This is a genomic window from Nonomuraea sp. NPDC050556 (assembly GCF_044457355.1).
Taxonomy (GTDB): Bacteria; Actinomycetota; Actinomycetes; order Streptosporangiales; family Streptosporangiaceae; genus Nonomuraea.
Genome location: NZ_JBITGU010000005.1, coordinates 1 through 55808 on the forward strand (window position 1 = coordinate 1; position 55808 = coordinate 55808).

General features: G+C 69.6%; 52 protein-coding genes and 1 riboswitch (1 of these 53 running past the window's edge). Of the genes, 31 read left to right on the forward strand and 21 right to left on the reverse strand.

The annotated features are described in order from the left end of the window. The first annotated feature begins 430 nt into the window (after positions 1-430). Together ACIBG8_RS42260 and mgrA are read left to right on the forward strand one after the other, a co-directional pair. Positions 431-2476, forward strand: coding sequence for a S9 family peptidase (locus ACIBG8_RS42260; protein WP_397348885.1), 2046 nt, complete (start codon positions 431-433; stop codon positions 2474-2476). Further along, a complete protein-coding gene (gene mgrA / locus ACIBG8_RS42265) occupies positions 2473-3480 on the forward strand; it encodes an L-glyceraldehyde 3-phosphate reductase (RefSeq protein WP_397348886.1) in 1008 nt (335 codons plus the stop codon). Before ACIBG8_RS42260 ends, mgrA begins: the two co-directional genes overlap by 4 nt. 35 nt (positions 3481-3515) lie before the next feature. On the opposite strand, the gene ACIBG8_RS42270 is transcribed toward mgrA, so the two are convergent. Continuing rightward, complete coding sequence (locus tag ACIBG8_RS42270; protein ID WP_397348887.1) at positions 3516-5894, reverse strand: YbhN family protein; 2379 nt, start codon at positions 5892-5894, stop codon at positions 3516-3518. Positions 5895-6103: 209 nt separating this feature from the next. On the opposite strand from ACIBG8_RS42270, the gene ACIBG8_RS42275 reads away from it, so the two are divergent. From ACIBG8_RS42275 to ACIBG8_RS42285, 3 genes are all read left to right on the forward strand, one after another. Beyond that, the gene (locus tag ACIBG8_RS42275) at positions 6104-7375 is read left to right on the forward strand and encodes a M28 family metallopeptidase (RefSeq protein WP_397348888.1); all 1272 of its coding nucleotides are present in this window, start codon (positions 6104-6106) and stop codon (positions 7373-7375) included. Positions 7376-7485: 110 nt separating this feature from the next. After that, positions 7486-7725 (forward strand): hypothetical protein, encoded by a 240-nt coding sequence (locus ACIBG8_RS42280; RefSeq protein ID WP_397348889.1) that lies wholly within the window; start codon positions 7486-7488, stop codon positions 7723-7725. An 18-nt stretch (positions 7726-7743) separates the two neighbouring features. After that, positions 7744-9735 carry a molybdopterin-dependent oxidoreductase gene (locus ACIBG8_RS42285; protein WP_397348890.1) on the forward strand — a complete coding sequence of 664 codons (1992 nt, stop codon included), beginning with the start codon at positions 7744-7746 and terminating at the stop codon, positions 9733-9735. Here ACIBG8_RS42285 and ACIBG8_RS42290 read toward each other — a convergent pair. Beyond that, positions 9713-10456, reverse strand: a complete 744-nt coding sequence (locus ACIBG8_RS42290) for a dienelactone hydrolase family protein (RefSeq protein ID WP_397348891.1) — start codon at positions 10454-10456, stop codon at positions 9713-9715. The genes ACIBG8_RS42285 and ACIBG8_RS42290 overlap by 23 nt on opposite strands. 58 nt (positions 10457-10514) lie before the next feature. On the opposite strand from ACIBG8_RS42290, the gene ACIBG8_RS42295 reads away from it, so the two are divergent. Beyond that, positions 10515-11057, forward strand: a complete 543-nt coding sequence (locus ACIBG8_RS42295) for a PadR family transcriptional regulator (protein WP_397348892.1) — start codon at positions 10515-10517, stop codon at positions 11055-11057. On the opposite strand, the gene ACIBG8_RS42300 is transcribed toward ACIBG8_RS42295, so the two are convergent. Then, on the reverse strand, positions 11036-11953 hold the full coding sequence (locus ACIBG8_RS42300; protein WP_397348893.1) for a GNAT family N-acetyltransferase: 918 nt from the start codon (positions 11951-11953) through the stop codon (positions 11036-11038). The two genes, ACIBG8_RS42295 and ACIBG8_RS42300, sit on opposite strands and share 22 nt — an antisense overlap. A gap of 75 nt (positions 11954-12028) precedes the next feature. On the opposite strand from ACIBG8_RS42300, the gene ACIBG8_RS42305 reads away from it, so the two are divergent. Then, on the forward strand, positions 12029-12478 hold the full coding sequence (locus tag ACIBG8_RS42305; protein WP_397348894.1) for a hypothetical protein: 450 nt from the start codon (positions 12029-12031) through the stop codon (positions 12476-12478). On the opposite strand, the gene ACIBG8_RS42310 is transcribed toward ACIBG8_RS42305, so the two are convergent. The 5 genes from ACIBG8_RS42310 to ACIBG8_RS42330 form a co-directional block, all read right to left on the reverse strand. Next, positions 12444-13355 carry an NADPH:quinone oxidoreductase family protein gene (locus tag ACIBG8_RS42310; RefSeq protein ID WP_397348895.1) on the reverse strand — a complete coding sequence of 304 codons (912 nt, stop codon included), beginning with the start codon at positions 13353-13355 and terminating at the stop codon, positions 12444-12446. The two genes, ACIBG8_RS42305 and ACIBG8_RS42310, sit on opposite strands and share 35 nt — an antisense overlap. After that, the gene (locus tag ACIBG8_RS42315; protein ID WP_397348896.1) at positions 13352-13819 is read right to left on the reverse strand and encodes an SRPBCC family protein; all 468 of its coding nucleotides are present in this window, start codon (positions 13817-13819) and stop codon (positions 13352-13354) included. The genes ACIBG8_RS42310 and ACIBG8_RS42315 overlap by 4 nt, the downstream gene beginning before the upstream one ends. A gap of 24 nt (positions 13820-13843) precedes the next feature. Next, complete coding sequence (locus ACIBG8_RS42320; RefSeq protein WP_397348897.1) at positions 13844-14239, reverse strand: VOC family protein; 396 nt, start codon at positions 14237-14239, stop codon at positions 13844-13846. Positions 14240-14340: 101 nt separating this feature from the next. After that, positions 14341-14661 carry a DMT family transporter gene (locus ACIBG8_RS42325; protein ID WP_397348898.1) on the reverse strand — a complete coding sequence of 107 codons (321 nt, stop codon included), beginning with the start codon at positions 14659-14661 and terminating at the stop codon, positions 14341-14343. A 33-nt stretch (positions 14662-14694) separates the two neighbouring features. Continuing rightward, positions 14695-14757: riboswitch (guanidine-III (ykkC-III) riboswitch) on the reverse strand. A gap of 21 nt (positions 14758-14778) precedes the next feature. Then, positions 14779-15582 (reverse strand): class I SAM-dependent methyltransferase, encoded by an 804-nt coding sequence (locus ACIBG8_RS42330; protein ID WP_397348899.1) that lies wholly within the window; start codon positions 15580-15582, stop codon positions 14779-14781. Between the two features lie 103 nt (positions 15583-15685). Here ACIBG8_RS42330 and ACIBG8_RS42335 point away from each other — a divergent pair, with 103 nt between their 5' ends. Next, positions 15686-17491 (forward strand): acyl-CoA dehydrogenase, encoded by a 1806-nt coding sequence (locus ACIBG8_RS42335; RefSeq protein WP_397348900.1) that lies wholly within the window; start codon positions 15686-15688, stop codon positions 17489-17491. Here the strand turns inward: ACIBG8_RS42335 and ACIBG8_RS42340 are convergent. Together ACIBG8_RS42340 and ACIBG8_RS42345 are read right to left on the reverse strand one after the other, a co-directional pair. Further along, positions 17488-17781, reverse strand: a complete 294-nt coding sequence (locus ACIBG8_RS42340) for a hypothetical protein (protein ID WP_397348901.1) — start codon at positions 17779-17781, stop codon at positions 17488-17490. The genes ACIBG8_RS42335 and ACIBG8_RS42340 overlap by 4 nt on opposite strands. A gap of 36 nt (positions 17782-17817) precedes the next feature. After that, positions 17818-18252, reverse strand: coding sequence for a BTAD domain-containing putative transcriptional regulator (locus tag ACIBG8_RS42345; RefSeq protein WP_397348902.1), 435 nt, complete (start codon positions 18250-18252; stop codon positions 17818-17820). 133 nt (positions 18253-18385) lie between these two features. Here ACIBG8_RS42345 and ACIBG8_RS42350 point away from each other — a divergent pair, with 133 nt between their 5' ends. From ACIBG8_RS42350 to ACIBG8_RS42370, 5 genes are read left to right on the forward strand one after another with little or no spacing between them, the layout of a single operon-like run. After that, positions 18386-19321 (forward strand): threonine/serine dehydratase, encoded by a 936-nt coding sequence (locus tag ACIBG8_RS42350; RefSeq protein WP_397348903.1) that lies wholly within the window; start codon positions 18386-18388, stop codon positions 19319-19321. Continuing rightward, positions 19314-20240, forward strand: coding sequence for a D-alanine--D-alanine ligase family protein (locus tag ACIBG8_RS42355; protein WP_397348904.1), 927 nt, complete (start codon positions 19314-19316; stop codon positions 20238-20240). Before ACIBG8_RS42350 ends, ACIBG8_RS42355 begins: the two co-directional genes overlap by 8 nt. 5 nt (positions 20241-20245) lie before the next feature. Then, positions 20246-21571, forward strand: a complete 1326-nt coding sequence (gene murF, locus ACIBG8_RS42360) for a UDP-N-acetylmuramoyl-tripeptide--D-alanyl-D-alanine ligase (protein WP_397349733.1) — start codon at positions 20246-20248, stop codon at positions 21569-21571. Beyond that, a complete protein-coding gene (locus ACIBG8_RS42365; protein ID WP_397348905.1) occupies positions 21568-22467 on the forward strand; it encodes an MBL fold metallo-hydrolase in 900 nt (299 codons plus the stop codon). The genes murF and ACIBG8_RS42365 overlap by 4 nt, the downstream gene beginning before the upstream one ends. Positions 22468-22523: 56 nt before the next feature. Next, positions 22524-22748, forward strand: a complete 225-nt coding sequence (locus tag ACIBG8_RS42370) for a DUF6458 family protein (protein WP_397348906.1) — start codon at positions 22524-22526, stop codon at positions 22746-22748. A gap of 6 nt (positions 22749-22754) precedes the next feature. On the opposite strand, the gene ACIBG8_RS42375 is transcribed toward ACIBG8_RS42370, so the two are convergent. Continuing rightward, positions 22755-26288: a glycosyl hydrolase 2 galactose-binding domain-containing protein gene (locus ACIBG8_RS42375; RefSeq protein ID WP_397348907.1), complete on the reverse strand. Its 3534-nt coding sequence runs from the start codon at positions 26286-26288 to the stop codon at positions 22755-22757. Positions 26289-26354: 66 nt separating this feature from the next. Then, positions 26355-26648 carry a Dabb family protein gene (locus ACIBG8_RS42380; RefSeq protein WP_397348908.1) on the reverse strand — a complete coding sequence of 98 codons (294 nt, stop codon included), beginning with the start codon at positions 26646-26648 and terminating at the stop codon, positions 26355-26357. A gap of 70 nt (positions 26649-26718) precedes the next feature. Here ACIBG8_RS42380 and ACIBG8_RS42385 point away from each other — a divergent pair, with 70 nt between their 5' ends. From ACIBG8_RS42385 to ACIBG8_RS42410, 6 genes are read left to right on the forward strand one after another with little or no spacing between them, the layout of a single operon-like run. Next, a complete protein-coding gene (locus ACIBG8_RS42385) occupies positions 26719-27420 on the forward strand; it encodes an NUDIX domain-containing protein (RefSeq protein WP_397348909.1) in 702 nt (233 codons plus the stop codon). After that, a complete protein-coding gene (locus tag ACIBG8_RS42390) occupies positions 27417-28025 on the forward strand; it encodes a hypothetical protein (RefSeq protein WP_397348910.1) in 609 nt (202 codons plus the stop codon). The genes ACIBG8_RS42385 and ACIBG8_RS42390 overlap by 4 nt, the downstream gene beginning before the upstream one ends. Before the next feature lie 10 nt (positions 28026-28035). After that, complete coding sequence (locus ACIBG8_RS42395) at positions 28036-28932, forward strand: hypothetical protein (RefSeq protein WP_397348911.1); 897 nt, start codon at positions 28036-28038, stop codon at positions 28930-28932. Continuing rightward, entirely contained in the window at positions 28929-30113 is a 1185-nt protein-coding gene (locus ACIBG8_RS42400; RefSeq protein WP_397348912.1) for an adenylosuccinate synthetase, read from the forward strand. Before ACIBG8_RS42395 ends, ACIBG8_RS42400 begins: the two co-directional genes overlap by 4 nt. After that, entirely contained in the window at positions 30110-30640 is a 531-nt protein-coding gene (locus tag ACIBG8_RS42405; RefSeq protein ID WP_397348913.1) for an RNA polymerase sigma factor, read from the forward strand. The genes ACIBG8_RS42400 and ACIBG8_RS42405 overlap by 4 nt, the downstream gene beginning before the upstream one ends. After that, positions 30637-31626: a hypothetical protein gene (locus ACIBG8_RS42410; protein WP_397348914.1), complete on the forward strand. Its 990-nt coding sequence runs from the start codon at positions 30637-30639 to the stop codon at positions 31624-31626. Before ACIBG8_RS42405 ends, ACIBG8_RS42410 begins: the two co-directional genes overlap by 4 nt. 193 nt (positions 31627-31819) lie before the next feature. Here ACIBG8_RS42410 and ACIBG8_RS42415 read toward each other — a convergent pair whose 3' ends face one another. Genes ACIBG8_RS42415 through pdhA form a run of 3 tightly spaced genes read right to left on the reverse strand, consistent with a single transcriptional unit; the run spans position 31820 to position 35696 of the window. Then, entirely contained in the window at positions 31820-33634 is a 1815-nt protein-coding gene (locus ACIBG8_RS42415) for a 2-oxo acid dehydrogenase subunit E2 (RefSeq protein WP_397348915.1), read from the reverse strand. An 11-nt stretch (positions 33635-33645) separates the two neighbouring features. Next, a complete protein-coding gene (locus tag ACIBG8_RS42420; RefSeq protein ID WP_397348916.1) occupies positions 33646-34626 on the reverse strand; it encodes an alpha-ketoacid dehydrogenase subunit beta in 981 nt (326 codons plus the stop codon). Beyond that, on the reverse strand, positions 34623-35696 hold the full coding sequence (pdhA, locus tag ACIBG8_RS42425; RefSeq protein WP_397348917.1) for a pyruvate dehydrogenase (acetyl-transferring) E1 component subunit alpha: 1074 nt from the start codon (positions 35694-35696) through the stop codon (positions 34623-34625). The genes ACIBG8_RS42420 and pdhA overlap by 4 nt, the downstream gene beginning before the upstream one ends. Before the next feature lie 262 nt (positions 35697-35958). On the opposite strand from pdhA, the gene ACIBG8_RS42430 reads away from it, so the two are divergent. The 5 genes from ACIBG8_RS42430 to purL all read left to right on the forward strand — a co-directional run bounded on the left by ACIBG8_RS42430 (position 35959) and on the right by purL (position 41169). Next, complete coding sequence (locus ACIBG8_RS42430) at positions 35959-37230, forward strand: hypothetical protein (protein WP_397348918.1); 1272 nt, start codon at positions 35959-35961, stop codon at positions 37228-37230. Beyond that, positions 37200-37445, forward strand: coding sequence for a phosphoribosylformylglycinamidine synthase subunit PurS (gene purS, locus ACIBG8_RS42435; RefSeq protein WP_397348919.1), 246 nt, complete (start codon positions 37200-37202; stop codon positions 37443-37445). Before ACIBG8_RS42430 ends, purS begins: the two co-directional genes overlap by 31 nt. A gap of 171 nt (positions 37446-37616) precedes the next feature. Further along, positions 37617-38051 (forward strand): ATP-binding protein, encoded by a 435-nt coding sequence (locus ACIBG8_RS42440; RefSeq protein ID WP_397348920.1) that lies wholly within the window; start codon positions 37617-37619, stop codon positions 38049-38051. 92 nt (positions 38052-38143) lie between these two features. Beyond that, positions 38144-38827, forward strand: a complete 684-nt coding sequence (purQ, locus tag ACIBG8_RS42445) for a phosphoribosylformylglycinamidine synthase subunit PurQ (protein WP_397348921.1) — start codon at positions 38144-38146, stop codon at positions 38825-38827. Positions 38828-38889: 62 nt separating this feature from the next. Continuing rightward, positions 38890-41169: a phosphoribosylformylglycinamidine synthase subunit PurL gene (gene purL / locus ACIBG8_RS42450; RefSeq protein ID WP_397348922.1), complete on the forward strand. Its 2280-nt coding sequence runs from the start codon at positions 38890-38892 to the stop codon at positions 41167-41169. Positions 41170-41220: 51 nt separating this feature from the next. Here purL and ACIBG8_RS42455 read toward each other — a convergent pair whose 3' ends face one another. After that, a complete protein-coding gene (locus ACIBG8_RS42455) occupies positions 41221-42072 on the reverse strand; it encodes a hypothetical protein (protein WP_397348923.1) in 852 nt (283 codons plus the stop codon). A gap of 149 nt (positions 42073-42221) precedes the next feature. Between ACIBG8_RS42455 and ACIBG8_RS42460 the strand changes: the two genes are divergently transcribed. The 3 genes from ACIBG8_RS42460 to ACIBG8_RS42470 all read left to right on the forward strand — a co-directional run bounded on the left by ACIBG8_RS42460 (position 42222) and on the right by ACIBG8_RS42470 (position 46548). Then, complete coding sequence (locus ACIBG8_RS42460; RefSeq protein ID WP_397348924.1) at positions 42222-44249, forward strand: adenylate/guanylate cyclase domain-containing protein; 2028 nt, start codon at positions 42222-42224, stop codon at positions 44247-44249. Between the two features lie 42 nt (positions 44250-44291). Beyond that, positions 44292-44954: a Crp/Fnr family transcriptional regulator gene (locus ACIBG8_RS42465; RefSeq protein ID WP_397348925.1), complete on the forward strand. Its 663-nt coding sequence runs from the start codon at positions 44292-44294 to the stop codon at positions 44952-44954. A 121-nt stretch (positions 44955-45075) separates the two neighbouring features. Next, positions 45076-46548, forward strand: a complete 1473-nt coding sequence (locus tag ACIBG8_RS42470) for an MFS transporter (RefSeq protein ID WP_397348926.1) — start codon at positions 45076-45078, stop codon at positions 46546-46548. Here ACIBG8_RS42470 and ACIBG8_RS42475 read toward each other — a convergent pair. Beyond that, entirely contained in the window at positions 46511-47719 is a 1209-nt protein-coding gene (locus ACIBG8_RS42475; RefSeq protein ID WP_397348927.1) for a cytochrome P450, read from the reverse strand. The genes ACIBG8_RS42470 and ACIBG8_RS42475 overlap by 38 nt on opposite strands. Continuing rightward, on the reverse strand, positions 47697-48980 hold the full coding sequence (locus tag ACIBG8_RS42480; RefSeq protein WP_397348928.1) for a glutamine synthetase family protein: 1284 nt from the start codon (positions 48978-48980) through the stop codon (positions 47697-47699). The genes ACIBG8_RS42475 and ACIBG8_RS42480 overlap by 23 nt, the downstream gene beginning before the upstream one ends. Before the next feature lie 96 nt (positions 48981-49076). On the opposite strand from ACIBG8_RS42480, the gene ACIBG8_RS42485 reads away from it, so the two are divergent. Then, positions 49077-49853, forward strand: a complete 777-nt coding sequence (locus ACIBG8_RS42485) for an acetoacetate decarboxylase family protein (protein WP_397348929.1) — start codon at positions 49077-49079, stop codon at positions 49851-49853. Further along, the gene (locus tag ACIBG8_RS42490; RefSeq protein ID WP_397348930.1) at positions 49850-50743 is read left to right on the forward strand and encodes a TIGR03619 family F420-dependent LLM class oxidoreductase; all 894 of its coding nucleotides are present in this window, start codon (positions 49850-49852) and stop codon (positions 50741-50743) included. The genes ACIBG8_RS42485 and ACIBG8_RS42490 overlap by 4 nt, the downstream gene beginning before the upstream one ends. On the opposite strand, the gene ACIBG8_RS42495 is transcribed toward ACIBG8_RS42490, so the two are convergent. From ACIBG8_RS42495 to ACIBG8_RS42505, 3 genes are read right to left on the reverse strand one after another with little or no spacing between them, the layout of a single operon-like run. Beyond that, positions 50727-51536, reverse strand: coding sequence for a fumarylacetoacetate hydrolase family protein (locus ACIBG8_RS42495; RefSeq protein WP_397348931.1), 810 nt, complete (start codon positions 51534-51536; stop codon positions 50727-50729). The two genes, ACIBG8_RS42490 and ACIBG8_RS42495, sit on opposite strands and share 17 nt — an antisense overlap. After that, positions 51524-52426, reverse strand: coding sequence for a 3,4-dihydroxyphenylacetate 2,3-dioxygenase (locus tag ACIBG8_RS42500; RefSeq protein WP_397348932.1), 903 nt, complete (start codon positions 52424-52426; stop codon positions 51524-51526). Before ACIBG8_RS42500 ends, ACIBG8_RS42495 begins: the two co-directional genes overlap by 13 nt. Then, complete coding sequence (locus ACIBG8_RS42505; protein WP_397348933.1) at positions 52414-53838, reverse strand: aldehyde dehydrogenase; 1425 nt, start codon at positions 53836-53838, stop codon at positions 52414-52416. Before ACIBG8_RS42505 ends, ACIBG8_RS42500 begins: the two co-directional genes overlap by 13 nt. Positions 53839-53893: 55 nt before the next feature. Here ACIBG8_RS42505 and ACIBG8_RS42510 point away from each other — a divergent pair, with 55 nt between their 5' ends. Beyond that, positions 53894-55267, forward strand: a complete 1374-nt coding sequence (locus tag ACIBG8_RS42510) for an aldehyde dehydrogenase family protein (RefSeq protein ID WP_397348934.1) — start codon at positions 53894-53896, stop codon at positions 55265-55267. Further along, positions 55264-55808, forward strand: partial view of a gamma-glutamyl-gamma-aminobutyrate hydrolase family protein gene (locus tag ACIBG8_RS42515; RefSeq protein ID WP_397348935.1) — the 5' portion only. 115 nt of this gene lie beyond the right edge of the window; the window shows 545 of its 660 coding nt (coding positions 1-545); it begins with the start codon at positions 55264-55266; its stop codon lies beyond the right edge, outside the window. Before ACIBG8_RS42510 ends, ACIBG8_RS42515 begins: the two co-directional genes overlap by 4 nt.

Here is a 55808-nt window from a genome sequence, read left to right on the forward strand (position 1 = left end):
CAAAGGAATCCGTCATATACATGACGGGGTTGTGCATCATGCACTGGCTTTTAACACACTGTTGAGTTCTCAAGAAACGGACGCGTACACCCGCTAACCGATCAGGTGGCATTTCGTTCCGTTGTGTCTCTATTCTCGCATTCGGCCTGGTCAGTGTCAAATTGACGCTGCCGGACATTTGTGCGGGAATTTCGACCACCCCGTTTCCGGGGCAACCCCTCTAACTTACCAGCCTTCCAACCGGTTAGCGAACCGATCTTCAGGACTGCCGAGTTTCAGGGAGCCGATGGTGCGAACCATGCCAAAGTCACCAGAGTGAAGAGGATGGTTGCGCCGCACCTTGTCGGCTCCTAAACATTAGCAGCGCCCCCCGAGTGCTCGGGACGACTCACGGCCACAGAACGATCACGGCCGAACATAGACTCGCCACGTGAGCAGCAACACGCCGCCTGTGGCGAAGAAGGTTCCTACCGAGCGCACCCATCACGGCGACACCGTGATCGACGAGTACGCCTGGCTTACCGATAAGGACGACCCGGACACGGTCGCCTACCTGGAGGCGGAGAACGCCTACCTCAAGGAGAACACCGCCCACCTCGGAGAGCTGCAGGAGCAGATCTTCCAGGAGATCAAGGGCAGGACGCAGGAGACGGACCTCTCCGTACCCAGCCGCAAGGGCTCCTGGTGGTACTTCTCCCGCACGGAAGAGGGCAAGCAGTACGCCGTCTCCTGCCGCGTCCCCGCTGAGGGCGACACCCCGCCCGAGATCAAGCCAGGCGCGAGCCTGCCCGACGAGGAGATCCTCCTCGACGGCAACGCCCTGGCCGGCGACAGCGACTTCTTCGCCGTCGGCACCAGCGCGCTCACGCCTGACGCCACGATGCTGGCCTTCTCCACCGACTACAAGGGCGACGAGCGCTTCACCCTGCGCTTCAAGAACCTGGAGACCGGCGAGCTCCTCGACGACACCATCGAGAACGTCTTCTACGGCGGCGCCTGGTCGGCCGACGGCACCACGTTCTTCTACACCCGCGTCGACGACGCCTGGCGCCCGTTCCAGGTCTACCGCCACACCCTCGGCTCCGACGACGACGTCCTGGTCTACGAGGAGCAGGACGAGCGCTACTGGGTCGGCATCGGCCTGACCAGGAGCGAGAAGTACCTGGTCCTCGGCGCGGGAAGCAAGATCACCAGCGAGGTGCGCCTGCTCGACGCGGCCGACCCCACGGGCGAGTTCCAGGTCGTACGGCCGCGCACCACGGGCGTCGAGTACGGCATCGAGGACGCGGGAGACCACTTCCTCGTCCTGCACAACGAGAACGCGGAGAACTTCGAGCTGGCAACCGCTCAGAAGAACGAGCCGGGCACCTGGACCCCGCTCATCGAGCACCGCGCCGACACCAGGCTCCTGGAGATCGACGCCTTCGAGACCCACGCGGTGCTGCACTTCCGCCGCGACGGCCTGACCGGCATCAGGGTCCTGCCCAACGACGGCGACGCCTACGAGATCGAGTTCCCCGAGCCCCTCTACGACGTCTCCCCCGCAGGCAACCCCGAGTTCTCCACCAACCGCCTGCGCCTGGGCTACACCAGCATGGTCACCCCGCCGTCGGTCTACGACTACGACCTGGCCACGCACGAGCTCATCCTGCTGAAGCAGCGCGCGGTGCTCGGCGGCTACGACCCGGCCGACTACGAGCAGACCCGCGAGTGGGCCACCGCCGAGGACGGCGTCAGGGTGCCGATCTCCATCGTGAAGCGCAAGGACGCCGCCACGCCCGCGCCGACCGTCCTGTACGGCTACGGCAGCTACGAGACCTCGATCGACCCCGGTTTCTCCGTCGCCAGGCTCTCGCTGCTGGACCGCGGTTTCGCCTTCGCCATCGCGCACGTGCGCGGCGGCGGCGAGATGGGCCGCCACTGGTACGAAGACGGCAAGATGACCCACAAGAAGAACACCTTCACCGACTTCGTGACCGCGGCGAAGCACCTGAAGAAGGGCTTCTCCAGCAAGGTCATCGCGCGCGGCGGCTCTGCGGGCGGCCTGCTGATGGGCGCCATCACCAACCTCGCCCCTGAGGAGTTCGCCGGCGTGGTGGCCGAGGTGCCGTTCGTCGACGCGCTCAACACCATCCTCGACCCGTCGCTACCGCTGACCGTGATCGAGTGGGACGAGTGGGGCGACCCGCTGCACAACGCGGACGTCTACGCGTACATGAAGTCGTACACGCCGTACGAGAACGTGGACGGCCGGTCGTACCCGCCGATCCTCGCCATCACCAGCCTCAACGACACCCGGGTCATGTACCACGAGCCGGCCAAGTGGATCGCCAGGCTGCGCGCGACGGCGCAGGGCGGGCCGTTCCTGCTCAAGACCGAGATGGGCGCGGGGCACGGGGGTAGGAGCGGGCGTTACGACTCCTGGCGCGAGGAGGCGTTCGCGCTTTCCTGGATCATCGAGAGGGGCACCGCATGACGTACACGGCAGCGGAAGACAGGTACGAGCGCCAGCCGTACCACCGCAGTGGCAGGAGCGGGCTGAAGCTGCCCGCCGTGAGCCTGGGCCTGTGGCACAACTTCGGCGACGACCGGCCGATCGAGAACTCCCGCCAGATCCTGCGCCGCGCGTTCGACCTGGGCGTGACGCACTTCGACCTGGCCAACAACTACGGCGTGCCGTACGGCTCTGCTGAGCGTAACTTCGGCACGATCTTCGCCCAGGACTTCGCGCGGTACCGAGATGAGCTCATCATCTCGTCGAAGGCGGGCTACGACATGTGGCCGGGGCCGTACGGCGAGTTCGGCAGCAGGAAGTACGTGCTGGCCAGCCTCGACCAGTCGCTCCAGCGCATGGGTCTCGACTACGTCGACGTCTTCTACAGCCACCGGCCCGACCCGGAGACGCCGTTCGAGGAGACGATGGGCGCGCTCGACCACGCGGTCAGAAGCGGCAAGGCGCTGTACGCGGGCATATCCAACTACTCAGCCGAGCAGACGGCGCAGGCCGCGCGCATCATGCGCGAGCTCGGCACGCCGCTGCTGATCCACCAGCCGTCCTATTCCATGATCAACCGGTGGATCGAGGACGGCCTGCTGGACACCCTGGAGGAGGCGGGCATGGGGTGCATCGTGTACTCACCGCTCGCCCAGGGCCTGCTGACCGACCGCTACCTCAAGGACGTGCCCAAGGACTCGCGGGCCGCCACCAGCCGGTTCCTGTCGAAGGAGCAGGCGGAGGCCGACCGGGAGCTGGCGAGCAGCCTCAACGAGCTGGCCGAGCAGCGTGGGCAGTCGCTGGCTCAGATGGCGTTGGCGTGGGCGGGCAGGGACCCGCGGGTGACGAGCGTCCTCATCGGCGCCTCCAGCGTGAAGCAACTGGAGGACAACATCGCGATGGTGGACGGCCCGCCGTTCACGGAGGACGAACTGGCGGCCATCGACAAGCTCGTGAGTCCGACTCCGTCGGACTCACGAGCTTAAAAGGCTGTGTTTATTGGTTCACTCGCTTCGCTCGCTCACAGGGCCTCGTGCCGCTGGAGATAGGTGAACGACGCCCATCCGGGCAGGACGGGCAGCCAGAAGGTGAGCAGCCGGTAGAGCAGCACCGCCGAGGTGGCCAGCTCTGCCGGCAGCCCAGCCACGGTCAGGCCGCCGATGAGCGCGGCCTCGACCGCGCCCAGCCCGCCGGGTGTGGGCGCGGCGGAACCGATGGCGTTGGCCGCCAGGAACACCACGGCCACGGCGGTGAAGCTCATGTCGCCGCCGAACGCAAGCACGCACGCGTCGAGGCAGGTCACGAAGGCGATGGTGAGCAGCAGCGTGCCGCCGAACCCCTCGAGCATCTTGCGCGGCGACTGCAGCACGTCGAGCAGCCGCGGCAGCACGTTGGTGAACAGCGACCTGGTGCGCTTGGTGATGATCCTGCGCAGCGGCGGCACCCCGAGCACCACCACCACGAGCACGCACACACCGAGCATCACGAGGACCAGCGTGCGCGACGGCGTGAACGACGTGGCCGTGTTGGACCCGGTCACGTAGGCGAAGAGCAGCAGCAACGCGATGTGGAAGACGAGCCCGACGAGCTGCGAGGCCCCCACGCTGGCCAGGGCGAGCGTCGGCGGGACGCCGCGCTTCTGCAGGTAGCGGGTGTTGATCGCGACGCCGCCCACGGCCGCCGGTGCCACCAGCTTCACGAACGACGAGGCGAACTGCACCAGCAACGTGCGCCCGAACGGCAGCGCGGCGGGCACGAACCCCCTGATCATCAGGGTCGCGGCCACGAAGCTCACCCCGGAAGCGATCAGCGCGACCCCCGCCCAGCTCCAATTGGCCGTGGTCACGACCTGGCCCAGGTTCACCTTGCTCAGCTGGGAGAACAGGATGTAGGCGGCGAACGCGCTGGCGATGATCGTGATCAGCGTGCGCGGCTTGAACCGTTCGAGCCGCACCTCCTCGACCTCGGCCTGCGGCTTCAGCGCGACGATGCGCTCGCGGATGGCCGGGAGCAGTTCCTTGTCCTTGGCCACCGCCGACCGCGTCTCGCGGGTGAGCGCGATGCGTTGCAGAAGCGGCAGCGACCCGGCCAGGGTGTCCGGCCCGAGGATGGCCGCAGCGGCGGCGACGGACCGCTCGGCGCCGACCCTGATCGCCAGGTAGGTCAGCAGTTGCGCGATGTCGAGGCGGAGCAGCAGGTCGCCAGCGGCGATCTCGCCGCTGCGCGCGTCCATGAGGACGACCCGGCCGGCCCGGTCGAGGTGGATGCTGTCGCCGATGAGCCGCCGGTGGGCCAGCCGCTGGACCTGCAGCAGCATGACCTGCTCCCAGATCTGGGCGAGCAGGTCGTCGTCGATCTCGTCGTCGGGCACGTCGTCGAGCGGCCTGGTCTCGATGTGCTCGTAGGCCAGCAGCGCCGCCTCGGTGCCGATCTCGCTGGTGCCCAGCAGGCGCGGCGTGGACGCCCCGGCCGCCTGCGCCGCGTAGGCCATCAGCGCCTCGCGCTCCAGCTCCGCTCTGAGCGAGCGGATCGCCCGCCTCCTGGTCTCGGAGTTGAGCCTGATCCGTCGCCACAGCCGGTACGGCAGGCCGGCGACCTGCCGGTCGCGGTCGAGCACGGTGACGTCGAGGCTGCTGCCGTCCTTGAGTCCTACGGCGTAGCGCCTGCTGCCCTGGTGGTCGTCGTCGATCCGGCGGGCGGAGACCGGCGAGAACGACAGCTTGCGCAGGGCCGCGATCACCGCGTTGCCCGGCGGCCTGGTGTTGGGGCTGCCTACGCCGTACAGCGTGCCGTACCCGATGGCCATGCCGGTCAGGATGGTCACGATCGCGCTGGGAAGGGTGATCTGCTTGCCCGAGTAGAGGGCGAGCAGGTCGAGGCTCACGGCCAGCCACATGCAGGCGCGCCACGTGGGGCGCCTGGAGATGCGCACGGCGGTCGCGTAGGCGATCACGGAGGTCAGCAGCGTGTTGAGCGGCTCCGCGCCCGCGCCGACGAGGAGCTGGCGCAGGTCGTCCGGGCCGCTGGGCGAGACCAGCCACTCGCCGACGAGGAACGAGCCGACCATGCCGATGATGGCCGCGATGAGCCCTTCGGCCACCCGCAGCCCGTCGCGGTGGAAGACCCGCTCGACGGCGAAGGCGGCAGGTACGGCGAGCACGGCCGCGCCACCGACGAACGCGGCGACCCGGCTCAGCACCTCGGGCAGGAACCTGGTGCCGACGGTGACGTCGGCCTCGAGCCCGTTGAGCGTCTGCTTGGCGACGAGCGCGAGCAGGACGACCGCGGACAGCGACACCAGCGTGGCCAGGAAGCGCAGGAGATCGGAAGGACGGCGCAGCCGTTGGGGCAGCAGCGGTTCGACGACGAAGACGACTTCGTCGGCGCGCGCGCCACTCACGGCTGGATCCCCCTCCGAGAGGTCCGCCGCTTTTTCACGATCTCTGATATTCGCCACCGACAGCGATTCTGCACCTTCTCCAGCCAAGCGTGCGATCTTTAACCTCTAGTGTCCCCAATCGTCACCGCAGTCATCGCACCGGGTAAGGACTCTGCCAGGCGCGTTGTGCCGTCGGCTCACCGGGTCCGCGTATTGGCGACGCTTTCTCCATGCTCACTCACGCGTTGCTTGCCCTGGCCCTTCTGACCCCGGGCGACCTGCTCGTCGAGGCGGTCTCCACCGAGAACGTGCTCGGTCATCTGCAGGCGCTGCAGGCGATCGCCGACGCCAACGACGGCAACAGGGCGGCGGGCACGTCCGGTTACGACGCGTCGGCCGATTACGTGGCCGCGAAGCTGCGCCGCGCCGGTTACCAGGTGACCATGCAGCCGTTCGAGTTCCCCTTCTTCAGGGAGCTCGCCCCGGCCTCGCTGGGGACGACCCTGATCTACTCCGGCAGCGGCGACGTGACGTCCGCCCCCCAGCGAGCAGGCACTGGCTGTACGGCGGGCGAGTTCAAGGGGTTCGCCAAGGGGCGGATCGCGCTGGTCAAGCGCGGTGAGTGCAGCTTCGCCACGAAGGCGGACGCGGCGGTCGAGGCGGGCGCAGCCGCGGTCGTGGTGGTCAACAAGCGCGGGCCGTTCATGGGCAGCCTGGACGGGCCGGTGAGCATCCCCGTGGTGGGCGTCGACGCCAAGGACGGCACGCGGGTGGCCAAGCTCGACCAGGTCAGGGTGTTCACCAAGACGATCAGCGAGATGCGCACCACGCACAACGTGATCGCCGACCGTCCGGGGAAGGGCAAGGTCGTGATGGTCGGGGCGCACCTCGACTCGGTGCAGGACGGCCCGGGGATCAACGACAACGGCTCGGGGAGCGCGGCGACACTGGAGATCGCGCTGCAGGCGGCCCGGCTGCATCCGTCGCGGCCGGTGCGTTTCGCCTGGTGGGGGGCCGAGGAGGAGGGGCTGCTCGGGTCGACGCACTACGTGGCGAGCCTTTCCGAGGAGGAGCGGGCGAGGATCAAGCTGTACCTCAACCTGGACATGGTGGCCTCGCCCAACGCGACCTTCGGGATCTACGACGGGGACGACTCCGACAAGACGGGCGCAGGGCCCGGGCCGAAGGGGTCGGCGCGGATCGAGCGCGCCTTCGAGAAGTACTTCACCCGGCAGGGCCTGCCGTACATGGGGACGGACTTCACCGGCAGGTCGGACTACGGGCCGTTCATCGAGGCGGGGATCCCGTCCGGCGGGCTGTTCACCGGTGCGGAGGAGGAGAAGACGCATGAGGAGGCCAAGAAGTTCGGCGGGGCGGCGGGCAACCCGCAGGACGGCTGCTATCACCAGGCGTGCGACACGATCCAGAACGTCGACGAGGAGGTACTCGGGGTCATGACCGAGGCGACGGCTTCCGCACTAGAAACTTTTGCGTGGCGATAAATCAGAAGAATCACCAGTTTCTCGGGCACCAGTAGTCATGTATGTCGCACCGTTAAGGACATGAACGTAAAAGACTGGATCGCAAGCGCATCCGCGTCAGGGTGAGCGAGGTGCCCGCCATTGACCTGCCCGTCATCCCGGGTGCGACGGTGGTGGCGGTCAAGACGAAGTTGCCGCGCGGTCTTTGGGGGGTGAACACGGCTGGCGAGATCATGGTGACCGTCGTCCAGTCGGGCTCCCTGATCATGCAGACCTACGTCGACACGTTCGGTCACGTGGCGGAGGGGGCCAGGACGTTCAGCGAGGAGGCGTGGGGCAGGGCAACGGACAAACTCGGCCATTCCGGGTGAATCATCTACTCTGATGTCATGCTGAAGGTGCTCGGGGCCTGCCCGCTCGACTGTCCAGACACGTGCTCGTGGATCGTCACCGTCGAGGACGGCAAGGCGGTCAAGATGCGGGGCAACCCCGACCACCCCTACACCCGCGGCGCCCTCTGCGTGAAGGTGAACCGCTACCTTGAACACACCCAGGCGCAGGATCGCATCCTGTATCCGCTCCGCCGTACCGGGCCCAAGGGCTCCGGGCAGTTCGAGCGGATCACCTGGGAAGAGGCGCTCGACGAGATCTCCGTACGGCTCCGCCAGATCGTCGACGAGCACGGCGGCGAGGCCATCTGGCCCTACCTCGGCACCGGCAGCCTCGGCTACCTCCAAGGCGAGGAAGGCGTCGCGGGCCGCAGGTTCTGGAACGTGCTCGGCGCCTCCAAGCACTGGCTCAACATCTGCTCGTCCGCCGGCGGCGCCGGGCTCACCCGCACCAACGGCACCCCCGCGGGCATGGACCCGGAGAACTTCGCCCAGTCCAAGCTGATCCTCCTGTGGGGCACCAACACGCTGACCACCGGCCACCACCTGTGGAAGTTCATCCAGGACGGCAGGGCCAACGGCGCGCACGTGGTCGCCATCGACCCCATCCGCACCCGTACGGCCGACCAGGCGGACGAGCACCTCGCGATCCGCCCAGGAACCGACGCGGTGCTCGCCCTCGCCCTGCTCAATGTGGTCCTGGACGAGGGCACGCAGGACGAGGAGTTCCTGCGCGAGCACACCGAGGGCTGGGAGAGCTTCCAGGAAGAGATCCGGAAATATCCGGTCGAGAAGGCCGCCGAGATCACCGGCATCCCCGCCGAGTCCATCCACAGCCTGGGGATGAAGCTCGCCCACACCAGGCCGACCGCCATCCGCGCCACCCAGGGCATCCAGCGCCACAAGGGCGGCGGCACCGCCCTGCGGACGATCGCCGCGATCCCCGGCGTCACCGGCGACTGGCGCCACCCCGGCGGCGGCGTCGCCTACTCCACCAGCGGCCACGTGCACTTCGACATCGACATGCGCGACGACCTGCTCGCCAAGCCGGTGCGCACGCTGACGATGACCAAGCTGGCCTCGCAGCTCGAATCGGTCAAATGCCTGTGGGTGTACGGTGCCAACCCGCTCGGCTCCACCTCCGACACCAACACGATCAGGCAGGGCCTCCAGCGCGAGGACCTGTTCACGGTCGTCATGGAGCAGTTCCCCACGGACACCGTCGACTACGCCGACATCGTGCTCCCCGCGACCATGCAGACCGAGCACGCCGACCTGCACGCCGGCTACGGCCACCTGTACCTGCTGTGGAACGAGCCCGCCGTGGAACCGGCCGGTGAGGCCCTGTCCACGACGGAGACGTTCCGCCGGCTGGCCGCGCACATGGGGATGACCGAGCCGTCGCTCTTCGACTCCGACCTGGAGCTGACCGAGCAGCTGCTGTCCAGCGGCCACCCGTCGCTGGAGGGCATCACCCTCGACCGCCTGCGCAAGGAGGGATGGGTGCGGATGAACTACCCCGAGCCCTTCGCACCCTTCGCCGAGGGTTTCCCCACCCCGAGCGGGCGGCTCAGGTTCCCCCCGCCGGACAAGGCCTACGTGCCGCCCGCCACTGCCGAAGGCGATGGGCTCATCCTCATCACCCCCGCCGCGCACACGTTCCTCAACACCACGTTCGCGAACAACCCCGAGTTGTTGCGCCGGGCCAAGGACCCGACGGTCCTGGTCAACCCGGTGGACGCCGAGGCGCGCGGCCTGACCGACGGCCAGCGGGTGCGGGTGCACAACGCGGGCGGCGAGTTCCTGGCCGACGTGGAGATCAGCGACCGGGTCGCGGCGGGCGTCGTCGCCTCACCCAAGGGCCGCTGGCCCAAGCTCAGCCCCGGCGGAGGCAACCCGAACGCGGTCGTCGCCGAGCGGGACGCCGACATGGGCAGGGGCCCCGCCTACCACGACAACCGGGTCGAGCTCACCCCTTGTGCTTGTCCATGAACGCGAGGATGGTGTCGAGCGCCTGAGGCCCGTGCTCGGTGGTGAACAACCCTGAGGCGTGCGTCGCCCCGGGGAAGATCTGCATCTGGTTGTCCGGCACCTCAGTGGCCGCGTCGTGCGCCCTCTTGATGGCCTCGCCGCCGCCGGAATAGTCGTCCTGGCTGCCGAGCTGCAGCAGCGGGACGGTGAGCTTGGCGGTGTCCGCCGGGTCGGGGCTGCCGGACATGCTGACGACGCCGGCCAGACCCTTGAGCTTGAGCGCCGCGGTGACCGAGATCGTGCCGCCGATGGAGCCGCCGACGAGGTAGAGGCGCTCGACGCCCTTCTCCTTGGCTAGCCTGCCCGCCATGTCGAGGATGACCTCGGCAGGCGCGTTCGCCGAGCTCCTTGAGTAGAGCAGCACCCGGTATCCGGCGGCGACCAGGCGGTCGGAGAGCGGGCGCCACGTGCAGACGTTGCCGCCGCGCTCGTAGGTGATGACCGCGCCGACCTTGCCGTCCCCGGCAATGATGCCCGGCATGTCCTCGTCGCCGTACTTGAAGATCTTGCCGTCCTTGTCGGTGAAGCACCCGTTGACATTGGGGCCCGTCGGCACAGCGACGGCCGAAGCCTTCGAGGCCGTCGGGGCCTTCGGGGTAGGGGTAAGAGCGCTGACGCTGGCCGCGCCCCCGCAGGCCGTCAGCGTCAGTACGAGCCCAGCTACACCCACGAGCCGTCGCACGGCATCTCCTTATGTCTGAACTGACATAGTTGTGGGGAAACCATACCCTTGGGGGACCATGACCTCAACGCTGGGATTCGCCATACTCGCGGTGCTCGCGCGGGCTTCACGAACGGGCTACGAGATCGCCGCCACCATGAAGCGGCCCGTCGGATACTTCTGGACGGCAGGCCACAGCCAGATCCACACCGACCTGCAGAAACTGCTGTCCGACGGCCTGGTGCGGTTCGAGGCAGAGCACGGGCCAGGACCGCAGGGCAAGAAGGTCTACCACCTGACGGACGCGGGCAGGTCGGCGCTGCGCACCTGGGTGACCGAGCCGGCCCGCGAGCGGCCGGAGCGCGACGAGCTGGTGCTCAAGGCCTACGCGTCGTGGCTGGCAGAGCCCGCCCTGGTCCGGCGGCTGTTCGAGGAGCAGCTCGCCGTACACGAACGGCAGGTGGCCGACTACGAGGAGATGCAGGCGTCCTTCGAGGGGCCGCCGCCTGTCGGCCACCCGGCGTTCGCGTCGTACGCGACGCTGATGTGCGGGTTGAGCTACGAGCGGCACCGCGCCGGGTGGTGCCGCTGGATGGTGGATCAGCTCAGCGCGAGCTTGTAGCCCACGTGCGAGGCGGTGAAGCCGAGCGCGTCGTAGAAGCGGTGCGCCTCGGTGCGTGAGTTGTCCGAGGTGAGCTGCACCATCGCGCAGCCGCGCGCCCTGGCCCTGTCGATGGCCCAGCGCATCATCTTCCCGCCGAGCCCCATGCCGCGCGTCGAGGCGGCGACCCTGACGGCCTCGACCTGGCAGCGCTCTGCGCCCATGCGGGACAGCCCGGCCAGGTAGGTGAGCTGCATGGTGCCGACCACCTTGCCGCCGACCTCGGCGACGATGAGCTCGTCCCAGGGGTTGGCGTCGATCCGGTCGAAGGCCTCGGCGTAGCGGGGGTCGTTCGGGTCGCTCTCGCGGGTGGCGCCGAGGTGGTCGTCGGCCAGCATCGCCACGATGGCCGGAACGTCCTCCCTGCGTGCCGTACGGAAGATCAGGGACAGGACGTAGTGCGACTCCATCAGCTCGGGGTTGGACGGCAGCGCCATGACCTTGCCGCTGGGGGTGAACCCCTTGCGCGCGTAGAGGGCGCGGGCGGCGGCGTTCTGGTCGACCGCCCACAGGCCGACCTGCTCGGCGCCTGCCGTACGCGCCCAGGCGATGACCTCGTCGACCAGCCGTCCTGCCAGCCCCGCGCCCCTGGCGTCGGGGGCGACCCACATGGACAGCAGGTGCACGCCGTCCTCCTCGGCCATCCCGCAGACGAGGCCGACGTCCTCTCCGTCCCTGACGGCCACCCACCACGCGCTGCTCTTCAGCCGCTCCGTCCACTTCTCCGGTGGGTAGGCAGCGTCGCGGGCGTGCGTGGAGCCGAAGGCGTCGGGCGCGTCCAGGAGCGCGCGGAGCCTGATCTCCCTGAGCCGCTCCCCCTCGTCGTCACCGAGTCGCTCGATAGTCATTTCCTGCATGTCCGAATCATGTCAGGGACGGGTCAGGGTCCGTCCCCGATGTGGACAAGGGGGTGAAAAGGGCAGTCTGAGGTCATGAACGAAATCTCGCGTAGCGAAGAGCTGTCGCTCTCCGGCGCCGCTCTGCGTGGTGCCCCTTGGAAGGCCGCCGCGATCGGCGGCGGTGCCATCTCCCTCGCCAGCTTCGGCATGGGCGCCATCACCGGCGACGCCGACCTGACGTGGGCGCTCAGCCTGGGCATCAGCCTGTTCACGCTGATCGCCGCCATCGGCGCCGTGTCCAAGCCCGACGTGGGAGACAGGACGACCAGGCAGGCGCGGCTGTGGGCGCTCAAGCACCCGTGGAAGTTCGCGCTGCTGCCCGCGGGCGTGACCGCCGTGCTCTCCTACCCGGTGCAGCTCGTGCTCGACGGCGAGGGCGTCTTCGGCGCGGCCTGGGACGCGATGTGGCACGGCGCGCTGGTCTACCTCATCGTCGGGATCATCGGGGTCACGATGAAGGGACGAGCGCGATCTTCCCAGTGACCCGGCGACCGATCAGATCGTCCATGGCCCGTCCCGCCTCGGCGAGCGGCCTGACCTCCGGCGCCACGGGATCGATCTGCGGCATCGCGAGAAGCTCGTCGAGGAGCGCCCTGTTGGCCAGGCCGTTCGCCATCGACCACGCGCCCCAGTCCACGCCCACGACCGACCTGTTGCGCAGGAGCACCTGGTTGGCGGGGAGCCTCGGGATGCCGGCGGCGAACCCCACGACCAGCAGGCGGCCGCCCTCGCGCAGCGCGCGGAGCGCCTGCTCGGACAGCTCTCCGCCCACCGGGTCGAGCGCGACGTCCACACCCCACGCCCTGGCGGCGTCCTTCAGACCCTCGTAGCCGACGACCTCGTCGGCCCCGGCCCGCACGGCCAGCTTGCGCTTGTCCTCACTCGACGCGGCAGCCAGTACGGCGGAGCCGAGCGCCTTGGCCACCTGGATCGCGGCCAGCCCGACCCCGCCTCCCGCGCCGAGCACGAGCACCCGCTCGTTCCGTGTGAGCGCGGCGCGTTCTCTCAGCGCGTAGAGCGCAGTGCAGTAGCTCTGGGCGAACCCGGCCGCCCGCGGCGCGTCCAGCCGGTCAGGCAGGGGTACGGCCTGCGTCTCGTGCACCAGCACCTTCGCGGCGAACCCGCCGAGCCCGCAGAACGCCAGCACCCGCGTGCCGTCGGCCAGCCTGCCCGCGACCTCGCTGCCCGGGATGAAGGGCAGGGGCGGCTTGAGCTGGTAGCCGCCCTGGACCATGAGGCCGTCGACGTAGTTGACGCCAGCGGCCTCCACCTCGACCAGCACCTGCCCAGGACCCGGGACAGGGTCGGGCCTTTCCTGCAGCTGGACGGTTCCCAGCTCCGCGCAGACGATCGCCTTCACCGGCGTTCAGCCGCCTGCTTGAGGTTGCCGAGCGTCTTCTCCATGTTCGCGGTGTTGTGCGAGACGCGGTCCTTGACGTTGGTGGCGAGGCCGCCGACGACGCGCATTAACGCGCCCCTGGTGTCCCACGTCTTCTGCTCGACCAGGCAGCCGTCCTCGGTCGGCGTCAGGTCGAAGCGCCAGATCGCGACGTCGAGGACGCCTCCTGCCCTCACGTGGTAGGCGAAGGTGCGGCCGGAGTCGGCCGCGGTGACGGTGCACCGGGTGGACCAGCGGCGCGAGCCGTTGCGGTTGGAGCCGCGGAACCTCGCACCTGGCCTGGCCTCCTTGACCGGACCGACCCAGCCTGCTCTCTCGCACTCGGCGTTCCAGGCGCCGAGGTTGGCCAGGTCGGTGATCAGCTCGTAGACCCGCTCGGGGGGAGCGGCGATCTCGATCTTCGCGGACGCGCTCGGTTCGGTCATGGCGCCAGCTTGCCTTCTAGAACATCATTCGGGCAAGGGGGTGTTCTGGCGCTCCGCCTGGCTGCGGCAGACGCAGAACTCGTTGCCCTCGGGGTCTTTCAGGGTGACCCAGCCGGTGCCGTCGGGGTTGCGGTGGTCCTCGTGGAGCGTGGCGCCGAGCTCCAGGAGCCGCTCCACCTCCTGGTCGCGGGTGCGGCCCTCGGTGCCGTTGACGTCGAGGTGCACGCGGTTCTTGCCGCTCTTGGCGTCGGGGACGCGGATGAAGAGGAGGAAGAGGTTGTCATAGGGGAGCTGGACGATCACTTCGTCGTCGCCTGGCTTGTCGTCCGCGCCCATGGGGAGGCCGGTGGCGTTGCTCCACCAGGTGGCGAGCTCGAAGGGGTCGGCGCAGTCGATGGTCACGGCGTGGATCTCAATCATGAGCCACACCCAACCCCGACACCACCAACCGGGTCAAGCCGGTTACCCCAAACAATCCCCCACACCCCATCTCACCTCCCACGGGTTGGAGGGAGATGGGGTTAGTGGGAGGCGGTGAGGTTGAGGCCTACTACGCCGATGAGGATGAGGGCGATGCTGGCGATCTTGGGGAGGGAGACGTCGTCGCCCATGGCGATCATGCCGAGCGCCGCCGTACCCACCGCGCCGATGCCCGTCCACACGGCGTAAGCCGTACCGACCTCCAGGGACTTCAGGGCGTAGGAGAGCAGTCCGAAGCTCAGTACGGCGAAGCCCAGGAACGACAGGGCCCACCACAGGTGGGAGAGTCCCTCGCTCATCTTCAGCGAGTAGGCCATCGCGACCTCGAAGAGTCCAGCGATGATGATGACGATCCATGCCATGGCGATCAAGCCCTCCAGACGACGACGAAATACCGCGCGTCGTCTTGGCAAGCCGGGTACGGCGCATCTCGTCCGGGAGCGATCAGCTCACAAGCAACAACTACAAACCCCGAAAAATCATTCCTTGTCCCACCAGATCGTGGCCCACCGATCCCTCGGCACCGGCCACATGCCCAGCTCCATGGCCGTCCGCCCCACCTCGCCCGCCCGCATCGGGTCCAGGCACAACCGGCGGCAGGCGGACAGCGACAGCTCCTCCAGCGACACGAAACGTTCCAGCGGCGCCTCCCGCTCCTCCACCCGCACCCGGTACCCCAGCGCCGCCACCAGCGCCACCACGTCCTCAGCCACCGGCCGCACCGGCCGCCGCACGTCGTGGAAGTGCTCCCACAACGGGTTCAGCCAGCTCATCGGATGCCGGTGCGTGAGCTCCAGCACCACCCGCCGCCGCACGTGCGCGTGCGCCGCCCGCACGAACTCCACCAGGTCGGGAACGTTGTAAACCACGTGCCCCGACACGGCCACGTCGCAGACGGGCACGTCGGCCGCGACGTCCGGCCAGCGCCCCTCGACCAGCGTGACCGGCACGCCGACCTTGCCCGCCCGGTCCTCCAGCCCGGACAACATCCCGGCGGACTCGTCGACCGCGACGACCTCGCCGACGCGGGCGTGCAGAGGCAGGGAGGAAGCTCCCGTGCCGGAACCGAGGTCGAGCAGCGAACCCTTCTCGGGCAGTGCCTCCAGGACCCTGGTCACGGTCGGCCCGCCGTCCGGTTCCGTGAGCGCCCGGTCGGTACGGCTGGCGAATCGGACGGGAGAGTGCGCCCACGGATCGACAGGGGCCTCGGCCAGGATGCGCGCGGGGATCGCCCACGACTCCAGCCTCTCCCGCCACCGGGTTGCGAGCTCTTCGACGTCCATGTAGACGAGCATGCCACGCATAGCGGTGGTTACCCGCGGGTAGCATTACGAGTAAGGTTACTGGCCAGTACTAAAGCCCCCTCGGTTCAAGGAGAGCACCGCCATGGGCCACTACAAGAGCAACGTGCGCGACCTGGAATTCAACCTCTTCGAGGTGTTCGGCCGCCGCGACATCCTGGGCACGGGCCCGTTCTCGGAAGTGGACGAGGACACGGCCCGCTCGATCCTGGAAGAAGTGTCCCGCCTGGCCAGTGGCGTGCTGGCTGACTCCTTCGAGGAGGGGGACCGTACCCCGCCCGTCTTCGACCCGGCCACCAGCACGGTGACCGTCTCCGACGGCGTCAAGAAGTCCTTCAAGGCGATCATGGACGGCGGCTGGGCCCACCTGGACCTGCCCGTCGAGCTGGGCGGCCCCGGCATCCCGCGCACGCTGGCCTGGTCGGCCGCCGAGATGATCCTCGGCGCCAACCCGGCCCTGTACATGTACGCGGCGGGACCCAACTTCGCCTACACCCTGTGGAAGGTCGGCACCCCCGAGCAGAAGCGCTTCGCCGAGATGGCGATCGAGCGCAACTGGGGCGCCACGATGGTGCTGACCGAGCCCGACGCGGGCTCCGACGTCGGCGCCGGTCGCGCGAAGGCGATCCAGCAGCCTGACGGCACCTGGCACATCGAGGGCGTCAAGCGCTTCATCACCAGCGCAGAGCACGACATGTCGGAGAACATCTTCCACCTCGTGCTCGCCCGCCCCGAGGGCCACGGTCCGGGCACCAAGGGCCTGTCGATGTTCCTCGTGCCCAAGTTCCACGTGGACCTGGACAGCGGCGAGCTCGGCGAGCGCAACGGCGTCTACGTCACCAACGTCGAGAAGAAGATGGGTCTCAAGGTCTCCACGACCTGCGAGCTCACCTTCGGCGACAAGCACCCGGCCGTCGGCACGCTGGTCGGCGAGGTGCACGAGGGCATCAAGCAGATGTTCATGGTCATCGAGCACGCCCGCATGATGGTCGGCACCAAGGCCATCGCGACGCTCTCGACCGGCTACCTCAACGCCCTCGAGTACGCCAAGGCCCGCCTGCAGGGCGCCGACCTCACCCGGATGGCCGACAAGAGCGCCCCCCGCGTCCCCATCACCAACCACCCGGACGTACGGCGCGAGCTGATGCTCCAGAAGTCGTACGCCGAGGGCATGCGCGCCCTCGTCCTCTACACCGCGACCTTCCAGGACACCCTGCTGGTGAACCCGGAGGACAAGGACGCGGAGGCGATGAACGACCTGCTGCTGCCGATCGTCAAGGGCGTGGGCTCGGAGCGCTCCTACGAGATGCTCTCCCGCTCGCTGCAGACGCTGGGCGGGTCGGGTTACCTCCAGGACTACCCGATCGAGCAGTACATCCGCGACGCGAAGATCGACTCCCTCTACGAGGGCACGACCGCGATCCAGGGTCTCGACCTGTTCTTCCGCAAGATCCTGCGCAACCAGGGCGCGGCGGTCGGGTCGCTGATGGCCGAGATCAACGCCTTCGCCGCCTCGGACGCCGGGAACGGCAGGCTGAAGCAGGAGCGCAAGCTTCTCGCCGAAGCCGCCGCCGACGTCAAGGCCATGGGCGACGTGATGGCCGGCTGGGCGCTGGGCTCGCTGGAGGCGCCGCGCGACGTGTACAAGGTGGGGCTCAACACCACCAGGTTCCTGCTCGCGCTGGGCGACCTGATCATCGGCTGGCTGCTGCTGCGCCAGGCGGAGATCGCGCTGGACCGCCTGGCCTCCCAGGAGGACGCGTTCTACCAGGGCAAGGTCGCGGGGGCTTCGTTCTTCGCCACGACCGTGCTGCCCAGGCTCGGCGCCGAGCGCCGCATCCTCGAAGCGACCGACCTGAGCCTGATGGACCTCCCGGAGGAGGCCTTCTAGCCACCTGCTCCCGCGGCAGGTAACAGAGCCGCCCGCCCGTTCACCTGACGGGCGGGCGGTTCCGCTATGCGGGCACGCCCACGCGGCCCCGCTCCGCCCAGCGGACCACGCTGGGAGCGGCGGCCCCCGCCAAGACCCGCGAGGCCCACCAGCGGGACCGCGACCATGCCGGTGATGCCCGCGCGCGTCAGCGACCTGGCGCCCTGCGCGGGCGTGTCGACCCCGCGCTGGAACCGCGTCATGAACAGCACCCCCAGGATCCGGCGCCCGGCCAGGGTCGAGCGGTACAACGCCGCCCGTTCCACACCTCGCGGGGCCAGCCGAGGTCAGCAGCTCCTCCAGGAGCGGGCACTCGGCCGCGAAGGACGGGCTCGTCGCCTCGGGCACCTCCGCCGGCCGTACCCGGTCAGAGGTGTGCCGCCCGTCGAGCTCCGCACACCGAGCCCGTACGGCCGCCGCGTCTCCTCCAGTGCCACTCGCTGTACCTCGGCGAACGGGCCTGGCACCCCGCCCAGCGCCGGTTCGCGCCACAGGCGCAGCGCCCTGGCGAGGGTGTCGCGGGCCTGCCGGGCTTCCTGCCCCTCGGCCCGGCGCACCAGCGCGGCGAACTCCTCCGCGTCTGACGCGCAGTCGCCCAGCGCGTAACCCCCACCCGCCGTCGATGAGCTCGTGCGTGGACGCTCGCGTGCCCGGCCGCAGGAGCAGCCCGGCGAGTACCGCGTGCCGCTGCGGTCAGCCCGCGTCCACGGCGGCCCCGTCACAGGTCATCGTCACCGCACCAAGAAGGGTGATGCGCAATTCTATGCAGCTCATAGGCACATATACGTCCCACTAACGATGCGTCAACACCGCTCCCCGAGGCTGGCGCGGAACGGACACACGAGGGGAGGCACGATGACGGAGCCAGATGTGGCCGAGGCAGCCGTGTGGTTGTCGGGCCGGGTGAACCACACGCCGGTGATCAGGTGCGAGGCGCTGGACGAGCTGGCGGGGGCCAGGATCTGGTTGAAGGCGGAGAACCTGCAGCGGGGCGGCTCCTACAAGTACCGCGGTGCGATGCGCGCCGTCGGCAGGGCGGCCGAGACCGGCGCGCCTGGGGTGGTCACGCAGAGCTCGGGCAACCACGGCATCGCCGTCGCCATGGCCGCCTCCGAGCTGGGCCTGCCCGCGGCGGTGGTCCTCCCGTTCGGCGCGGAGCCGGCGAAGGTGGAGCGGATCAAGGCGTGGGGCGCCGAGGCGATCCAGGTGGACGACTCCGTCGAGGGGTGCAGGGCGACGGCCGAGGGCGTGCGTGACGCGCGTGGTTACGCCTTCATCGACGTGCGCGGGGACCACGACGTGATCGCGGGCCAGGGTACGGCGAGCCGGGAGCTGATCGAGGAGGTCGGCGAGCTGGACGCGCTGATCGTCCCGGCGGCCAGCGGGTGCGGCGTGGCGGGGGCCGCGCTCGCCGCCCGGGGCACGGGGATCACGGTCTACGCGGCGGAACCGGCCGCCTGCGGCGCGATGCAGGCCAGCCTGCTCGCCGGGGAGCGGGTGTCGGCCAGCCCGGGGGCGACGATCGCGGACGCGCTGGTGGCGCGCAGGCCGGGCGGCGTGCCGTTCGAGCTGATCAAGGACGTGGTGGCCAGGGCGATCCCGGTGGGTGAGAACGACATCGTCCGCGCGTTCTCCCTGCTGCTGTTCCGGGCCAAGCTGCTGGTCGAACCGGCTGGCGCGGTCGGGCTCGCGGCGGCGCTGGGTGGAACGGTCCATCGGGACGTCGGAGTCGTGCTGACCGGGGGCAATGTGGCGCGCGGCCTGGTGGAGAGGTTGATCTGTCATGGCTGAGCGGTTGCGCGTCGCCGTACTGGCCGGTGGGCCGTCGGCCGAGCACGACGTGTCCCTGATGTCGGCGGCCGCCGTGCTCGCGGCTCTGCCTCTGGACCGGTACGAGCCCCTGCCGATCGTCATCGGCAGGGACGGCTCGTGGGCCTCCGAGCTGCGCGCCGATGTGGTGTTCCCCGTGCTGCACGGGCCGTTCGGCGAGGACGGCACGCTCCAGGGGCACCTGGAGACGCTCGGCCTGCCGTACGTGGGGTGCGGGGTGCTGGCGTCGGCCATTGCGATGGACAAGGTGGCGATGCGCCGCGCGTTCACGGCCGAGGGGCTGCCGGTCACCCCGGCGGTCTCGTTCTCCAGGAACGAGGTCATGGACGTCGGCGGGCTGGACTGGCCGATGTACGTCAAACCGGCCAGCCTGGGCTCCTCCATCGGGATCACCCGCGCCACGACGGTCGCCGAGCTGCACAGCGGCGTCGACCAGGCGTTCGGGCACGGCCGGGTGGTGCTCGTCGAGCAGGGCGTCGACGCGCGCGAGCTGGTCTGCGGCGTGCTCGGCGGCTACGACGCGCCCAGGACGTCGCCGGTCGGCGAGATCAAGGTGGGCGGCGACTGGCTCGACTACGAGACCAAGTACTTCAGCGAGGCCGACAACGTCGCCATCCCGGCCGACCTGCCACCCGAGGTGGCCGACCAGGTGCGCGCGCTGTCGCTGCGCGCCTTCCGCGCGATCGGCGGGTACGGCCTGGCCAGGGTCGACTTCCTCTACGAGCACGGCACGGGACACCTCTACGTGCTGGAGATCAACACCATGCCCGGCTTCACCCCGCGCTCCGTCTACGCCAGGGCCTGGGCGCACGCCGGCCTGCCCTACCCGGAGCTTCTCAGCAGGCTCATCGACCTTGCGCTGGAAAGGAAGAACGCGTGATCCCCATGGCCCTGTCCGAGATCGCCCGGCTGCTCGGCGCCGCGCCCCCGTCGATCGACGCACTGGTCACCGCACCGGCCGCGGTCGACTCGCGCGAGGTCGTGCCAGGCGGCCTGTTCGCGGCCACGGTGGGGGCGCGCGCCGACGGCCACGACTTCGCCGCCAAGGCCGTCGCCGACGGCGCCGTGGCGGTGCTCGGCTCCAGACCGCTGGACGTGCCGTGCGTCGTGGTCGACGACGTCGAGGCCGCGCTGGGGAAGCTGGCGAGCGAGGTGCTCTCGCGCATCGCACCGACGGTGGTGGCGCTGACCGGCTCTGTCGGCAAGACCACGACCAAGGACCTGCTCGCCCAGGTTCTCGAACCTGACGCGCCGACGGTCGCCACCGACCGCTCGTTCAACAACGAGCTCGGCCTGCCGCTCACGGTCCTGCGCGCCGACGCGGCGACCCGCTACCTGGTGCTGGAGATGGGCGCCGGCCGCAAGGGCGACCTCACCTACCTGACCGCCATCGCGCCGCCGAGGATCGGCCTCGTGCTCAACGTCGGCGCGGCCCACCTGACCACGATGGGCGGCGGCCTGGCCGAGGTGGCCGCGGTCAAGGGCGAGCTGGTCGAGGCGCTGCCCACCGACGGCTTCGCGCTGCTCAACGCCGACGACCCGTACGTGATGGGCATGCTCGGCCGCACCAGAGCCCAGATCATCTTGTACGGCACGGCGGCCGGAGCCGAGATCCGCGCCGAGGACGTCGTCCTCGACGCCCGCGCCCGCCCCTCGTTCACCCTGCGCACCCCGTACGGCTCGGCCCGGGTCACGCTCGGCCTGGTCGGCGCGCACCAGGTGGCCAACGCCCTGGCGGCGGCCGCCGCCGCGACGACGCTCGGCCTGCCGCTGGAGGTGATCGCCGCCCGCCTGTCGGGGGCAGCGCGGCGCTCGCCCGGCCGGATGGAGGTGCGCGAGCGGCCGGACGGCGTCACCGTGATCGACGACGCCTACAACGCCAATCCGGAGTCGATGCGCGCTGGGCTGCTGGCGCTGAAGGCGATGGCCGGGGCCCGCCGTACGGTCGCGGTCCTGGGCGAGATGACCGGGCAGGCGAGCCTGGCCCGCGACCGGCACGTGGTGATCGGGCGGCTGGTGGCGGAGCTGGGCATCGACATCCTGATCGCGGTCGGCGAGGCTGGTGCGATCGCCGAGGGAGCCTCGGGGGTGACCGTTCACCGCGTGCCGGACCGCGCGGCGGCGTGCGCCGCGGTCGAGGACCTCGTGCTCCCCGGCGACGTGGTCTTCGTCAAGGCGTCGAGCGAGATCGGTCTCCAGGGAGCGTTATGAAGTCGTACGTGCGTGAGGTCTCCGACGGCGTCCACGCCTACATCCAGCAGAATGGGAGCTGGTGGATCAACAACACCGGGTTCCTGGCCGGGCGGCGCGGGGTCATCGCGATCGACGCCTCCTCCACCGAGCGCAGGACGCGGGCGTTCAAGGACGCCATAGCGGGCGTCACCGACCGTCCGGTCACCACGCTGGTGAACACCCATCACCACGGCGACCACACCTTCGGCAACCATCTGTTCCCCGAGGCGACCATCGTCGGGCACGAGAAGACGCGCGAGCAGGTGCTGGCCGAGGGCATCCCGACCTACCTGGGCCTGGCCTGGTCGCCCGACGTGGAGTGGGGCGCGATGGAGGTGGCGCCGCCGTTCCTCACCTTCACCGACCGGATCGCGCTCTACTCCGACGACCTGCGGTGCGAGGTCGTGCACGTGGGGTTCGCGGCGCACACGACCAACGACTCGTTCGTCTGGATCCCCTCGCGCAAGGTGCTGTTCTCCGGCGACCTGCTGTTCAAGGACGGCACGCCGTTCATGCTGATGGGCTCGATCGCCGGGGCGCTGCGCGCGCTCGACCTGGTGGAGGGGCTCGGGGCGGAGACGATCGTGCCGGGGCACGGCGCGGTGTGCGGGCCCGAGGTGATCGACGAGGTGCGGGGATATCTCCGGTTCGTCCAGGAGGCTGCCGACCGTGGGCGGGCCGCTGGGCTCTCGCCGCTGGAGACGGCGCGCGAGACCGATCTGGGTGCGTACGCGGAGCTGGTCGACCCCGAGCGGCTGGTGGGCAACCTGCACCGCGCCTACGCCGACCTCGACGGGACCGAGGTGGATCTGACCGCGGCGGTGCTCGACATGATCACCTTCAATGGCGGGAACCCGCTGACCTGCCATGCCTGAAGGGTGATCGGGGTATTAGGGTTGCCGTACGCGGTTCTCTCCCCCCGGAGGTCGTCATGGGTGTCGGCGTCAGCATCTTCTTCCTCACGCTCGGCGCCATCCTGAAATTCGCGATCGAGCCCGATGTGTTCGGCGATTCCGTGCACATGGACATCATCGGGCTGATCTTCATGATCGTCGGTGGCATCGGGGTGGTCCTGAGCGTCCTGCTCGCACCCAGGCGGGGAAAGACCTCCGACGACCGTCTCATGCACCGTGAGAACAACCCGCCGGAGGTCTGAGTCCGCCTACCCGACGCTGATCCTGTCGGCGTTGGGTCCGCCGTTGGCGGTGGTGGCCGTCGCTCTGATCTTGTTGACGCCCGCCACGAGATTGACGGTGATCGTCGCGTTGGCCCACGTGTCCCACGTCCCGGTGCTCGGGAAGTCGACCGTGGTGCCGTTGATCGACATCGGGCGGTTGATGGTCGTGCCGTTGGCGTAGCGCAGGGTCACGCTCGCCGGCCCCGCCGTGGCCGCGTTGACGGTCCACTCCACGTAGGAACCGGTCACGTTGTCGTAGTTCACGAAACCGGAACCGGTGTAGCCGGTGTGGTTCGACTCCACCACGCCCTGCGAGATCGTCGCGTCCTCCGCCTGGTAGTCGCTCTGCGGCGGCTGGGCGGTGACCGTGATCTTGTCGGCGTTCGGCCCGCCGTTGGCGGTGGTCGCGGTGGCCCTGATCTTGTTGACGCCGGCCACCAGGTTGACGGTGATCGTCTTGTCCGCCCAGGTGTCCCACGTCCCGGTGCTCGGGAAGTCGACCGTGGTGCCGTTGATCGACATCGGGCGGTTGGTCGTCGTGCCGTTGGCGTAGCGCAGGGTCACGCTCGCCGGGCCCGCCGTCGCCGCGTTGACGGTCCACTCCACGTAGGAACCGGTCACGTTGTCGTAGTTCACGAAACCGGATCCCGTGTAGCCGGTGTGGTTCGACTCCACCACACCCTGCGAGATCGTCGCGTCCTCCGCCTGGTAGACGCCGCTCGTGGGAGCGGGGTCGGTCACCTGGGTCACGGGGGCTGAGGCGTCGGAGGTGTTGCCCGCAGCGTCACGGGCCCTGACGGTGAAGGTGTAGGACGTGTTCGGGGTGAGCCCGGACACGGTCGCGCTGGTGCCGGACACCGAGGGGCCACCGGACACGTCGTAGCCGGTGACGCCCACGTTGTCGGTCGAGGCGTCCCAGGCGAGGGAGACCGACGTCGAGGTCTTGCCGGTGACGCGCAGGTTGGCGGGGATCGACGGCTTCTCGGTGTCCGGCGGTCCGGTGGGCGCGGTCACCGTGGCCACGTTCCATCCGGAGACCCTGACGCCCGCCGCGGCGACGTCGTACGTCAGCGTCTTGGACTCGCCCGGCCACAGGCTGACGGCGTTGTCCGACCACTTCACGGGCAGGACGGGCTTGCCCGCCGCGTCGACGGCGTGCGCGTCGAGGTAGAGGGCGGGCGACTGGCCGGTGTTCTTGATCGTCACGCTGTTGCCGGTGGCCGAGGCGGTGATCGTGGTCTGCGCGACGGTGTTGAGTCCCTTGAGGTTGGCGTACTGGGTGGTCGGCACGTAGTACCAGTCGTTGTTCGCCCAGTCGATCACGTCGTCGGTGGTGGACAGGGCGTAGACGTTGCGGTCGATCTCCTGGCCGTCCTTGAGCAGCGTCAGCCGTACGAGGTAGGTCGAGGTCAGGCCCGAGATCGACGGGATGGTGACCGCGGTCGCCTTGCCGCCGTCTGCGGGGGCGGTGACGGTGGCGGTGTTGGTGTACTTGGAGGTGCCGTCGGTGTTGAAGACGTCGGTCTTCACGGTGAGCGACGCGGCTGCCGTGGTGGAGTTGACCACGACGACCGACTTGTTGTCGTAGGAGTACTGCACGTGCAGCGGCTTGTTCGCCTCGCGCGCGCCCCAGTAGGAGCCGCCCTGGTCGAGGTAGTAGTCGAAGAGTTGCCAGTGCAGCGACGACCAGCCGCTGTTGAGCATCCAGTAGACGACGCCGGTCGAGGGGTTGGTGGCGTCGGTGAAGTTGCGCCCGTAGGCCTCGAACTGCGCGCGCACCGCCTCGTACTGGGCGAGCTGCGCCTTCTTCACGTAGTCATCCAGGTTGGACGGCACGCCGTACCGGCCTCTGAGCGCGTTGTGGTAGATCGTCAGGTTGTTGAACGTCGAGGACGGCGAGCGGTGGTACTGCGTGGCCGACGGGCTCTGCCACAGCGAGTCGATCTGCGCGGGCGTCATCATGCGCTTGAGCGAGTCGAGCGTCGGCACGTCGGGCCCGGCGCTGGTCTCCGAGTTGAACCCGAAAGCGCCGCCCTCGCGCTTGTTGTACCAGTAGTTGGGCGGCACCCAGTCGTACGGCCCGGTCATCTTCATGCCCGAGTTGCCTAGCTGCGGGCTGGCCTTGTCGCTGGCCACGGAGACGACGGGCAGCTGCCACTCGGCCGCGTTGAGCGCGTCGAGATAGGTGGTCTCCTTCTGCGCGGTCGGCGGGTTGTCCGAGCCGATGAGGAAGGAGATCACGCTGGGGTGGTTCCTGAGCCGTACGGCTTCCGCCGTCATGGCCGCCTGCGCGACGGGGTAGTCGGCGCTGGTCCAGCTGCCTTCCCACTTGTTGCAGCACTCCCAGCCCGGCAGGGTCAGCAGGCCGTACCTGTCGGCCAGGTCGTAGAGGTCGTCGGTGTCCAGGTGGCCCTCGACCCGGATGGTGTTGAGCCCGAGGTCCTTGGCGTACTTGACCTTGGCCTCGGTGTAGCCGGGGCGGTCGCGCAGGAAGATGTCCGGCGACCAGCCGCCGCCCTTGATGAGGATCGGCTTGTTGTTGATCTTGTAGTAGCGCTTGCCGCTGGTGTTCCTGCCCGACTCGATCTTGCGCACGCCGAACTTCTGGCTGAGCGCGTCGGTCTCCGTGCCGCCCACGGATGCCGACAGGTCGAGGGTGTAGAGCGGCTGGGCGCCCATGGTGTGCGGCCACCACAGGTCGGGGTTGGCGATCGACTGGCTGAACGTGATCCGCTTGGTCTGGTTGGCGGCCAGCGAGACGTCCTGGCTGAAGGTCTGCGCGCCGATCTTGCCGGTCACCGTGGCGGTCACCGCGCTCGCCGTGTGGTTGCGCACGTCGGCCTTGATGGTCAGATCGGCCTGGTTCAGCGTCGGCAGCGACGTGATCACGTGCGCGTCACGCACCGAGACGGGGCCGCTGCGCCGGATGAGCACGTCGCGGAACATGCCCATGTTGTCGTCGCGCGGCAGCTGCACCCAGTCGATCCAGCCGATCGTCAGCTGGTTGTTCGGGTTGTTCGGCGTGATGCGGAACGCCACCGAGTTCACGCCCGGGTGGACCAGGCTGGTGACGTTGCTCTCCTGCCGGGTGTAGGCGCCGGTCACGGTGACCACCTTGGTGCCGTTCACCCACACGTCCGCGCCGGAGATCACCCCGCTGAAGTCGAGGAACGTCTGCATCCCGGTCTGGGAGTCGAGGGTGAAGTCGGCCCGGTACCACCAGGGCACGTCGAAGTCGGCCGTCGGGATCGACTGCATGTTGGTGGAGTAGAACGGGTCGGGATAGAGGTTGTTCTCCAGCAGCCCGGCGAGCACCGTCGACCGCTTGCCCACCTGGTACCAACCGGTGGCCGCATAGCCGGGCGTCGAGATCACGGCCCCGGTGTCGGAGACCTTGGCCGTGGACTGGATCTTGAATCCGGGGACGACCGCCGCGGGCGCGACGGCGGCGATCGCCCCTCCCCCTGGTATGACCAGGGCTAACGCCAACAACAAGAGCAGGAGACGAGACCGCGACATGGGGCCACCTCGGTGATTGGTTTGTTAATAAACCTTCCTAACAACCAATCGCGATCTCGTAAAGGCTCAAATCAGCATCTGGACGGCGGCCCGGCCGGCGAGGATCGGCTTGATGTGCTCGGTGATCACCTTGAGGTGCTCGGGGTGGTCGCGGTAGACGGCGTAGCCGTCCACGTCGTCGAACTCGGCGACGATCGCGAAGTCGTGGTTGCCCTCGCTGATGCCCGCGTCCGAGCCGAGGTCGTAGCGCTTGAGCTCGGAAATGACCGCGGGCAGCTTGGCCAGCCCGTCGGTCACGGCCTGCTTCTGCGCGTCGGTGGCGCTGTCTGCCCACTTCAGGAGCACTATGTGGCGGATCATGCGGCCAAGGTTGACACACTCCCTTGTTATTCTCATACTGAGATTATCTCTAAGCGAGAAGGACTAGCCGATGGAATTCCCGCCCTTCGCCGTGACTGTGGACATCGTGGCGCTCACCATCCGCGACCGGCGGCTGCACGTGCTGATCGTGGAGCGCGGCGTTGAGCCCTATGCGGGCCTGTGGGCGCTGCCGGGTGGCTTCGTCAAGCCGGACGAGGACCTCACCAGCGCGGCCGTGCGCGAGCTGGTCGAGGAGACCGGCATCGCCACCGGACCCGCCCACCTGGAGCAGCTCGCCAGCTACGGCGACCCGGGGCGCGACCCGCGCATGCGGGTGGTCTCCGTGGCGTACCTGGCGTTCGCGCCGGACATGGCCGACCCCTTGGCCGGTACGGACGCGGCCGAGGCCGTGTGGCATCCGGTCGACGACCTGCCGACGCTCGCCTTCGACCACGGGCGCATCCTGGCCGAGGGCGTGGAGCGGGCCAGAGCGAAGCTGGAGTACACGCCGCTGGCCACCGCGTTCGTCAGGGAGCGGTTCACCATCTCCGAGCTGCGGCTGGTCTACGAGACCGTGTGGGGCACTCCGCTGCACGCGGGCAACTTCCACCGCAAGGTCCTGTCCGTCCCCGGATTCGTGGAGGGCACGGGCGAGACCACGCAGACCGGCGGGCCGCGCGGCGGGCCCAAGGCGAAGCTCTACCGGGCCGGTGACGCGCGCCTCCTGCACCCGGCCCTGCTGCGGCCGTCGCGTGAGGAGGAGATCCGGTGATCCACCAGGGCGGGACGGCCGTGCTGTACGCCAAGGGCGACCAGGTGCTCAAGGTCACCAGGGACCCGGCGGACAACCAGCTGCTCAAGCGCGAGGCGATCGCCCTGCGGACCATCGCCGCCGAGGCTGACCCGACGCTCATGCCGTACATCCCGCGCCTGATCGAGACACTTAGAGTGCGCGGCCATCGGACCAACCTGATCAGCCGGGCCCCCGACGGGTTCGTGACCCTGGAGCGCGTCGGCGTGCGCGACCCGCGCGACATCGCGTGGATCTGGCGTCGGCTGCTCGTCGCCGTCGGGGTCGCGCACAGCACGGGGATCTCGCACGGCGCGGTCCTGCCCAGGCACGTGCTCGTGCACCCGATCGAGCACGGCCTGATCCTCGTCGACTGGTGCCGCGCCGGGCGCGACCCTTCCGACGACGTGCTGGCGGTCACCCGGTGCGTCGCCGCCCTGATCGACTCGCCGCCCGTGCGCATGCGCACGTTCGTCGACGGCTGCCTGGCGCGGCCCCCGCGCGACGCGTGGGCGCTGCTGAAGGAGCTCGACGACCTGCTCGAAGACCTGTACGGACCACGGACGTACCGTCCACTCCACCTGTAAGGAGACCCCCATGGGAAGCGGAATCTGGTCCACCGACGTCTACTCCTCCCGCGCCAGCTACCGCGCGGCCACCGGCGCCAGCGCCTTCGCCTACAGCGACAGCGGCGCCAGGACCGTGCACGACGCACTCAACCCGTTCGACGTGGTGCGCGAGTGCCGCGACTCGGACGAGCACCCCAACTCGCTGGCCATCTCGGTGCTGTTCGACGTGACCGGGTCGATGGGGCACGTGCCGCGCACGCTCCAGGCCAAGCTGCCCGACCTGCTCGGGCTGCTGCTGCGCAAGGGTTACGCGCGGGACCCGCAGATCATGTTCGGCGCCATCGGCGACGCCACCTGCGACCGGGCGCCGCTGCAGGTCGGCCAGTTCGAGTCGGACAACCGCATGGACGAGCAGCTCGGGCAGATCCTGCTGGAAGGCGGGGGCGGCGGGCAGAAGCGCGAGTCGTACGAGCTGGCCATGTACTTCATGGCCAGGCACACCGCGATCGACTGCTTCGAGAAGCGCGGGAAGCGGGGCTACCTGTTCATCATCGGCGACGAGATGCCCTACCGGCGGGTCGACAGCCGTCAGGTCCGCGTGCTGATCGGCTCCTCGGTGCGCGATCTGGGCATCAGCGACCTCGTCGACGAGCTGACCAGGATGTACGACGTCTACTTCATCCTCCCCGCCGGTGCCAGTTACGCGGGCGACACCGAGGTGCTGTCCGAGTGGCGCTCGCTGCTCGGCCAGAACGTCCTGGAGCTGGACGACCTCGACGCCGTGTGCGAGACGATCGCGCTCACCGTCGGGCTCGGCGAGGACACGATCGGGCTGCACGAGGGGCTCGACGACCTGTCCGACATCGGCTCGACGGCAGGTCCGTCGGTGGCGCGGGCGCTGTCACGGCTGGAGCTCGAGCGGTGAGCCATCACGCGATCATCGTCGTCGATCTGGGGTACGGCGACGCCGGGAAGGGCACCGTCGTGGACTGGCTCTGCGCGACCCGGCCGGTCCGCGCCGTGATCAGGTTCAACGGCGGCGCCCAGGCCGGGCACAACGTGGTGCTGCCGGACGGCAGGCACCACACGTTCGCCCAGTTCGGGTCGGGCACCCTGCGCGGGGTGCCCACCCACCTGTCGCGGTTCGCGGTCGTCGATCCGCTCGCGCTGTCGGCCGAGGCCGCACATCTGGCCTCGATCGGGGTGCGGGACCCGTTCGCGCTGATCACGGCGGATCCCGAGGCGCTGCTGGCCACGCCGTACCACGTGGAGGCGGGGCGGCGGCGGGAGCTGGCGCGTGGGGACGATCGGCACGGGTCGTGCGGGATGGGGGTGGGCGAGGTGATGGCGTACTCCTTGGCCCATCCCGACCTCGCTCCCCGCGTGGGCGACTGTGCCTCTCCGGACGTGCTGACGCGCAAGCTGCTGCGGTTGCGTGCGGTGCTGGACGTCTCGGGGCCGCCGGTGGCGGACTGCGTCGCCGCTTTCCAGGATTTTTCGGGATGCGTCCGGTTTGCTGCCGGGCTGCCGCCGGGTGGGCCGCTGGTCTTCGAGGGGGCGCAGGGGGTTCTGCTGGACGAGTGGCACGGCTTCGACCCGTACACCACGTGGTCCACGACGACCTTCGCCAACGCCCTTGAACTGCTGGGCGGGGCGCCCGCCGTACGGCTGGGCGTCGTGCGGACCTACACCACCAGGCACGGGCCGGGGCCGCTCGTGACGGAGGACCCTTCGCTGGTGGTGCCCGAGCCGCACAACCTCTTCGGGCCGTGGCAGGGGGCCTTCAGGCGCGGGCACTTCGACGCCGTCGCGCACCGCTACGCGATCGACGCGTGCGGCGGGGTGGACGCGCTCGCCCTCACCCACCTCGACGCGCCCGTCTCGCGGATGTGCGTCGCCTACGAGGGTCTCGACCGGCTGCCCGTGAACGGCGGTGCGGCCCTCACCTCGCTGCCCATGACCCCGGTCTACGCCACGGTGACCGACTGGCCCTCCGCCGTCTCGTCCGCGCTCGGCGCGCCCGTGGTCCTGCGGTCCTACGGGCCGACCTCCGACGACAAAATCTGCGCGGAAGGGTCCGTGCTGAGCGGGCAAGTACTGGTGTGATCACTGTTCCCGACAGCGCGGTCGCCGACCCGGAACGGTTCGCCGCCGTCTTCGACGCCCACTACCCGGAGATCCGCCGCTACATCGGCAGGCGGCTCGACCTGGACGTGGCCGAGGACCTGGCGGCCGAGACCTTCCTGATCGCCTTCCGCTCGCGCGGCCGGTTCGACGCCACCAAAGGCGGCGTACGGCCCTGGCTGTACGGCATAGCCACCAACCTCATCGGCCGCCACAAACGCGCGGAGGTACGCCGGTACCGCGCCATGGCCAGAACGGGACCGCCGCCCGACGTAGGGCACGACGACGAGGTCGCGGACCGGGTCACCGCCGGGGTGACGGCGGGCAGGCTCGCGGGGGCGCTTGCCGGTCTGTCGCGCGGCGAGCGGGACGTGGTCCTGCTCATCGCGTACGGCGAGCTGACGTACGAGGAGGTGGCGGCGGCGTTGGGCGTCGCCTACGGGACGGTGGCTTCGCGGCTGAGCAGGGCAAGGGCGAGGCTGCGCGAGACGTTGGGGGTAGAGCTGTGAGGCGCGAGTTCCAGATCATCGACGAGGTCATGCCGGACGTCCCGGAACCCGCTGATGTCGCCCAGGTTAGGGCGCGCGTGCTGGGCTCGCGGCAGCGGCGGCCACACCCACGCCTGCTCGTCGCGATGGCGGCCGCCGTCGTGGCGGCGCTCTTGGTCGTCGTCCCGCGCCTCGGCGAGGGCCAGCACATCACCGCCACCACGGACGGGGCGGTCCAGGCGCTGGAGACGGCGGCGCAGGCCAGGGCCGCCCGGCCGATGGAAGACGACCGGGGCTGGTGGACCCGCGAGATGGTGCAGATCTACTGGGGTAAGTCCGACAAGGGCGACTTCATGGTCATGGAGCAGTTCACGGACACGCTCTGGGTCGACCCGACCGGCCGCAACATGGAGGAGTACGGAGCCTCCACCGTCAAGCCCGCCGACGAGGCCGCCTGGCGCCTGGCGGGCTCGCCCAAGCTGTGCCCCGCCCAGGGTTGCGGTCAGAAGGGGGTCAGGCAGCCGGTGCGTGACACGTTCCAGCTGGCCAAGGGGCTCGACCTGACACTTGCGCAGGTGAAGGGGCTGCCCACCGAGGTGGAGGCGTTGCGCGCCGCCCTGCTGGCGTACTACGCGCCCTATCTGGAGATCGACCAGGACACGTGGTTGTGGGGGGCGGGCGAGCGGCTCCTCCTCGACGCGCCCACCTCGGGGGGGACGCGGGCCGCGCTGTACCGGCTGCTGGCGGCCCTTCCTGGGACTGCGCTCGTGGAGGGTGTCGAGGCCTTGCCCGGGTTCACCGACACGATCGCGCTCGTGCGTGGGGCGCCGGTGCAGGAGCAGATCGTGATCCACAGGAGGTCCGGGGACCTGGCCGCCGTTCAGGACGTGGCGCTTGACGCGGCCGTGGCGGCTGAGCGGATGGTCGGGGTGGGCGCGCCGTTCCAGCGGTTCTTCCTCTACGGGATGGGAATGCCCAGCGACCCGCCACCGTCATTCGAGCCTTAGAGCTCCTAACGGAATGAACCTCACCTCGAAAGTGCCCAGAAGGCTCAGAGAGCAGACCCTCCCCTCTGTACCCCTCTCTCCTTTTGAGGAGGGAGATGTGTGGGGGAGGTCCCCTTTTTGTTAGGTGTCCTTAGCCGTCGTTCGGGCCTTGGGGAGGGCCCGGGTGTCGGGCCCTCCCCTTGGTTGTTTGTCGCTAGCTCCAGGCGATCATGCGGAGCGGGTCCTCCAGCATGGCGCCGACGTCCCTGAGGAACAGGGAGCCGAGCTCGCCGTCGATGACGCGGTGGTCGAAGGACAGCGACAGGGTGGTCACCTTTCTGACCGCCAGCTGGCCGTCGACCACCCACGGCGCGTCCCTGACCTGGCCGAACGCGAGGATGGCTGATTCGCCCGGGTTGATGATGGGGGTGCCGGTGTCGACGCCGAAGACGCCGACGTTGGTGATGGTGAAGGTGCCTCCGGACATTTCATGCGGTTGGGTACGGCCTGCCCTGGCGGTGTCGGTGAGGTCGCCGAACGCCTGGGCCAGTTCTCTGAGCGACAGGGCGTGGGCGTTCTTGACGTTGGGGACCACCAGGCCTCGGGGGGTGGCTGCGGCGATGCCGAGGTTGACGTAGTGCTTGATGACGATCTCGTCTTCTTGCCACTGGGAGTTCATCATCGGGTAGCGCTTGATGGCGGTGATGACAGCTCTGGCTACCAGAAGCAGAGGTGAGACCTTCACATCCTGGAAGTCGTCCAGCGTTTTGAGGTGTTTGACGGCTTCCATGGTCTTGGTGACGTCGAGTTGGAGGAACTCGGTGACGTGGGGGGCTGAGTAGGCGCTGGCGACCATGGCTTGGGCCATCATCTTCCTGACGCCCTTGACGGGAATGCGCTCCTCGGTGCCCGGGACCGCACTCCCCGCGGCCACGGCTCCGGCCCGACCCGCCACGCTCCCCGCGGTCACAGCTCCGGCCTGGCCCGCTGCACTCCCAGCGGTCGCCTCCCAGCCCGCTCCTACCGCCACGCTCTCGCCGTCCGCAGCCTCTGCTCCGGATGCGCCTTCTACTGCTGCGTGGATGTCCTCGCGGGTGATGGAGCCTTGGGGCCCTGTGCCTGTGAGGGTTTTGAGGTCCACCCCCAGGTCTTTGGCCAGCTTCCTCACGGGCGGTTTGGCGAGCACCGTGACGTCTGCCTGGCTGGGGTCCGTCCGCGTTGCGCCGAGCTCCGCCGTACCACCCCTCGCCGACCCGGCGCTCGAAACCACCCCGCCAGAGGCCGCCCCGCCGGGCGTCGCCGCGCCGTGCATCCCCGCACCGGACGTCGCTGCACCAGGCGTCGCTGCGCCGGAGGACGCCGCCCCGGGGGTGACCCCGCCGAGGGGCGCTGCACCGGGAGTCGCGCCGCTTGTGCCCGCGCCGCCAGGAGGCACGCTACCTGGGGCCGCACCACCGGGAGTCGCGCCGCTGGAGGGCGGCGCGTTGGGGGGTGTCGTTCCTGGAGATGTCCCGCTCGGGGGCGTGGCGCCCGTTGTGGCGGGGGTTGGCCCGGCCGGGGGTGTGCTGCCGGGGGTCGGTCTGCCTGGGGTCGTGCCGGGGGTGGTGCCGCTTGGGGGGGTTTTGGGTGGGGCGGTGGGTTTGCGTTGGCGGCGTTTGGTGGCGCCGGTCTTCACGCCGTACCCCACCAGCACCGCCTGGCGCTCCTCCTTCGGAGCGGGACTGCCGTGGGCACCAGGCTCTACCGCGCCCTCTGCCGGCGGGTTGGGGACCAGGTCCTCCGGGGTGGGTTCGCCGGTGTCCACGGAGATGATGGGCAGGCCTACGTCGATCGTCTGCCCCTCCTCCGCCATCAGGTCGGCGATCACGCCTTCCCACGGGATCGGGAGCTCCACGATGGACTTCGCGGTCTCGATCTCCACCACGATCTGGTTGACCTTCACGGCGTCCCCCGGCTTCACGTGCCACCGGACGATCTCCGCCTCCGTCAGCCCCTCCCCTACGTCGGGGAGCTTGAATTCGCGTCGCATAAGGCCCCCTCTCAGTAGCTGTAGCTGCGGTCGACGGCTTCGAGCACCCTGTCCAGGTCAGGCAGGTAATGGTCCTCCAGCTTCGACGGCGGATACGGGGTCGAGGGCCCGCCGACCCGCAACACCGGGGACTCCAGGTGGTAGAAGCACTGCTCGGTGATCCGCGCCGCCAACTCCGCCCCGAACCCGCTGTACACAGGCGCCTCGTGCACGATGACGACCCGCCCCGTGCGACGTACCGACTCCATGACGTGCGGGGTGTCGAGCGGGTTGAGCGACCTGAGGTCGATCACCTCAAGGGACCGCCCGTCTTCCTCGGCGGCCGTCGCGGCCTCCAGGCAGGTCTTGACCATGGGCCCGTAGGCGAGCAGCGTCACGTCACTGCCCTGCCGTACGGTCACCGCCTTGTCCATCGGCGTCCACCAGTCCGTGGACGTGGTGTCGACCTCCGCCTTCTCCCAATAACGCCGCTTGGGCTCGAAGAAGATCACCGGGTCGTCCGAGCTGATCGCCTGCTGGATCATCGAGTAGGCGTCCAGCGGGTTGGAACAGGCCACGACGCGCAGCCCGGCCGTGTGGGTGAAGTACGCCTCTGGCGACTCGCTGTGGTGCTCGACCGCGCCGATCCCGCCGCCGCACGGAATGCGGACCACGACCGGCAGCTTGATCGCGCCGAGCGAGCGCATCGGCATCTTGGCGAGCTGCGTGATGATCTGGTCCGCCGCAGGGAAGACGAAGCCGTCGAACTGGATCTCGCACACCGGGCGGTAGCCGCGCAGCGCCAGGCCGATCGCGGTGCCGACGATCCCTGACTCGGCCAGGGGCGTGTCGATGACCCGGTCCTCGCCGAAGTCCTTCTGCAGGCCGTCGGTGACGCGGAAGACGCCGCCGAGCTTGCCGACGTCCTCGCCCATGATGAGGACCTTGGGGTCGTCCTCCATGGCCTTGCGCATGCCCTCGTTCAGCGCCTTGGAGAGTGAAAGGATGCTCATCGCTCGAAGCCCTCCAGGTAGGCGGCGTACGTGGCGCGCTCCTCGTCGATCAGCAGGTGCGGGTCCCTGTAGACGTGTTCGTACATGTCGAGCGGTGACGGATCGGGCATCTCGATGCAGCGTTTGCGCACGTCGGCGCCGAGCTTGTCGGCCTCGGCCTCGACGGAGTCGAAGAAGTCCTGGTCGGCGTGCTCGTTCTTGAACAGGTACGCCTTGACGCGCTCGATCGGGTCCTTGAGCTTCCACGCCTCCAGCTCGCTGGCCACGCGGTAGCGGGTGGGGTCGTCGGTGGTGGTGTGCGCGCCCATGCGGTACGTGAACGCCTCGATGAGCGTCGGCCCCTGACCGCTTCGCGCGTCGGAGAGGGCCTTCCGCGTCACCGCGAGGCAGGCGAAGACGTCGTTGCCGTCCACCCGGATGCCGGGGAAGCCGAAGCCGGACGCGCGCCGGTAGAGCGGGATGCGGGTCTGCTTCTCCAGCGGCTCGGAGATGGCCCACTGGTTGTTCTGGCAGAAGAACACGATCGGCGCGTTGAAGACGCTGGCCCAGATGAACGACTCGTTGACGTCGCCCTGCGAGGTGGCGCCGTCGCCGAAGTAGGCGATCGTCGCCGCGTTGGCGTCGTCGCGCTGGATGCCCATGGCGTAGCCGACCGCGTGCAGGGTCTGGCTGCCGATGACGATCGTGTAGAGGTGGAAGTTGTGCTCCGCCGGGTCCCAGCCGCCGTGGTTGACGCCGCGGAAGAGCCCGAGGAGCTTCACCGGGTCGACGTCGCGGCACCAGGCCACGCCGTGCTCGCGGTAGGTCGGGAAGGCCATGTCGGCGTCGGTCAGCGCGCGGCCTGAGCCGATCTGCGCCGCTTCCTGGCCGAGCAGCGAGGCCCAGATGCCCAGCTCGCCCTGGCGTTGCAGCGCGACGGCCTCAAGGTCGATGCGCCGGACGAGGACCAGATCGCGGTAGAGCGACTTGACCTCTTCTGGCGTGAGATCGATGTCGTAGTCGGGGTGCTCGACCCGCTCCCCCTCGGGGGTGAGCAGTTGTACAAGCTCCGGAGTTGCGTCACCGGTCATGAGACCTCCTTCGTCGGCCTCATGCCCAAAGTGCTGTGCTTACTGATGACCTCACGATGTTCGGTCATTGCCACTCCTTGTTGCTCAGGGCCGGGCGGATGGGGTTACCACCACTTCCTGGCCTTTCGTTCGCGTTAGTCCCATTTGGTGGTGGTCCTCACGCATATGGGGACATGGTGGCAGAGGTCACAGCCCCATACGCAAGCCCTTCCCCCGGTATTCGCCCGTGAACCTTTCCGCCGCCTGGCGGCGAGAAGAGATCATGAGGGTCTTCGTCGTCGCGCTGGTTCCCGCGGTCGGGCTGCGGCTGCTGGCCGTGCTCGGCTATCCCCCGGCGCTGCTCTTCTGGGCCGACTCCTTCACCTATCTGCGCGAACCCGAGCCTGGAGCGTTCCGCCCCGCCGGATACACGTTCTTCGTCACCTGGTTCGGCCGCGACCTGACGCTGGTGGTGCTGGCGCAGCACGTGCTCGGGCTGGCGCTGGCCGTGGCCGTCTACCTGTGCCTGCGCCGTCGCGGGCTGCCCGACTGGGGGGCCACGCTCGCCGCCGCTCCCCTGCTGTACGACGAGTTCCTGGTCCTGCTGGAGCACATGGTCATGGCGGACGCGCTGTTCACCGTCCTGGTGACGGCCGCGGTGCTCGTGCTGCTGGGGCGGCTCACGCCGGTCACCGCCGCCGTGGGCGGGACGCTGCTCGGGCTGGCCGCGATCACCAGGACGATCGGGGTGCCGCTGCTGCTGGTGGCCGGGGCCTGGATGCTGCTCCGCCGTACGGGATGGAGGCCTGTCCTGTGCCTGGCGCTGGCCGGGGCGTTGCCGCTGCTGGGCTACGCGACCTGGATGAAGGTGGAGGCGGGCACGTTCGGGCTGACCAGGGCCGAGGGCGTCTTCCTCTGGGCGCGCACGATGTCGTTCGCCGACTGTGACGCCTTCGAGGCGCGCACCCCTGAGCTGTGTCCCACGACGGAGGTACGGCCGGCGCCGCCGTTCTGGGTGTGGGGCGCCTCCTCGCCGCTCAAGCGCGTCCGCGGCGACAGGAACGCGGCGGCGGGCGAGTTCGCCCGCCAGGCGATCGCGGCGCAACCGGGCGGCTACCTGGCGGCCGTGGGGCGCGATCTCGGGCAATTGTTCAGGTGGGAACGTACCAAGGCCCGCAACCCCGCGGTCGCCAGGACGAACCCTTACTGGTTCCCTTTCAACGCCCGTCACGGCACGCGCGTGGTGGAGCCTTATGCGGGCTTACTCCGCGCCTATCAGCGTTTCGGATACGTGCCGTTCCCCGTGCTGATGGGGGTGCTCGTCGTGGGACTCGCCAGGCGGCGGCCCGACGCTTTGTTACCCGGAGTGGCGGCGCTCGTGCTCATCGTGGCGCCGCCGTTCCTCACCGGCTACGACGTGCGTTATGTCGTGCCCGCCATCCCGCTGGTCACCCTGTGCGCGGCGCTCGCCTGGCAGGGCACTAGGCTGAGCGGGCGAAAGTCCACTAGCTCTGGAGGCACCCTGTGGCGCGCGTCATCGTCGACGTCATGCTGAAGCCGGAAATCCTTGACCCGCAGGGCCAGGCGATCGCGCGGGCGCTGCCGCGACTGGGCTTCGCCGGGGTGTCCGCCGTGCGCCAGGGCAAGCGGTTCGAGATCGAGCTGGACGGCCCCGCCGACGAGGCCGCACTTGCGGACGTCCGAAAGATGGCCGAGACATTGCTGGCCAACACCGTGATCGAGGACTACTCGGTGCGGGTCGAGGGATAGAACGGCACAGTTGACACCCGGAATTACCCGTCTCGGCTTAAAGCCGGGTTTTGCCGTGCCACAATCCCACGAGCGTGCCAACAGTAAATAACAACAACGTGATTTTGCGGTTAGCCCCGATTTCACGGGGAAACCTACTCCAGGTGACGTTCTGGCGCCGGGAGGGGTCCGGTGGACATTGAGTTCTCGCTGGCACTGCCACGGGATGCGATCGGCATTCCGATGGTCAGGCGAGTGCTGGGTGATGCGATGCGTTCGCTCAACGTGAGCGAGACGTGCATCTCCGACATGCTGCTCGCGGTCTCCGAGGCCTGCTCCAACGCCGTGCGGCACGGCGGTCCCGCCAACCGCTACGAGGTTTCCGCCGCGATCGGCTACGGCCGGTGCGACGTGCGCATCGCCGACGGCGGCGAGGGTCTCTCCTCCATGCCGATCACCTTCCCGCCGCCCGACAAGGAGAACGGCAGGGGTCTGCTGATCATGCGGTCGGTGGTGGACGAGGTCTCCTTCGGCGTCACGCCCGGCCGCGGGACGACCGTTCACCTGCGCAAGCTCCTGTCGTGGGATGACGCCTCCCTCAGGACCCGCGAACTCGCCGCTGTCTGACCACCGGTAGCCTGGAGTACCGCCACAGACCACCGTCCGCCCCAAGAGACGGTGGCGTGCGCATGCGCCATTTCCTCGGAGGGGAAGACGTCATGACCGCTGCCCGCGTGGGCGTTGTCACGTTTCCAGGGACACTCGACGACCAAGACGCCGCCCGTGCCGTACGGCTGGCCGGTGGTGAAGCCGTGCCGCTGTGGCACGCGGACCACGACCTCAAGGGCGTCGACGCCGTCTTCCTGCCCGGTGGTTTCTCCTACGGCGACTACCTCAGGTGCGGTGCGATCTCCCGGTTCGCGCCCCTGATGGACGAGCTGATCCCGGCGGCCAGGGCCGGGCTGCCGGTGCTGGGCACGTGCAACGGCTTCCAGATCCTGTGCGAGGCGCACCTGCTGCCCGGCGCGCTGACCCGCAACGCCTCGCTGCACTACGTCTGCCGCGACCAGCGCGTCGCGGTCGAGTCCGCGTCGACCGCCTGGACCGGCGACTTCACGGTCGGCCAGGAGATCGTGCTGCCGGTCAAGCACGGCGAGGGGCGCTACGTCGCCTCGGAGGAGACCCTGGACGCCCTCGAGGCGAACGGCCAGATCGTCTTCCGGTACGCCGGAGGCAACCCGAACGGCGCCATGCGCGACATCGCGGGCATCTCCAACGAGGCCGGCAACGTCGTCGGCCTCATGCCGCACCCGGAGCACGCCGTCGAGGACCTCGTCGGCGCCCCGTCGACCGACGGCCGCGGCTTCTTCACCTCCATCCTGTCGAAGCTGGTGAACGCATGAGTGAGCGAAGCGAGCGATCAAATAAGCACGCCGACTCTGTCGGTCATGCCGACAGAGTCGGCATGACCGACAACGTGAAGCGCGCGGCTGAAACCCCGGACGAGGCGATGCCGTTCGCCGAGCTCGGGATGAAGCGTGACGAGTACGACCGCGTCGTGGAGATCCTGGGCCGCCGCCCGACCTCCTCCGAGCTGGCCATCTACTCGGTCATGTGGTCGGAGCACTGCTCCTACAAGTCCTCCAAGGTGCACCTGCGCCAGTTCGCCACCAAGGCCCCGGAGTCCGAGGCGCTGCTGGTCGGCATGGGCGAGAACGCGGGCGTCGTCGACATCGGCGACGGCTGGGCGGCCACCTTCAAGATCGAGTCGCACAACCACCCCTCCTACGTCGAGCCGCACCAGGGCGCGGCCACCGGCGTGGGCGGCATCGTGCGCGACATCATGTCGATGGGCGCGCGGCCGATCGCGGTCATGGACGCCCTGCGCTTCGGCGGAGCCCTCCAGGAGGACACCAGGCGCGTGCTGCCCGGCGTGGTCGAGGGCATCTCCCACTACGGCAACTGCCTGGGCCTGCCGAACATCGGCGGCGAGGTCGTGTTCGACCCCTGCTACATCGGCAACCCCCTGGTGAACGCGCTCTGCGTGGGCCTGCTGCGCAAGGACCAGATCAAGCTGGCGACCGCGCCGGGCCCCGGCAACAAGGTGGTGCTGTTCGGCGCCTCGACCGGGCCCGACGGCATCGGCGGCGCTTCCGTGCTCGCCTCTGCGACGTTCGACCAGGAAGACGAGTCGCAGGCACGAGCTGATGGTTCGCCTTCGGCGAAGAGGCCGGCCGTACAGGTCGGTGATCCGTTCATGGAGAAGCTGCTCATCGAGTGCTGCCTGGAGCTGTACGCAGCAGATGTCGTGGTGGGCATCCAGGACCTCGGCGCGGCCGGGGTGTCGTGCGCGACCACCGAGCTGGCCGCCAAGGGCACCGGCGGCATGCACGTCGACCTCAACCTGGTGCCGCTGCGCGACTCGTCGCTCCGCCCTGAGGAGATCCTCATGAGCGAGTCGCAGGAGCGCATGATGGCCGTGGTCACCCCGGAGGACATTCCGGCCTTCATGGCGATCTGCGAGAAGTGGGACGTGCCCGCGACCGTCATCGGCGAGGTCACCGACACCGGCAGGCTCGTGATGACCTGGCACGGCGAGACGATCGTCGACATCCCGCCGGGCACGGCTGCCGACGACGGACCCGTCTACGAGCGGCCCTACCACGAGCCGGTCGGCCAGGCGGCGCTGAACGCCGACGTGCCCGACAAGCTCGACCGGCCGTCCGACCTGCGCGCGACGTTGCTGCAGCTGCTCGGATCGCCGAACCTGGCGTCCAAGGAGTGGGTGACCTCCCAGTACGACAGGTACGTACGGTCCAACACCGTGCTCGCGCAGCCAGCCGACGCGGGGATGCTGCGTATCTCCGAGGTCATGGCCGGCGCCTCAGAGACCAAGCGCGGGATCGCGCTGGCCACGGACGGTAACGGGCGCTACGCCCGGCTCGACCCCTACGCGGGGGCGCAGCTCGCGCTGGCCGAGGCGTACCGCAACGTCGCGGTCACCGGGGCCAAGCCGCTCGCGGTGACCAACTGCCTCAACTTCGGCTCGCCCGAGGACCCCGAGGTCATGTGGCAGTTCGCCGAGGCCACGCGGGGGCTCGCGGACGCGTGCCGGACGCTGGGGGTGCCGGTCACCGGCGGCAACGTGTCGTTCTACAACCAGACGGGCGCGCAGGCGATCCACCCGACGCCGGTGGTCGGGGTGCTCGGCGTGATCGACGACGTCGCAACCCGCATCAAGTCCGGATTCGTCGCCTCTGGCCTGAAGATCGCCCTGCTGGGCGAGACGCGGGCGGAGTTCGGCGGCTCTGAGTGGGCGCACGTGGCGCACGGGCACCTCGGCGGGCTGCCGCCGGAGGCGGTGCTGGAGGACGAGCGCTCGCTGGCCACGGTCATGGTCGCCGCGGCGGCCGCCGGGCTGGTGGAGGGGTCGCACGACCTGTCGGACGGCGGGCTGGGGATCGCGCTGGCGGAGGCTTGCCTGGCTCGCGGGGTCGGGGCTCGGGTGTCGTTGAGCGACGACCCGTTCGTGGCGCTGTTCAGCGAGTCCGCCGGGCGGGCGCTGGTGGCGGTACGGCCTGAGCAGTTCGACGCTTTCGCGGCGCTGTGCGCTGAGCACGAGGTGCCTTGTTACGGGCTCGGGGTCACCGGTGGTGACGCGCTCGTGGTGGAGGACGTGTTCGAGGTGGCTCTCACCGACCTCCGCACGACGCACGAGGCGACGCTGCCTGAGCTGTTCGGCTGACGTGGAGAGAGAAGGGCCCGGTACCCGCCGTACCGGGCCCTTCTTGCTTTCTCAGGTGGTGGGCATGCAGACGACGTAGACGGTGCCGCTGCCGCCGTTGCCCTGGCCCTGGCCGGACAGCTCGGCCTTCCAGCCGTTCCCGACGGGGTAGCTGCCCTTGACCGTCGAGTTGGAGGAGCTGACCCCGCCGCCGGTCATCGTGTAGCCGGTGTCACAGGTGACGGTTCCGCTGCCGCCGGAGAAGTTGGCCGACTTGATGACCGTGGGCTTGGCGCCGCCCGCAGGACCCGGCTTGCCATCCTGACCGTTCTCGCCGTCCTTACCCGGCTTGCCCTGAGGGCCGGCGGGACCGGTGTCGCCCTTGGGCCCTGCGGGGCCGGTGTCGCCCTTGGGGCCCGGCTTACCGTCCTGCCCGTTGGTCCCGTTCTTGCCGTCCTTACCGTCCTCGCCCTTGGCGCCCGGCTTACCGTCAATGCCGTTCTTGCCGTCGACGCCGTTCTTGCCGTCCTTGCCCGCGGGGCCGGTCGGGCCGGTTTCGCCCTTGGGGCCCTGGATGCCCTGGAGGCCCTTGTCGCCCTTCGGGCCGACCGGACCGGTGGCGCCGGTGTCGCCCTTGGGGCCCGCCGCGCCGTCCTTGCCGTCCTTGCCCGCCGGGCCCACCGGTCCGCCGGTGCCGTTGAGGGTGTCGCCCCCGGCGCCCCACGTGACGCGGATCTCGGTCGCCCGGCACTTCGTCGCCGGGTTGACGATGCGGGCGTAACGGGTCTTCTTGTGCACGCAGGCGTGTACCTCCGCCTCGGCGGTGGACGCCGTGGCAGCGCCTCCCACGACGACGAGGGAAAGTGCGAGCACTCCAACCGAAGCGGCTGCGCCAAACTGGCGGCCGATGAACCTGATGGCCATGGGGGCTGTCTTTCTAGAGTGACGAATGTTGCGCATCAGGTACACGTTTCAACCGTTCCAATGGATGGCAGGCCAAACATCACACCTGCATCACGATGTCCGGTAAAACGACATAGTCGTGATCGCGATCTCGTGTGGATAATCGGGGCGTGACGTATCTCCCGCCGGCCAGACAGCCGGTACGGGCGGTGGTGTGGGCGATCCACCTGGCCCTGCCCCTGCTCGGCCTCTGGCTCCTGCTGGCCAACGACGGCGCCAACGTCTTCTGGCAGCACAACCCCAGCCACTTCTGGATGATCGTCACCGTCGCCGGCCTCAACGTGGCGCTCGGCGCGCTGATCAGCGAGGCGTCGAGGAAGCGCGACGACGCCCGCCTCTTCCTCGTCTCGATGGTCTTCCTGAGCAGCGCGGGCTTCTTCTTCCTGCACGGCCTCGCCACCCCGAAGATCATCCTGCCGACCGGCTCGCTGGGGTTCGACCTCGGCCAGCAGGTGGGCCTGAGCATCGCGTCGGTGTTCGCGTTCGCCTCGGCGTTCCCGCTGGCCGAGAAGGCGGCGCGAGCCGTACTCACCTATCAGCACCTGATCCGCGGCGCCCTGTTCGGGTTCATGATCCTGTGGGGCCTGGCCTCGCTGATCCCGGCGATCACGCCGCTGAGCGAGCCGCCGTCCAAGGAGCCGCTGAACTGGCTCGCCCTGGCGTCCATCCCCGGCCTGCTGCTGTACGGCGCGGCCGCCGTGATGATGTTCCTGCTGCACCGCAGGCGGCCGTCGGCGATGCTGGTCAGCCTCATCACCGCCTACGCTCTGCTGGCCGAGGCGATGATCGCCGGGATGTCGCAGCTCAACTGGCGTCTGTCCTGGTGGGAGTGGCACGTCCTGCTGACGCTGGCGTTCGTGTTCGTGGCTTACAGCGCCTACCTGCAGTTCAGGCGCGAGGGCAGCAGCGCGGGGCTGTTCGACTCCGTGGCGCTGAACGCGACCGTCAGGCGCATCCAGCGCGGCTACGAGGAGGCGCTGGAGGAGCTGGTCGAGCACGTCAGGCGCGGCGAACCGCTGGCGGCCACGCGCACGGCGAGCAAGTTCTCGATGAGCGAGGGCCAGGCGGCCGTGCTCGACCGGGCGGGCACCGCGCTGGCCAACGAGCGCGAGCTGTCCGAGCGCCTGGCCGCGCTCGTCGACGTCGGCTCCCAGGCCCGCGTCGGGCTGGGCGAGGGCGCGCTGCTGGCGGGCGCCCTCGACCGGGTACGGCAGGCCTACGGCGACGTGCGTATCGGCCTGGTCTCCGAGGGCAACGTGTCCATCGGCTCGCGGGAGTACGACTTCCCCGGCAACCTGCCGGTCAGGCGCGGCGAGCTGGTCGCCTACCCGCTGACCGTCAAGGGCCTGCTCGCCGGGGCGCTGGAGGTGCCGGTGGCGCGCAACGACCAGGACGAGGCGCTGGCCCACACCCTGGCCAGCCAGCTCTCGATCGCGCTGGAGAACGCCAGGCTCTACCAGGAGCTCGACACGCTCTTCCGCCAGTACATGTCGCCCGACGTGGCCAACGCGCTGCTCGCCGACCCCGGCCAGGCCGCGCTGGGCGGCGAGCTGCGCGAGCTGACCGCGCTCTTCGCCGACCTCCAGGGGTTCACCACGTTCTCCGAGCGCGTCTCGCCCGGGGAGATCGTGGAGATGCTGAACCGCTACCACACGGCCGCCGTGCCGTGCATCCTGGCCAACAACGGGACGATCGTGCAGTTCGTCGGCGACGCGCTGCTGGCGCTGTTCAACGCGCCCGCCACGCTCCCCGACCACGCCCGCTCGGCGTGCCGGGCGGCGCTGGCCATGCAGGAGGCGGCGGCGCGGGTGTCCGAGGAGGTCGCCTGGGAGCAGGCGGCCGGGTCGATGAACGGGGTGGAGTGGCCGACGTTCCGCGTCGGGGTGAACACCGGGATGGCGCTGGTGGGCAACATCGGCAGCCCGGCGCTGCGCGGCTTCAACGCGATGGGCGACAGCGTCAACGTGGCCGCCCGCCTGCAGTCGCTGGCCGATCCCGGCACGGTGGTGATCGGTCAGACCACCCTCGACCGGCTCGGCGGCGCGGCCCAGGTGTCGCCGCTCGGGTCGCTCAGCCTCAAGGGCAAGCAGGAGACCGTGCCCGCCTACCTGCTCAGCTCGCTGGCCGAGAACGCGTAATTAGACGTTCCGCGGGCTGCAAGTGGCAGACATAATCGGCGCATGACTGCAGAGCCTGGCGAGTTCCTGTCCATGCTCACCCCCGACGAGCAGGCCGCACTGCGCAAGGCCGGCCGTCCGCGCCGGTGGGAGCGCGGCGCGACCGTGATGACCGAGGGCGACACCTCAGACTGGGTGCTCGTCCTGACCGAGGGCCGCGTGAAGTGTTCCTCGCACACCAGCAGCGGCAACGAGGTCGTGCTGGCGATCCGCGGGCCCGGCGGGCTGATCGGCGAGATGGCCTCGATCGACGGCTCCCCCAGGTCCGCCACCGTGACGGCGCTGGAGCCGGTCGGCGGCATCGTCGTCGCCGACTTCGCCGGGTTCCTCCGCGAGCACGGCAACGTGGCCGTGCTCCTCATGCAGATGGTCACCGGGCGGCTGCGCGACGCCGACCGCAAGCGCATCGAGTACGGCGCCTTCGACACCACGGGCCGGGTGGCCACGCGGCTGGTGGAACTGGCCGAGCGGTACGGCGAGCCGACCAACGGCGGCCTGCGCGTCGCTCTGCCCCTCTCGCAGGACGAGCTGGCCGGATGGACCGGCGCCTCGCGCGAGGCGGTCAGCAAGGCGCTGAGGACCCTCAGGGACCGCGGCCTGATCGAGACAGGCCGCCGCAGGGTGATCATTCACGATCTGGAGGGGCTGAAGAAAAGGGCGAGGTGACCCCCGTCGAGCGCAGGAGCTCGCCGGGAGAGAGCGAGGAACGAAGCCAACGAGCGGCGAAGCGGGCGCGACAATTGGGGCGGCACAAAACGGACGTACGTCGTACGTCATAGTGGAGGCTATGGTCACCGTCCCCCATGACCTTCCCGGCACGCCCGAGTACGTCAGCAAGCTGCGCTACGCCTGGCGCGTGTGCTCGGTGACGAGCCTCGGGCTCGTGCTCATCGGCATCGCGGGCAGCACGCTCAACGTCGCCCTGCCCACCGTCGTGCGGCACTTCCAGGCCGGGCCGTTCGAGTCCGGCTGGATCCTGCTGTCGTTCCTCCTGGTGAGCACGGCCTCGCTGGTGTTCTTCGGCCGCGTGGCCGACCTGCTCGGCAGGCGCGAGGTCTACCTGACCGGTTTCGCGCTGTTCACCCTGGCCTCGCTGCTGGCCGGGTTCTCCCTCAACGTGTGGTTCCTCATCGCCATGCGGGTGGTGCAGGCGGTCGGGTCGGCGATGATCCTGGCCAACGGCACCGTGATCATCACGGACGCCTTTCCCGCCGACCGGCTCAGCCAGGGCATGGGCGTCTACATCGGCACGCTGTCGGTGGCGCAGCTGATCGGGCCGTCGGTGGGCGGGCTGATCGCGGAGACGGCCGGCTGGCAGTGGATCTTCTGGGTGAACGTGCCCGCCGGGATCATCGCGCTGGTCTGGGGCGTGCTGACCCTGCGCAAGGTGGAGCGCGGGCCGCGCGAGCCCGTGGACGCGCTGGGCAACGCGCTCATCTTCGCCGCGCTCTCGGCCGCGCTGCTGGCGCTGTCGGAGGCCGGGTCGCGCGGGCTGACCAGCCCGGTCGTGCTCACCGGGGCCGGGCTCTTCGTGGTGCTGGTGCCGATCATCGTGGTCGTGGAGCGCCGGGCCTCGCATCCGGTGCTCGACCTGCGGTTGTTCGGCGGGCGGATGCTGGCGTGCGCGAACCTCGCGTCGTTCTGCAACGCGCTGGCCAGGTCGGCGCTGATCCTGGTGGTGGCGCTCTACTTCCAGGCGGCGCGCGGGCTGGACGCGTTCGAGGCGGGGCTGAGCGTGTTACCCGTGCCCCTGGGGATAGGGCTGGCCTCGCCGATCGCGGGCGCGCTGCGGGTCTCGCCGTACGCGCTGTCCATCGGTGGCAGCCTGTTCAGCGCGGCCGGGCTGGGCACGCTGATGCTGACCGCCGATCCGGCCACCCCCTACTGGATCATCGGGATCGGGCTGTTCGTGGCCGGGTGCGGCAGCGGCACGTTCCTGACCGGCAACACCACGCAGGTGATGTCGGCGCTGCCGCACGGCAGCCTGGGCGTGGTGAACGGCTTCCGCGTCATGATCATGAACGTCGGCATCGTGCTCAGCGTCGGCCTGTCGCTCAGCGTCCTGGCCAGCTCGGTCTCCCCCGAGCTGCGCGCCCAGGTCTACGCGGCCACCCTGTCCCGCCTGTCGCCGGTGGCGGTCGAGCAGGTCATGGACGGCTTCCGCACCACCTACGGTCTGCTCTTCGCGGTCGCCCTCGCCGGAGCGGTGCTCGCGGCGCTGGCTAGGACACGCGCACCGGCAGCCGCTCGATCCCGTTGACGAAGTTGGAGCGCACCCGGGTGACCTCCCCGGCCAGCTCGACGGTGGACAGGCGCGGGATGAGCTCCTCGAACATGACGCGCAGCTCCAGGCGGGCCAGGCTGGCGCCGAGGCAGTAGTGCGCGCCGCCGCCGAAGGCCATCTGGTCCATCCCGGTGCGGGTCACGTCGAAGCGGTGAGGGTCGGGGAAGACCGCAGGGTCCCTGTTGCCCGCCGCGTACCAGAGGACGACCTTGTCCCCTTCACGGATCCTCCGCCCGTGCAGGGTGACGTCGCGCGTCGCCGTACGCCGGAAGTGGTAGACCGGCGAGGCCCAGCGCAGGAACTCCTCGACGGCGCCCGCGATCAGCGACGGGTCCTCGCGCAGGAGGTCGAGCTGCTCCGGGTGCTCGATGAGCGCCTTCATGGTGTGCGAGATCGCGTGGCGGGTGGTCTCGTTGCCCGCGACCACCAGCAGCAGGAAGTAGTTGTGGAAGTGGTCGGGCGACAGCGGCACGCCGTCCTCCGGGAGCTGGTTGACCAGCTTCGACACCAGGTCGTCGCCCGTCCCGCCCCGGCGGCGCCCGGCCAGGGCGTCGCCGTACGCGAAGACCTCCAGCGAGGCGGGGCTCCGGAACGGCAGGTCCTGATATTTCGCGTTCTCTTCGAGGTAGGCCGTGTTGCCGATGATCTGGTTGCCCCAGTCGATCAGCTTCGGGGTGTCCTCGACGGGAACGTCCAGCATCCTGGCCAGCACCCGGATCGGGAAGTCAGCCGAAATCTCACGAACGAAGTCGAACTCCGAAAGAGGCAGCGCCGCGTCCAGGGTCGACCGGGTCAGCCCGCGTAAGAACGCCTCGAAGCGGGCGTTCACCTGGCGCGGCATGAAGTCGCGCTGCAGCAGCTTGCGCAGCGCCCGGTGCCTGGCCCCGTCCGTCTCCAGCATCGACCGGCGCAGTTCCCGGCGTACCGGGTCGTCGATCTCCTCCAGATTGGTGAACATCTCCGAGGTGAACGCCGCCGGGTCGCGCCCGACGGACACGATGTCGGCGTGCCTGGTCAGCGACCAGAACCCGGACCCGTCCCGCTCGTCGCTCCAGTGCACGGGGTCGTTCTCGCGCAGCTCGTCGAAGAGCGCCCACGGCGGCCCGTCGGCGAAGGCTTCGAGGTCAAAGGTGATAGGCGTACTCACGGAACTCCCAATCGGTGACGGCCCGCTCGAACCGCTCGACCTCGTTGCGCTTGTAGGTGACGAACGACGTCACGAGGTCCTTGCCCAGGACCCCGACCAGCTCCGCGTCCGCCTCCAGCGCGTCCAGCGCGGCCGTGAGGTTCTTGGGCAGTACGGCGGAGCGCCCTGGGTCGTATCCGTACCCCTCCAGCGGTTGCGGCGGCTCGACGCCGTCCCGCATCCCCAGGTAGGCCGCGGCGAGCACGGCCGCCACGCCCAGGTAGGGGTTGGCGGAGGCGTCGCCGAGCCGCAGCTCCAGCCGCGCCCCAGCGCCGCGCTCCGGCGGCACCCGCAGCATCGCGCTGCGGTTGTCCAGCCCCCAGTCGACCAGCCACGGCGCCAGCGTGTCCGGCCCGAAGCGCTTGTAGGAGTTGATCGTCGGGTTCATGAACGCCGCCACGGCCGGAGCGTGCGCGAGGATCCCGCCGATCGCGTAGAGGGCCTTCTCCGACAGCCCGTACCGCGAGGCGGGGCCGTCGAAGACGTTCACGCCGTCGGCGGAGGCCATCGACAGGTGCACGTGGAACCCCGACCCGCCCTCGTCGTCGAACGGCTTGGCCATGAACGTCGCCCGCAACCCGTCGAGCCGCGCGATCTCCTTGATCGCCGCCTTGAACCTGAACGCCCGGTCGGCCGCGTCCAGCGCCTCGGAGTGGGTGAGGTTGATCTCGAACTGCCCGCCGGAGTACTCGTGGTTGCCCATCAGCACCCCGAGCCCGAGGTCGCGCGTCCAGCGCAGGGCCCTGAGCAGGTGCCCGTCGCTGTCGCCGCGGCGCCCTGCGGTGTAGACGTCGCCGGTGGAGTCCGAGTAGCGCCTGCCCTCGGCGTCCATCAGGAAATACTCGAGCTCGGGCCCCACCACGGGCACGACGCCCAGCTCGGCGAAGCGGGCGGACACCTCGCGGAGCGCGGCGCGCGGATCCTCGGCCACCCGCGAGCCGTCGGAGTGCCGCGCGTCGCCCAGGCACCAGGCCACGCCCGGCTCCCACGGCAGCGCCTTCAGCGTGGACAGGTCCGGGAAGACCGCGATATCGGGGAGACCCACGTCCAGCCCGCCGGGCACCGGGATCGTCTCGCCGCGCGGGGTGGTGTGGTAGACCGCCCGGCAGAAGGCCAGCCCGTGCTCCTCGACCCCGGGGAGCGCCTCCACCAGCACGTCCTTGGCCCGGTCGATGCCGAGCAGGTCCGGATAGACGATCCGTACGACGTCCACGCCTTCCACGGGGCCTCCTCGGCAGTCGTTTGGACCCAAACCATAAGCGTGGTCCCCGCCCCGGTCAAGGTGTATCGTACGGATCCAAACGAATTGCGAGGGATCATGCGAGGCTTCTTCTACCCCCGTAGCGCGACAGGGCGATCGTCGTTGATCCCCGCGCCGCCGTGGCACTACTCCGGCGATCTGCTCACCCTGGAATACCGGACATCTCCCGAAAGGGTGGCGGAGCTGCTGCCGGAGCCGTTGGGTCTCGCCGACGACGATCCGGGTGCGGTCGCGCTGATCTGGGCCGACTGGCAGTCCTGCGGCTCCTCTGGCGAGGAACTGCTCGACCCGGTGCGCTCCCAGTACAAGGAGTGCTTCGTCGTCGTGCGGTGCTCCTTCGAGGGGCGTACCTTCTCCCGCTGCGTCTACATCTGGGTGGACAAGGACTTCGCGGTCCTGCGCGGGATGCACCAGGGCTACCCGAAGAAGCTCGGCTCGATCCACCAGACCAGACCCCACCCGTACGGCCCGGCCCCCCGCATCGAGGCGGGCGCCCGGTTCGGCGCCACCCTGGCAGCGGGCGACCGGCGGCTGGCCGAGGCCGTGGTGACGCTGACCGGCGAGGCGGAGAGCAACGGCTTCGTCAACGGGCACCCGATGGCCCACCACCGCTGGCTGCCGTCGATCGTGCCTGGCGAGCCCGACGCCCACGCCGAGCTGATCGAGTCCGGCGCTGCCGCCTTCGAGGGCGGCACCCCATGGGCGGGCATCTTCGAGCTGGAGCTGTTCGACTCCCCCACCGAGGAGCTGGCCAGGCTGCCCGTCGTGGAGCCCATCGGCGCCTACTACCGCCAGGTGGGCGTCACCTGGAACGGCGGAAAGGTGCTGCGATGACCCGCTGGGTGATGATCCTGAGCGAGAACTGGACGCTGACCTCGCCCAGGGACCTGAAGGCCCTCGTCAGAACGGCCCAGGAGGCCGAGGACGCCGGGTTCGACGCGGTCATGGTCAGCGAGCACATCGTCCTCGGCCGGGGCGCCGACGCCGATGGCGTGATGGCCAACCCGCGCGAGTACGCCCTGCCGGGCAACCAGGATCCGGCGACGCCGTGGCCCAGCTCGCTCATGCTGCTGTCGGCGATCGCGGCGGTGACGTCGCGGATCCGCCTGGTGGCCGCCGGGGTGATCGCGCCGCTGCGCCACCCGCTGGCGATCGCGCAGGAGCTGGCCACGCTGGACCTGCTCTCCGAGGGACGGCTCGTGGTGCAGCCGATCGTGTCGTGGCACCGGGCCGAGTACGAGGCGCTCGGCGTGCCGTACGAGCAGCGGGGGAGGCTCCTGGACGAGCACCTGGAGGCGTGGCGCGCGGTGTGGACGGCGACTCCCGCGTCCTTCCACGGCGAGCACTACTCCTTCACCGACGTCTACCAGGAGCCCAAGCCCGTCGGCCCGCGCATGTGGTTCGGTGGCAGCTCGGTGCACGAGGCGATGTTGCGGCGACTCGTCACCTACGGGCACGGCTTCCACCCGCTCGGCCGTCCCACGCCCGAAGAGCTCGTACGGCTGCGCGCCGCCCTGAACGGCCGGGAGGTGGAGATGGTCGGCGGCATCAGGGGCACCTTCCCCGACGCCCGCTCGCCCGCTCCGCTGCTGCCCGCGCTGGAGTCGGTGCCCGAGCAGGTCGCGGCGGGCTTCACCACGATGTGCATGAAGCCCTCGATGTTCACCGACTCCCTCGCCGAGGTCGGCGCCCTCTGCAGGGAGATCGTCAGGCTCTGCCCCTGAACTCCCAGTCGCCGCCGAGCGCCGTCGAGACGACCTCGGCGGACTCGGTGGGCTGGGCGCCGAACCCAGGAATGGCGACATTTCCGGAAACGATGTGGTTGCGCAGCGTGCCCAACCCCTCCACCGACACCTCCACCACGTCCCCCGGCTGCACGGGCCGCGAGTTGGCCGGGGTGCCTGACAGCAGGACGTCGCCCGGGTACAGGGTGATCGTGCGGGCGATGTCGGCGACGAGGTAGTGCATGTCCCACTCCATCTCCGCCGTGTTGCCATCTTGCACGACCACGCCGTTGACCAGGGTCCTGATCGACTTGCCGCGGAAGTCCCACCCGGTGACCAGGCCGGGCCCGAGCGGGCAGAGCGTGTCCGACCCCTTCACCCTGAGCATCGAGCCCGCGTCGGTGTCGCGGAAGTCGTGCAGCCCGAAGTCGTTGCCGATCGTGTACCCGGCGATGTAGTCGCCCGCCTCGTCCGGCGTGATGCCCTGGCAGATGCGGCCGATGACGATCGCGACCTCTCCCTCGTAGTTGAGGTATTTGCAGCCGAGCGGGCGCACCACCGCGCCGCCGTGCGCGTTGAGCGAGGAGGTCGGCTTGTGGAAGTAGGTGGGCGCCGGCGGCAGCTTGGTCATGAACTCCTCGACCCTGCTGCGGTGGTTGAGGTGCACAGCGATGATCTTGGACGGTTCCACCGGCGGCAGGTGCAGCGCGCCCTCGTCCATCCCGTCGGCCCACTCCACCTGCACGGCCGCGCCGTCCACCAGGATCCTGCGGTACTCGGTCAAGACGTCCATCCTCCGTCCGGGCGGTCGAACCACAGGTGAACCTGTCCGGTGCCGACCGAGTTCTCGTAAGCGCTGTAGAGCCGTCCAGGCGCGGTGCAGGCGCCCTCGCCGAGCGCGCCGATCATCATCAGGTAGTGCCCGAACCGCGCCTCGGGCTTGTGCCGCAGGAAGTCGGGCATCGTCTCCAGGACCCTGGCGTGGTCGCCCTCCTGGAACCAGTCGATCCTGGCCAGGTCCGCCTCGCGCGCCTCGGCCGTGCGCACGTGCGACGGATTGCTCGACTCGTGGTCGCGGATCTCGCGCAGCGGCCAGAACGTGTGCGACAGCGCCCCTGACGCGATGAGCAGGACGCGCCGGTCGCTCTGCCTGATCGCGTCGCCGAGCGCCCTGCCCAGGCGGAGCGAGTCCTCCGTGTCTGCCGTCTGGCAGACGCCGATGGAGATCCACGGCTTGCCCGCCGTACCGAGGTAGGGGTTGTCGGGAACGCCGAGATACGTCCACAGGTTCACGGTCGCGTAGTAGATGGGCAGGTAGGGGTCGTCGATCGCGGTGATCCAGGTGCCGTGCTTCTCCCCCAGCCCGGCGATCGTGTGTGCCAGCGCCGGGTCCCCCGGAATGTCGTACGGCATGCGGCACATGCCGCGCGGCAGCTCCTCCGAGGTGTAGAGGCCGGCCCTGCGCTGCTGCGCGGTCACGACGAACTCCACCGTGGTCGCCCAGTGCGAGTCGAGCACGACGACGGTGTCGTAGTCGTCGCGGTCGAACACCTCCTGGCGCAGCCTCTTCAGGCCGGGAACCAGGGTGATCTCGTTGCCCTCGTTCAGCTCGCGCCGCGTCCGCTCGGGCAGCACGATCGTGGGGACGTGGGCCAGCAGGCCCGCGCCGACTATCTCACCCATGGCGCGCTCACCGTGTTCTTGACGTCGCAGTAGAAGTCGAAGCTCCAGTTTCCGCCCTCGCGCCCGATCCCGGAGTCGCGCGAGCCGCCGAAGGGCGCGCGCAGGTCGCGGACGAAGAAGCAGTTGACCCAGACGGTCCCGGCGACGAGCTGCGGCGTCAGCCTCCGCGCCCGCTCCTCCGAGGTCGTGACGACGAGCGCGTCGAGCCCGTAGGAGGTGTCGTTGGCCATCGCGACCGCCTGCTCCTCAGAGGAGAAGGTCTGCAGGGTGAGCACCGGGCCGAACACCTCCTCGCGCAGCAGCTCCTTGCTGGGTTCGGTGAAGAGCGTGGGCCGGTAGTAGAGCCCGCCCAGCTCCGCATTGGGCCCGCCGCCCGCCACTGCTCGCGCTCCTTCGGCGACGGCCCGCTGGACGAAGCCGTCGATCTTGTCGAACTGCTTCCTGTGGATCTGCGGGCCGATGTCCGTGGCCAGGTCGCGCGGGTCGCCCTGGCGCAGCGCCTTTATCCGCTCGACCAGCCGCTCGGTGAACTCCCCCGCGACCTCCTCGGCGACCAGCAGGCGGGTGCAGGCCAGGCAGACCTGCCCCGCGTTGTCGTACTGCTCCACGGCCAGGTCGACGGCCAGGTCGAGGTCGGCGTCCCGCATCACCAGGAGCGGCGACTTGCCGCCGAGTTCCAGCGAGACCGGCGTCAGGTGCCTGGCCGCTGCAGCGCCGATCAGCCGGGCCGTAGGCACCGATCCGGTAAAGCTGATTCGTGAAATATCGGGATTGTCGACGAGAGCCGCGCCCGCCTCGGCACCGAACCCCTGGACGACGTTGAACACGCCGTCGGGAAGACCCGCCTCAGCGGTGATGTCCGCGAGGATCGACGCCGTGAGCGGGCTCCACTCGGCCGGCTTCAGCACGACCGTGTTTCCCGCCGCCAGCGCCGGGGCGATCTTCCACGTGGCCAGCATCAGCGGCGCGTTCCACGGCGTGATCAGCGCGCAGACACCCGCCGGGTCCCAGCTCACGTGGTTGGTGTGGCCGCGCGTCTCGAAGTCGTCGTGTCCGAGCCCGAGCAGCCAGTCGGCGAAGAACCTGAAGTTGTGCGCCACCCTGGGCATCACGCCGCGCAGGTGGGAGCGGAGCAGCGCGCCGTTGTCGCGGGTCTCGACGTTGGCCAGCTCGTCGGCGCGCTTGTCCACGCCGTCGGCGATCGCGTGCAGCAGCCGCGCGCGCTCCTCCTTCGACGTGCGCGCCCAGGCGGGGAAGGCTTTCCTGGCCGCAGCGACAGCCTGCGCAGCCTCGCGCGCGCCGCCCCTGGAGATCTCGGCGATCGGCTGCTCGTCGATGGGTGACAGGTCGGTGAACCGCTGGGGAGAGGCGACCCGCTCCCCGCCGATCCAGTGGTCAGCGGATACGGACATGGGCGACTCCAAGGAGTATCGTTTGGGTCCAAACAATAACAGGAGGGTGCGAGCGATGCCACAGCCGTACGACGTGATCTCCCCGAGGGACGGCCAGGTGATCACGACGATCGCCCACGCGGGGGTCGCGGAGGTCGACGCGGCGGTGGCCGCCGCCAGGGCGGCCTTCGACACCGGCCCGTGGCCGCGCATGCTCCCCCGCGAGCGTGGTGAGGTGCTGGTACGGCTGGCCGCGCTGATCGAGCGCGACGCCGACGAGCTGGCCCGGCTGGTCACCATGGAGATGGGTAAGCCGATCACCGACGCCCGCACGATCGAGGTCCGCGCGACGGCCCGGTGTTTCCGCTGGTACGGCGGGCTGACCTCGTCCGGCGAGGTGCCGGATGTGGGCGTGGACGCGCTCGCCCTGGTCACCCGCGAGCCCTCCGGGGTCGTCGCGGCCGTCACGCCGTGGAACTTCCCGCTGACGATGGCCGCGTGGAAGCTCGCCCCAGCACTGGCTTCGGGGTGCACGGTCGTCCACAAACCGGCGGAGAACTCCCCGCTGTCCGCGTTACGGCTGGCCGCGCTGGCCGCCGAGGCGGGGCTGCCCGACGGGGTGCTCACCGTGCTCAACGGCGCTGGTCCGGTGGCCGGGCGGGCGCTCGGCGAGCACCCGGGGGTGGACGTGGTCGCGTTCACCGGGTCGACGGCGGTCGGCAGGCAGTTCCTGCGTTACTCGGCTGACTCCAACCTCAAGCGGGTCTGGCTGGAGCTCGGCGGCAAGTCCCCTTTCATCGTGATGCCGGATGCCTCGCTGGACGCGGCCGCGGACGCCGCGGGCTGGGGCATCTTCTTCAACGCCGGGCAGATGTGCACGGCCTCCTCGCGCCTGCTGGTCCACCGTTCCGTGGCCGACGAGGTCGTCGACCGGGTCATCGCCCGCGCAGCAGACTTCGCGCCGGACGACCCCCTGCTGGAGACGACGAAGATGGGCCCGCTGGTCTCGCAGCGGCAGCTCTCCAACGTCGTCGACCGGGTCGCCTCCTCCGGGGCGCGGGTACGGCTGGGCGGGTCGCGGGTGGACAGGGAGGGGTTCTACTTCGAGCCGACCGTGCTCGACCAGGTCACCCCCGACATGCCGATCGCCCGCGAGGAGGTGTTCGGCCCTGTGTTGTCCGTGCTCACCTTCTCGTCCGAAGACGAGGCGCTCGCGATCGCCAACGACTCGGTCTACGGCCTGGCCGCCTCGGTCTGGACGAACGACCTGAGCACCGCTCACCGGGCGGCCCGCGCGCTGCGCGCGGGCACCGTCTGGGTGAACTGCTACGAGGAGGGCGACATGAGCGTGCCCTTCGGCGGCATGAAGCAGTCCGGGCACGGCCGCGACAAGTCGGCGCACGCGCTGGAGAAGTTCACCGAGCTGAAGACCACCTGGATCCAGCTGTGAGCAGGCCGCTGGTCGCGATCCCGGGCCGCTTCTCCGCCTCGGCCTCCGCCCTGCGCTACGGCGCGCTGGTCACCGCGCGCGCCCTGTCCGAGTCCGTGCTGCGCGCGGGCGGCGAACCCCTGACCGTCCACCCGTACGGCTCGCCGGAGCGGCTGCGCTTCGCCGACGCGATCCTGCTGCCAGGCGGCGGCGACCTGGCGCCCTCGTGTTACGGCGCCTCGGTCACCTCCGCCGAGGTGTACGACGTAGATCCGGAGCAGGACGCGTTCGACCTGGCGGTGGCGGAGTGGGCGCTCGCCCACGACGTGCCGCTGCTGGCGATCTGCCGTGGCATGCACGTGGTGAACGTGGCGCTCGGCGGCACGCTGGTGCAGCACATGGAGCCCACGCACCGGCACCTGGTGCACCCGGTCAAGGCGTCGGGCCGCGTGGCGGGCCTGCTGGGACAGACCCCCGATGTCTCGTGCTTCCACCACCAGTGCGTCGACCGCCTCGGCGACGGCCTGGTGCCGACCGCCCACGCCCAGGACGGCACCGTCGA

Excerpts from the sequence above, each read along its gene's own strand:
- ACIBG8_RS42300 (WP_397348893.1), bottom strand. The coding sequence starts at position 11,953 with ATGCAGGAAATGACTATCGAGCGACTCGGTGACGACGAGGGGGAGCGG.
- ACIBG8_RS42385 (WP_397348909.1), top strand. The coding sequence starts at position 26,719 with ATGGAATTCCCGCCCTTCGCCGTGACTGTGGACATCGTGGCGCTCACC.
- ACIBG8_RS42375 (WP_397348907.1), bottom strand. The coding sequence starts at position 26,288 with ATGTCGCGGTCTCGTCTCCTGCTCTTGTTGTTGGCGTTAGCCCTGGTC.
- ACIBG8_RS42490 (WP_397348930.1), top strand. The coding sequence starts at position 49,850 with ATGACCCGCTGGGTGATGATCCTGAGCGAGAACTGGACGCTGACCTCG.
- ACIBG8_RS42285 (WP_397348890.1), top strand. The coding sequence starts at position 7,744 with ATGCTGAAGGTGCTCGGGGCCTGCCCGCTCGACTGTCCAGACACGTGC.
- ACIBG8_RS42465 (WP_397348925.1), top strand. The coding sequence starts at position 44,292 with ATGACTGCAGAGCCTGGCGAGTTCCTGTCCATGCTCACCCCCGACGAG.
- ACIBG8_RS42420 (WP_397348916.1), bottom strand. The coding sequence starts at position 34,626 with ATGAGCATCCTTTCACTCTCCAAGGCGCTGAACGAGGGCATGCGCAAG.
- ACIBG8_RS42415 (WP_397348915.1), bottom strand. The coding sequence starts at position 33,634 with ATGCGACGCGAATTCAAGCTCCCCGACGTAGGGGAGGGGCTGACGGAG.
- ACIBG8_RS42275 (WP_397348888.1), top strand. The coding sequence starts at position 6,104 with ATGCTCACTCACGCGTTGCTTGCCCTGGCCCTTCTGACCCCGGGCGAC.
- ACIBG8_RS42315 (WP_397348896.1), bottom strand. The coding sequence starts at position 13,819 with ATGACCGAACCGAGCGCGTCCGCGAAGATCGAGATCGCCGCTCCCCCC.
- ACIBG8_RS42505 (WP_397348933.1), bottom strand. The coding sequence starts at position 53,838 with ATGTCCGTATCCGCTGACCACTGGATCGGCGGGGAGCGGGTCGCCTCT.
- purQ (WP_397348921.1), top strand. The coding sequence starts at position 38,144 with ATGACCGCTGCCCGCGTGGGCGTTGTCACGTTTCCAGGGACACTCGAC.
- purL (WP_397348922.1), top strand. The coding sequence starts at position 38,890 with ATGACCGACAACGTGAAGCGCGCGGCTGAAACCCCGGACGAGGCGATG.
- murF (WP_397349733.1), top strand. The coding sequence starts at position 20,246 with ATGGCCCTGTCCGAGATCGCCCGGCTGCTCGGCGCCGCGCCCCCGTCG.
- ACIBG8_RS42430 (WP_397348918.1), top strand. The coding sequence starts at position 35,959 with ATGAGGGTCTTCGTCGTCGCGCTGGTTCCCGCGGTCGGGCTGCGGCTG.
- ACIBG8_RS42370 (WP_397348906.1), top strand. The coding sequence starts at position 22,524 with ATGGGTGTCGGCGTCAGCATCTTCTTCCTCACGCTCGGCGCCATCCTG.
- ACIBG8_RS42380 (WP_397348908.1), bottom strand. The coding sequence starts at position 26,648 with ATGATCCGCCACATAGTGCTCCTGAAGTGGGCAGACAGCGCCACCGAC.
- mgrA (WP_397348886.1), top strand. The coding sequence starts at position 2,473 with ATGACGTACACGGCAGCGGAAGACAGGTACGAGCGCCAGCCGTACCAC.
- ACIBG8_RS42325 (WP_397348898.1), bottom strand. The coding sequence starts at position 14,661 with ATGGCATGGATCGTCATCATCATCGCTGGACTCTTCGAGGTCGCGATG.
- ACIBG8_RS42455 (WP_397348923.1), bottom strand. The coding sequence starts at position 42,072 with ATGGCCATCAGGTTCATCGGCCGCCAGTTTGGCGCAGCCGCTTCGGTT.
- ACIBG8_RS42305 (WP_397348894.1), top strand. The coding sequence starts at position 12,029 with ATGAACGAAATCTCGCGTAGCGAAGAGCTGTCGCTCTCCGGCGCCGCT.
- ACIBG8_RS42295 (WP_397348892.1), top strand. The coding sequence starts at position 10,515 with ATGACCTCAACGCTGGGATTCGCCATACTCGCGGTGCTCGCGCGGGCT.
- ACIBG8_RS42320 (WP_397348897.1), bottom strand. The coding sequence starts at position 14,239 with ATGATTGAGATCCACGCCGTGACCATCGACTGCGCCGACCCCTTCGAG.
- ACIBG8_RS42495 (WP_397348931.1), bottom strand. The coding sequence starts at position 51,536 with ATGGACGTCTTGACCGAGTACCGCAGGATCCTGGTGGACGGCGCGGCC.
- ACIBG8_RS42510 (WP_397348934.1), top strand. The coding sequence starts at position 53,894 with ATGCCACAGCCGTACGACGTGATCTCCCCGAGGGACGGCCAGGTGATC.
- ACIBG8_RS42470 (WP_397348926.1), top strand. The coding sequence starts at position 45,076 with ATGGTCACCGTCCCCCATGACCTTCCCGGCACGCCCGAGTACGTCAGC.
- ACIBG8_RS42330 (WP_397348899.1), bottom strand. The coding sequence starts at position 15,582 with ATGGACGTCGAAGAGCTCGCAACCCGGTGGCGGGAGAGGCTGGAGTCG.
- ACIBG8_RS42365 (WP_397348905.1), top strand. The coding sequence starts at position 21,568 with ATGAAGTCGTACGTGCGTGAGGTCTCCGACGGCGTCCACGCCTACATC.
- ACIBG8_RS42335 (WP_397348900.1), top strand. The coding sequence starts at position 15,686 with ATGGGCCACTACAAGAGCAACGTGCGCGACCTGGAATTCAACCTCTTC.
- ACIBG8_RS42350 (WP_397348903.1), top strand. The coding sequence starts at position 18,386 with ATGACGGAGCCAGATGTGGCCGAGGCAGCCGTGTGGTTGTCGGGCCGG.
- ACIBG8_RS42395 (WP_397348911.1), top strand. The coding sequence starts at position 28,036 with ATGGGAAGCGGAATCTGGTCCACCGACGTCTACTCCTCCCGCGCCAGC.
- ACIBG8_RS42500 (WP_397348932.1), bottom strand. The coding sequence starts at position 52,426 with ATGGGTGAGATAGTCGGCGCGGGCCTGCTGGCCCACGTCCCCACGATC.
- ACIBG8_RS42355 (WP_397348904.1), top strand. The coding sequence starts at position 19,314 with ATGGCTGAGCGGTTGCGCGTCGCCGTACTGGCCGGTGGGCCGTCGGCC.
- ACIBG8_RS42485 (WP_397348929.1), top strand. The coding sequence starts at position 49,077 with ATGCGAGGCTTCTTCTACCCCCGTAGCGCGACAGGGCGATCGTCGTTG.
- pdhA (WP_397348917.1), bottom strand. The coding sequence starts at position 35,696 with ATGACCGGTGACGCAACTCCGGAGCTTGTACAACTGCTCACCCCCGAG.